Annotated in this window: 45 protein-coding genes and 2 riboswitches; of the genes, 20 read left to right on the top strand and 25 right to left on the bottom strand. The window is 68.8% G+C overall.

All coding sequences use genetic code 11. The annotated features are described in order from the left end of the window. The first annotated feature begins 15 nt into the window (after window positions 1–15). The 10 genes from aptA to AC6LJ9_RS13490 all read left to right on the top strand — a co-directional run bounded on the left by aptA (window position 16) and on the right by AC6LJ9_RS13490 (window position 15255). A complete protein-coding gene (gene aptA, locus AC6LJ9_RS13535; protein WP_212314964.1) occupies window positions 16–1341 on the top strand; it encodes an omega-aminotransferase AptA in 1326 nt (441 codons plus the stop codon). A 96-nt stretch (window positions 1342–1437) separates the two neighbouring features. Continuing rightward, window positions 1438–2931 carry a CoA-acylating methylmalonate-semialdehyde dehydrogenase gene (locus tag AC6LJ9_RS13530; protein WP_498147949.1) on the top strand — a complete coding sequence of 498 codons (1494 nt, stop codon included), beginning with the start codon at window positions 1438–1440 and terminating at the stop codon, window positions 2929–2931. Between the two features lie 254 nt (window positions 2932–3185). After that, on the top strand, window positions 3186–4694 hold the full coding sequence (locus AC6LJ9_RS13525; RefSeq protein WP_498147948.1) for a M81 family metallopeptidase: 1509 nt from the start codon (window positions 3186–3188) through the stop codon (window positions 4692–4694). Window positions 4695–4776: 82 nt separating this feature from the next. Then, window positions 4777–6342, top strand: a complete 1566-nt coding sequence (locus AC6LJ9_RS13520) for an ABC transporter substrate-binding protein (RefSeq protein WP_212314957.1) — start codon at window positions 4777–4779, stop codon at window positions 6340–6342. A gap of 43 nt (window positions 6343–6385) precedes the next feature. Next, complete coding sequence (locus tag AC6LJ9_RS13515) at window positions 6386–7327, top strand: ABC transporter permease (RefSeq protein WP_212314956.1); 942 nt, start codon at window positions 6386–6388, stop codon at window positions 7325–7327. 9 nt (window positions 7328–7336) lie between these two features. After that, complete coding sequence (locus tag AC6LJ9_RS13510) at window positions 7337–8245, top strand: ABC transporter permease (RefSeq protein ID WP_212314955.1); 909 nt, start codon at window positions 7337–7339, stop codon at window positions 8243–8245. A gap of 5 nt (window positions 8246–8250) precedes the next feature. Then, window positions 8251–9942, top strand: a complete 1692-nt coding sequence (locus AC6LJ9_RS13505; protein ID WP_498147947.1) for an ABC transporter ATP-binding protein — start codon at window positions 8251–8253, stop codon at window positions 9940–9942. Window positions 9943–10078: 136 nt separating this feature from the next. Next, window positions 10079–11488, top strand: a complete 1410-nt coding sequence (locus AC6LJ9_RS13500; RefSeq protein WP_498147946.1) for an amidase — start codon at window positions 10079–10081, stop codon at window positions 11486–11488. A gap of 100 nt (window positions 11489–11588) precedes the next feature. Beyond that, window positions 11589–13064: a M81 family metallopeptidase gene (locus AC6LJ9_RS13495; protein ID WP_498147945.1), complete on the top strand. Its 1476-nt coding sequence runs from the start codon at window positions 11589–11591 to the stop codon at window positions 13062–13064. A 223-nt stretch (window positions 13065–13287) separates the two neighbouring features. Further along, a complete protein-coding gene (locus AC6LJ9_RS13490) occupies window positions 13288–15255 on the top strand; it encodes a DUF945 family protein (protein WP_498147944.1) in 1968 nt (655 codons plus the stop codon). Between the two features lie 129 nt (window positions 15256–15384). Here the strand turns inward: AC6LJ9_RS13490 and AC6LJ9_RS13485 are convergent, their stop codons facing one another. The 11 genes from AC6LJ9_RS13485 to AC6LJ9_RS13435 form a co-directional block, all read right to left on the bottom strand. Further along, window positions 15385–16365, bottom strand: coding sequence for an Lnb N-terminal periplasmic domain-containing protein (locus AC6LJ9_RS13485; RefSeq protein WP_498147943.1), 981 nt, complete (start codon window positions 16363–16365; stop codon window positions 15385–15387). After that, window positions 16362–17759 carry an HdeD family acid-resistance protein gene (locus tag AC6LJ9_RS13480; RefSeq protein ID WP_498147952.1) on the bottom strand — a complete coding sequence of 466 codons (1398 nt, stop codon included), beginning with the start codon at window positions 17757–17759 and terminating at the stop codon, window positions 16362–16364. Before AC6LJ9_RS13480 ends, AC6LJ9_RS13485 begins: the two co-directional genes overlap by 4 nt. Before the next feature lie 17 nt (window positions 17760–17776). Then, window positions 17777–18415, bottom strand: coding sequence for a LysE family translocator (locus AC6LJ9_RS13475; RefSeq protein WP_498147942.1), 639 nt, complete (start codon window positions 18413–18415; stop codon window positions 17777–17779). Window positions 18416–18564: 149 nt separating this feature from the next. Next, a complete protein-coding gene (gcvP, locus tag AC6LJ9_RS13470) occupies window positions 18565–21438 on the bottom strand; it encodes an aminomethyl-transferring glycine dehydrogenase (protein ID WP_498147941.1) in 2874 nt (957 codons plus the stop codon). Between the two features lie 91 nt (window positions 21439–21529). Then, window positions 21530–21907: a glycine cleavage system protein GcvH gene (gcvH, locus tag AC6LJ9_RS13465; RefSeq protein ID WP_212316721.1), complete on the bottom strand. Its 378-nt coding sequence runs from the start codon at window positions 21905–21907 to the stop codon at window positions 21530–21532. A gap of 87 nt (window positions 21908–21994) precedes the next feature. Beyond that, window positions 21995–23095, bottom strand: a complete 1101-nt coding sequence (gene gcvT / locus AC6LJ9_RS13460) for a glycine cleavage system aminomethyltransferase GcvT (protein WP_498147940.1) — start codon at window positions 23093–23095, stop codon at window positions 21995–21997. A gap of 80 nt (window positions 23096–23175) precedes the next feature. Then, window positions 23176–23310: riboswitch (glycine riboswitch) on the bottom strand. Between the two features lie 29 nt (window positions 23311–23339). Further along, a riboswitch (glycine riboswitch) is annotated at window positions 23340–23434 on the bottom strand. Window positions 23435–23520: 86 nt separating this feature from the next. Then, a complete protein-coding gene (locus AC6LJ9_RS13455) occupies window positions 23521–24414 on the bottom strand; it encodes a ZIP family metal transporter (protein WP_498147939.1) in 894 nt (297 codons plus the stop codon). A 25-nt stretch (window positions 24415–24439) separates the two neighbouring features. Beyond that, window positions 24440–25054 carry a superoxide dismutase gene (locus AC6LJ9_RS13450; RefSeq protein ID WP_498147938.1) on the bottom strand — a complete coding sequence of 205 codons (615 nt, stop codon included), beginning with the start codon at window positions 25052–25054 and terminating at the stop codon, window positions 24440–24442. Window positions 25055–25219: 165 nt separating this feature from the next. After that, entirely contained in the window at window positions 25220–26425 is a 1206-nt protein-coding gene (locus AC6LJ9_RS13445) for a BaiN/RdsA family NAD(P)/FAD-dependent oxidoreductase (protein WP_498147937.1), read from the bottom strand. Between the two features lie 23 nt (window positions 26426–26448). Then, window positions 26449–28710 (bottom strand): Orn/Lys/Arg family decarboxylase, encoded by a 2262-nt coding sequence (locus AC6LJ9_RS13440; protein WP_498147936.1) that lies wholly within the window; start codon window positions 28708–28710, stop codon window positions 26449–26451. Between the two features lie 258 nt (window positions 28711–28968). Then, window positions 28969–29421 carry a hypothetical protein gene (locus tag AC6LJ9_RS13435; protein WP_498147935.1) on the bottom strand — a complete coding sequence of 151 codons (453 nt, stop codon included), beginning with the start codon at window positions 29419–29421 and terminating at the stop codon, window positions 28969–28971. 112 nt (window positions 29422–29533) lie between these two features. Between AC6LJ9_RS13435 and AC6LJ9_RS13430 the strand changes: the two genes are divergently transcribed. Then, window positions 29534–30052, top strand: a complete 519-nt coding sequence (locus tag AC6LJ9_RS13430) for a GNAT family N-acetyltransferase (protein WP_498147934.1) — start codon at window positions 29534–29536, stop codon at window positions 30050–30052. 62 nt (window positions 30053–30114) lie between these two features. Here the strand turns inward: AC6LJ9_RS13430 and AC6LJ9_RS13425 are convergent, their stop codons facing one another. Beyond that, window positions 30115–31356: a GGDEF domain-containing protein gene (locus AC6LJ9_RS13425; protein ID WP_498147933.1), complete on the bottom strand. Its 1242-nt coding sequence runs from the start codon at window positions 31354–31356 to the stop codon at window positions 30115–30117. 149 nt (window positions 31357–31505) lie between these two features. On the opposite strand from AC6LJ9_RS13425, the gene AC6LJ9_RS13420 reads away from it, so the two are divergent. Beyond that, window positions 31506–32360, top strand: a complete 855-nt coding sequence (locus AC6LJ9_RS13420; RefSeq protein ID WP_498147932.1) for a GNAT family N-acetyltransferase — start codon at window positions 31506–31508, stop codon at window positions 32358–32360. Between the two features lie 210 nt (window positions 32361–32570). Here the strand turns inward: AC6LJ9_RS13420 and dcd are convergent, their stop codons facing one another. From dcd to apbC, 4 genes are all read right to left on the bottom strand, one after another. Further along, the gene (gene dcd, locus AC6LJ9_RS13415) at window positions 32571–33134 is read right to left on the bottom strand and encodes a dCTP deaminase (RefSeq protein ID WP_103271130.1); all 564 of its coding nucleotides are present in this window, start codon (window positions 33132–33134) and stop codon (window positions 32571–32573) included. Window positions 33135–33311: 177 nt separating this feature from the next. Then, a complete protein-coding gene (locus AC6LJ9_RS13410) occupies window positions 33312–37106 on the bottom strand; it encodes a translocation/assembly module TamB domain-containing protein (protein WP_498147931.1) in 3795 nt (1264 codons plus the stop codon). Then, entirely contained in the window at window positions 37103–38992 is a 1890-nt protein-coding gene (locus AC6LJ9_RS13405; protein ID WP_498147930.1) for an autotransporter assembly complex protein TamA, read from the bottom strand. Before AC6LJ9_RS13405 ends, AC6LJ9_RS13410 begins: the two co-directional genes overlap by 4 nt. Window positions 38993–38995: 3 nt before the next feature. Further along, the gene (gene apbC / locus AC6LJ9_RS13400; RefSeq protein ID WP_498147929.1) at window positions 38996–40084 is read right to left on the bottom strand and encodes an iron-sulfur cluster carrier protein ApbC; all 1089 of its coding nucleotides are present in this window, start codon (window positions 40082–40084) and stop codon (window positions 38996–38998) included. 101 nt (window positions 40085–40185) lie between these two features. Between apbC and AC6LJ9_RS13395 the strand changes: the two genes are divergently transcribed. Then, window positions 40186–40461 (top strand): hypothetical protein, encoded by a 276-nt coding sequence (locus AC6LJ9_RS13395; protein WP_103276198.1) that lies wholly within the window; start codon window positions 40186–40188, stop codon window positions 40459–40461. Window positions 40462–40694: 233 nt separating this feature from the next. Beyond that, window positions 40695–42761, top strand: coding sequence for a methionine--tRNA ligase (gene metG / locus AC6LJ9_RS13390; RefSeq protein WP_498147928.1), 2067 nt, complete (start codon window positions 40695–40697; stop codon window positions 42759–42761). Window positions 42762–42837: 76 nt separating this feature from the next. Here the strand turns inward: metG and AC6LJ9_RS13385 are convergent, their stop codons facing one another. From AC6LJ9_RS13385 to AC6LJ9_RS13375, 3 genes are all read right to left on the bottom strand, one after another. Continuing rightward, window positions 42838–43575 (bottom strand): sulfurtransferase, encoded by a 738-nt coding sequence (locus tag AC6LJ9_RS13385; protein WP_103271134.1) that lies wholly within the window; start codon window positions 43573–43575, stop codon window positions 42838–42840. 106 nt (window positions 43576–43681) lie between these two features. Then, complete coding sequence (locus tag AC6LJ9_RS13380; RefSeq protein ID WP_498147927.1) at window positions 43682–44476, bottom strand: DUF4377 domain-containing protein; 795 nt, start codon at window positions 44474–44476, stop codon at window positions 43682–43684. A gap of 221 nt (window positions 44477–44697) precedes the next feature. Further along, window positions 44698–45225: an META domain-containing protein gene (locus AC6LJ9_RS13375; RefSeq protein ID WP_498147926.1), complete on the bottom strand. Its 528-nt coding sequence runs from the start codon at window positions 45223–45225 to the stop codon at window positions 44698–44700. 305 nt (window positions 45226–45530) lie between these two features. On the opposite strand from AC6LJ9_RS13375, the gene AC6LJ9_RS13370 reads away from it, so the two are divergent. After that, on the top strand, window positions 45531–46685 hold the full coding sequence (locus AC6LJ9_RS13370; RefSeq protein ID WP_498147925.1) for an acyltransferase family protein: 1155 nt from the start codon (window positions 45531–45533) through the stop codon (window positions 46683–46685). On the opposite strand, the gene AC6LJ9_RS13365 is transcribed toward AC6LJ9_RS13370, so the two are convergent. Further along, window positions 46666–47061 carry a helix-turn-helix domain-containing protein gene (locus tag AC6LJ9_RS13365; RefSeq protein ID WP_498147951.1) on the bottom strand — a complete coding sequence of 132 codons (396 nt, stop codon included), beginning with the start codon at window positions 47059–47061 and terminating at the stop codon, window positions 46666–46668. The genes AC6LJ9_RS13370 and AC6LJ9_RS13365 overlap by 20 nt on opposite strands. A gap of 809 nt (window positions 47062–47870) precedes the next feature. Between AC6LJ9_RS13365 and AC6LJ9_RS13360 the strand changes: the two genes are divergently transcribed. Beyond that, entirely contained in the window at window positions 47871–48671 is an 801-nt protein-coding gene (locus AC6LJ9_RS13360) for a response regulator transcription factor (RefSeq protein WP_498147924.1), read from the top strand. Between the two features lie 476 nt (window positions 48672–49147). Continuing rightward, a complete protein-coding gene (kch, locus tag AC6LJ9_RS13355) occupies window positions 49148–50356 on the top strand; it encodes a voltage-gated potassium channel protein (protein WP_498147923.1) in 1209 nt (402 codons plus the stop codon). 16 nt (window positions 50357–50372) lie between these two features. Here kch and AC6LJ9_RS13350 read toward each other — a convergent pair whose 3' ends face one another. The 3 genes from AC6LJ9_RS13350 to AC6LJ9_RS13340 form a co-directional block, all read right to left on the bottom strand. Continuing rightward, window positions 50373–50747 carry a DUF4156 domain-containing protein gene (locus AC6LJ9_RS13350; protein ID WP_498147922.1) on the bottom strand — a complete coding sequence of 125 codons (375 nt, stop codon included), beginning with the start codon at window positions 50745–50747 and terminating at the stop codon, window positions 50373–50375. A gap of 81 nt (window positions 50748–50828) precedes the next feature. Next, window positions 50829–51086 (bottom strand): helix-turn-helix domain-containing protein, encoded by a 258-nt coding sequence (locus AC6LJ9_RS13345; RefSeq protein WP_498147921.1) that lies wholly within the window; start codon window positions 51084–51086, stop codon window positions 50829–50831. Further along, a complete protein-coding gene (locus AC6LJ9_RS13340; protein WP_498147920.1) occupies window positions 51086–51685 on the bottom strand; it encodes a hypothetical protein in 600 nt (199 codons plus the stop codon). The genes AC6LJ9_RS13345 and AC6LJ9_RS13340 overlap by 1 nt, the downstream gene beginning before the upstream one ends. A gap of 102 nt (window positions 51686–51787) precedes the next feature. On the opposite strand from AC6LJ9_RS13340, the gene AC6LJ9_RS13335 reads away from it, so the two are divergent. Further along, window positions 51788–52033, top strand: coding sequence for a hypothetical protein (locus tag AC6LJ9_RS13335; protein ID WP_212319713.1), 246 nt, complete (start codon window positions 51788–51790; stop codon window positions 52031–52033). Here AC6LJ9_RS13335 and AC6LJ9_RS13330 read toward each other — a convergent pair. Beyond that, on the bottom strand, window positions 52030–53595 hold the full coding sequence (locus AC6LJ9_RS13330; protein ID WP_498147919.1) for an EAL domain-containing protein: 1566 nt from the start codon (window positions 53593–53595) through the stop codon (window positions 52030–52032). The two genes, AC6LJ9_RS13335 and AC6LJ9_RS13330, sit on opposite strands and share 4 nt — an antisense overlap. 92 nt (window positions 53596–53687) lie before the next feature. After that, entirely contained in the window at window positions 53688–54359 is a 672-nt protein-coding gene (locus AC6LJ9_RS13325; protein WP_498147918.1) for a TetR/AcrR family transcriptional regulator, read from the bottom strand. 149 nt (window positions 54360–54508) lie between these two features. On the opposite strand from AC6LJ9_RS13325, the gene AC6LJ9_RS13320 reads away from it, so the two are divergent. Together AC6LJ9_RS13320 and AC6LJ9_RS13315 are read left to right on the top strand one after the other, a co-directional pair. Further along, window positions 54509–56251, top strand: a complete 1743-nt coding sequence (locus tag AC6LJ9_RS13320; RefSeq protein WP_498147917.1) for a PHA/PHB synthase family protein — start codon at window positions 54509–54511, stop codon at window positions 56249–56251. Then, a partial coding sequence (locus AC6LJ9_RS13315; RefSeq protein ID WP_498147916.1) for an efflux transporter outer membrane subunit occupies window positions 56248–57671 on the top strand: 1424 nt, incomplete at its 3' end. The genes AC6LJ9_RS13320 and AC6LJ9_RS13315, both read left to right, overlap by 4 nt.

Genomic DNA, 57671 nt, shown 5'->3' with positions numbered 1-57671 from the left:
TTCCCAGGAGTCGCCATGAACGCCCGCGCCCAGCTTCCCGACCTGTCCCATCTGTGGATGCCCTTCACCGCCAACAAGCAGTTCAAGGCACAGCCGCGGCTGCTGGCCGGCGCCAAGGGCATGTACTACACCTCGGCCGACGGCCGCCAGATCCTGGATGGCACCGCCGGCCTGTGGTGCGTGAACGCCGGCCACTGCCGCGAGGAAATCGTGTCGGCCATCGCCAGGCAGGCGGGCGAGATGGACTACGCGCCCGGCTTCCAGCTGGGCCACCCGCTGGCCTTCGAGGCCGCCACCGCCGTCGCCGCCCTGATGCCGGCCGGCCTGGACCGCGTGTTCTTCACCAACTCGGGCTCCGAGTCGGTGGACACCGCCCTGAAGATCGCCCTGGCCTACCACCGCGCCCGCGGCGAAGGCCAGCGCACCCGCCTGATCGGCCGCGAACGCGGCTATCACGGGGTGGGCTTCGGCGGCATCTCGGTGGGCGGCATCTCGACCAACCGCAAGACCTTCTCCGGCGCCCTGCTGCCGGCGGTGGACCATCTGCCGCACACCCACAACCTGGAGAAAAACGCCTATTCCAAGGGCCAGCCGGCCTGGGGCGCGCACCTGGCCGAAGAGCTGGAACGCATCATCGCGCTGCATGACGCGTCCACCATCGCCGCCGTGGTGGTCGAGCCCATGGCCGGTTCCACCGGCGTGCTGGTGCCGCCCGTCGGCTACCTGGAAAAGCTGCGCGAGATCACCGCCAAGCACGGCATCCTGCTGATCTTCGACGAGGTCATCACCGCCTACGGCCGCCTGGGCGAAGCCACCGCCGCGCACTACTTCGGCGTCACGCCGGACCTGATCACCATGGCCAAGGGCGTGAGCAACGCCGCCGTGCCGGCCGGCGCGGTCGCCGTCAAGCGCGAGGTGCATGACGCCATCGTCAACGGCCCGCAAGGCGGCATCGAGTTCTTCCACGGCTATACCTATTCGGCGCATCCGCTGGCCGCCGCCGCCATCCTGGCGACGCTGGACATCTATCAGCGCGACGACCTGTTCGGCCGCGCCCGCAAGCTGTCCGGCGCCTTCCAGGAAGCCGCGCATTCGCTCAAGGGCGCGCCGCACGTCATCGACGTGCGCAACATCGGCCTGGTGGCCGGCATCGAACTGGCCCCGCGCGCCGGCGCGCCCGGCGCCCGCGCGTCGGAGGTGTTCCAGAAATGCTTCGACAGCGGCCTCATGGTCCGCTACACCGGCGACATCATCGCGGTCTCGCCGCCCCTGATCATCGACGAGGCCCAGATCGGCCAGATCTTCGACCAGATCGGCAAGGTCCTGAAAGAGGTCGCATAAAGCGCTTGCACGCGCTACTGTCCCGACCTGAACCGCGGGCGGCCTGAAAGGCCGCCCTCGGGCATTTTGAAGAAACCCGCTTCGAGCTTTGCATCCATGAAGAAGATCCCGCATTTCATCAACGGCCAGCACTACGAGGGCCGCAGCAGCCGCTACGCCGACGGCTTCAATCCCGCCACCGGCGAGGTCGTGTCCTCGATTCCGCTGGCCTCCAATGAAGACGTGGCGCTGGCCGTCAGCGCCGCCAAGGCCGCCTTCCCCGCCTGGGCCGAAACGCCGCCGCTCAAGCGCGCCCGCATCCTCTTCAACTTCAAGGCGCTGCTGGACAAGCACCAGGACGAGCTGGCCGAACTCATCACCCGCGAGCACGGCAAGGTCTTCTCCGACGCCAAGGGCGAGGTCACGCGCGGCATCGAAGTGGTGGAATTCGCCTGCGGCATTCCCCATCTGCTCAAGGGCCAGTACACCGACCAGATCGGCGGCGGCATCGACAACTGGAGCATGCGCCAGCCGCTGGGCGTGGTGGCCGGCATCACGCCGTTCAACTTCCCCATGATGGTGCCGTGCTGGATGTTCCCGGTGGCCATCGCCTGCGGCAACACCTTCGTGCTCAAGCCCTCGGAACGCGATCCCTCGGCCTCGCTGCGCCTGGCCGAGCTGCTGCGCGAGGCCGGCCTGCCCGAAGGCGTGTTCAACGTGGTGCATGGCGACAAGCAGGCGGTGGACGCGCTGATCGCGCATCCCGATGTCGAGGCCCTGTCCTTCGTGGGATCGACGCCGATCGCCGAGTACATCTATTCGGAAGGCACCCGCCGCGGCAAGCGCGTGCAGGCGCTTGGCGGCGCCAAGAACCACATGGTGGTCATGCCCGACGCCGACCTCGACCAGGTCACCGACGCGCTGATGGGCGCGGCCTACGGCTCGGCCGGCGAGCGCTGCATGGCCATCTCGGTGGCGGTCGCCGTCGGCGACGTGGCCGACAAGGTGATCGAGCGCCTGACGCCGCGCGTCAAGGCGCTGGTGGTCAAGGACGGCATGCAGGGCGACGCGGAAATGGGTCCGCTGGTCACCTCGCAGCACCGCAACAAGGTCGTGGGCTACATCGAGGATGGCGTCGCCTCGGGCGCCGCGCTGGTGGTCGACGGCCGCGGCCTGACGGTGCCGGGCAACGAAAAGGGCTTCTTCCTGGGCGGCACGCTGTTCGACCACGTCAAGCCCGCCATGAACATCTATCGCGAAGAGATCTTCGGGCCGGTGCTGTGCGTCGTGCGCGTGCCCGATTTCGCCTCGGCGGTGGCACTGATCAACGCGCATGAATTCGGCAACGGCGTGGCCTGCTTCACCTCCGACGGCGGCGTGGCGCGCGCCTTCGCGCGCCAGATCAAGGTCGGCATGGTCGGCATCAACGTGCCCATCCCCGTGCCCATGGCCTGGCATTCGTTCGGCGGCTGGAAGCGCTCGCTGTTCGGCGACCACCACGCCTACGGCGAGGAAGGCATCCGCTTCTACTCGCGCTACAAGAGCGTGATGCAGCGCTGGCCCGACAGCATCGGCAAGGGCGCTGAATTCACGATGCCTGTGGCGGGGTGAGGATCCCCCCCGAAGCGCTTACGCGCTTCCCCCCAGGGGGCGTCGCTACGGACCGGCAAAGCCGGCTCCGTGCGACCCCGCTTGGGGCGATCTCTTCAGGCGGTGGCGCCACTTCTTGCCAGTCATGACGTCGAGCCCGTTTGAAATATCGTGGACGGAGCAAAGACCACGCCACAAGCACTGAAACACGCGCGGGGATAAGCACAGCATAGTGTCCCGCGGCGTCCGGACATCCGTATCACAAGGGGAACTTGATGCGTATCGGGATAGGCGGCTTTCAGCATGAGACGAACACGTTCGCGCCATCGCGCGCGGCGTGGGAGGATTTCGCGGACAAGGGCGGCGGCTGGCCTCGGCTGGTCAGCGGGCCGGCCATGTTCCAGGCCGTGGCCGGCGCCAACATACCGGTGGCCGGCTTCATCGAGGCGATGGGCGCGCATGCGCTGCTGCCCGCCACCTGGGCCGCGGCCAGTCCGTCGGGGCCGGTCACGCGCGACGCCTACGAGCGCATCAGCGCGTTGATCCTGCAAGGGCTGTCGGCAGCGATGCCGCTGGACGGGGTCTACCTGGACCTGCACGGCGCGATGGTGGCCGAGCACCTGGACGACGGCGAAGGCGAGCTGCTGCGGCGCGTGCGTGAACGGGTCGGACCCGACGTGCCCGTCGTCGCCAGCCTGGACCTGCATGCCAACATGACCCGCGAGATGCTGCGCCACGCCGACGCGCTGGTCTGCTATCGCACCTATCCGCACATCGACATGGCCGAGACGGGGCAACGCGCGGCCGCGCTGCTCGCTGCCCGGCTGCACGGCGGGCCACGCGCCTGTAGCGCCCTGCGCCAGCTGCCCTTCCTGATTCCGCTGTGCTGGCAGTCCACCGACATCGAGCCCGCGCGCGGCCTGTACCAGCGCCTGGCGGACATCGAGGCGCGCACCGGCGCCAGCCTGTCGTTCGCCACGGGTTTTCCCGCCGCGGACTTTCCCGAATGCCTGCCCGCCGTCTGGGCACACGCGGCCACCCAGGCGCAAGCCGACGCGGCCGCGAGCGAAATGGAACGCGCGGTGCTGGCGGCCGAATCCGCTTTCGGCGGCACGCTGCATGACGCCGACGAGGCCGTGCAGACCGCGATGCGCATGGCGCGCGACGCGTCGCGCCCGATCGTCATCGCCGACGCGCAGGACAATCCCGGCGCGGGCGGCAGCTCCGACACCACCGGCGTGCTGCGCGCGCTGATCCGCCACGGCGCGCGCGATGCCGCCATCGGCCTGATCGTCGATCCGGCCGCGGCGCTGGCCGCGCATCATGCGGGCGCGGGCAACACGGTGCGGATTGCATTGGGTGGACATTCGGGTATTCCCGACGATGCGCCGCTGGAAGCCGAATTCCTGGTCGAGAAGACGTCCGACGGCCGCTTCGACACGCATGGCGCGTTCTATCGCGGCTTCCATATGGACCTGGGCCCCAGCGCCTGCCTGAGCCTGGGCGGCGTGCGCATCGTGGTGGCCTCGCACAAGGTGCAGATGGCCGACCAGGAGATGTTCCGCTTTGCCGGCGTGGACCCCGCGCGAGCCTCGATCCTGGTGGTGAAAAGCTCGGCGCACTTCCGCGCCGACTTCACGTCCATCGCCCATGCCATCCTGGTCTGCGCGGCGCCCGGTTCCATGCTGATGGACGCGGCAAAACAACCATGGACACGGCTGCGTCCCGGCATCAGAATGGCACCTTGCGGGCCGGCGTTTTCCAGCCGGCCAGGCAATGCCTGACCCTCTCGCGCCGCCATGCGGCGACGCGCCAACGACGTAGCGGCCGACGAACGCCGCCCACACCGATCCAAGGGGAACATTCATGCTGAAGTTTGTCCGTGCAGCCGCATTTGCCGGCGCGACCCTCCTGATGGCCCACGGCGCCTACGCCGACACGGTCATCAAGTCGGTCATGCATTCGCCGTTGCGCCTGACCGACCCGCACGCCACCACCGCGTACATCACGACGTGGCACGGCTACATGATCTACGACACGCTGCTGGCCACCGACGCCGACAACAAGATCCAGCCGCAGATGCTCGAAAAGTGGGATGTCTCGCCCGACGGCAAGACCTACACCATGACCCTGCGCGACGGCCAGAAGTGGCATGACGGCAAGCCCGTGACGGCCGACGACTGCGTCGCCTCGATCAAGCGCTGGGCCAGCGGCGACATCATGGGCCGCACGCTGCTGAAGTTCACCGACAAGATCGAGATCGTCGACGACAAGACCTTCCGCGTCGTCATGAAGGAACCCACCGACCTGGTGCTGCGCGCGCTGTCCAAGCCCACCGGCACCGCGCCCTTCATGATGCCCAAGCGCATCGCGGAACAGGCCATCGGCCAGCCCATCACCGACATGACCGGCTCGGGTCCGTTCAAGATCGTCGAGTTCAAGCCGGGCGTGAAGACCGTCTACGCCAAGAACGCCGATTACGTGCCGCGCAAGGAACCCGCCAGCGGCCTGGCCGGCGGCAAGGTCGTCAACGTCGACAAGGTCGAATGGAACGTCATGCCCGACGCCCTGACCACCGCCAACGCGCTGCTCGGCGGCGAGATCGACTTCGTCGAGCAGTTCCCCTACGACCTGCTGCCCATGGTCGAAGGCAACAAGGACCTGAAGGAAGAGTCGCTCAGCCCGGTCGGCTACTTCACGATGTACCGCTTCAACTTCAAGTACCCGCCCTTCAACAACAAGAAGATCCGCCAGGCCGCCATGTACGCCGTGGGCCAGGAAGACGTGATGAAGGCGCTGGTCGGCAATCCCAAGTATTGGCGCACCTGCGCCTCGCTGTGGGGCTGCGGCACGCCGCTGGAAACCGACATCGGCAAGGATGTGGTGGTGCCGCAGAACACCGAGAAGGCCAAGGCTCTGCTGAAGGAAGCCGGCTACGACAACACGCCCGTGCTGATCATGCACGCCACCGACGTGGGCACGTTGTCGGCGCAGCCGGTGGTGATCGCGCAGGCGCTGCGCAAGGCCGGCTTCAACGTCAACCTGATGGCCATGGATTGGCAAAGCGTGGCCACGCGGCGCGCCTCCAAGGCCGCGCCGTCCGAGGGCGGCTGGAACATCCACAACACCAACTGGTACGCCACCGACGTGATGGATCCGGTGCGTTCCGCGCCGGCCGCCGCCAGCGGCGACAACGCCTGGTTCGGCTGGCCCGACATGCCGCAGGTCGAAGAGCTGCGCACCAAGTTCGCGCTGACCTCCGACCCGGCCGAGCAGAAGAAGATCGCCGACGAGCTGCAGCGCATCGGCATCGACGAAGGCCTGTACGTGCCGCTCGGCCAGATGTCCGTGCCCACCGTGTATTCGACCAAGCTCTCGGGCCTGGTGCATGCGCCGGTGTTCGCGTTCTGGAACGTGAAGAAAGCGCCTTGACGGGCAAGTAAGCAGATAGCCTAAGCAGCACAAGGGGGAAAACATGCTGGCATTCGTCTCACGCCGGCTCCTCGCGACCATCCCCGTTCTGGTGATGGTCGCGGTGGTGGTCTTTGCAATATTGCGCTCCAGCCAGGGCGACCCGGCCGTCATCATGGCCGGCGACGGCGCCACGCCCGAACGTATCGAACAGATACGCCAGATCATGGGTCTGGACCAGCCGGTGGTGAAGCAGTTCTTCATCTGGGCCGGCAAACTGGTGCAGGGCGACCTTGGCACCTCGCTGATGTCGGGCGTGCCCGTCACGCAGCTCATCGGGCAGCGGCTGGAGCCATCGCTCAGCCTGGCGGTCCTGACGCTGGTCTTCACGCTGATCGTCGCCATTCCGCTGGGCATCCTGGCGGCCTGGCGCCAGGGCAAGCTGCTGGACCGCGCCGTCATGGGCTTTTCCGTGCTCGGCTTCTCGGTGCCGGTGTTCGTCACCGGCTATCTGCTGATCTGGGCCTTCGCCATCAAGCTGGGCTGGTTCAACGTGCAGGGCTACACGCCGCTGGCCAACGGCTTCTGGCTGTTCCTGCACCGCCTGATCCTGCCCGCCCTGGCGCTGTCCACGGTCTACGTGGCGCTGATCGCGCGCATCACGCGCACCAGCGTCATCGAGGTCATGGGCGAGGACTTCATCCGCACCGCCCGCTCCAAGGGCCTGACCGAGACCGGCGTGCTGCTGGGCCACGCGCTGCGCAACGCGGCCGTGCCCATCGCCACGGTCGTGGGCGTGGGCGTGGCGCTGCTGATCAGCGGCGTGGTCGTCACCGAATCGGTGTTCAACATCCCCGGCCTGGGCCGGCTGGTGGTCGAGGCCGTGCTGGCACGCGACTATCCGGTGATCCAGGGCCTGACGCTGTTCTTCGCCTTTGTCTACGTGTTCATCAACCTCGTCGTCGATTGCGCCTACACGGTGTTCGATCCGCGCATCCGCTACTGAGGCCCCATCATGCAAACCCCCATCGACGCGGCCGACAACACCGCCGCCGCCGACCTGCCGGGCGGCGGCACGCCGCAGACCACCGCCTGGCGCCAGATCCGCCAGGGCCTGCGCAGCTGGCCCGTGATGCTGGCGCTGGCGGTGCTGGTCATCATCGTCGCCATCGCCCTGTTCGCGCCCTGGCTGGGCACGGTCGATCCCGTGCAGATCAACCCGGGATCGCGCCTGAAGCAGCCCTTCACCGAGTTCCTGTTCGGCACCGACGCCTTCGGCCGCGACGTCTGGTCGCGCGTGGCCTACGGCGCGCGCGTCTCGCTGATCGCCGGCCTGGGCGCCGCCGTGGTCAGCGTGGCGCTCGGCCTGGTGATCGGCGTCATCGCCGGCTGGTTCCGCTCGCTGGACGGCCTGATCATGCGCACCATGGACGCCATCATGGCGATTCCCGGCATCCTGCTGGCGATCGCGCTGGTGTCGGTCTCGGGCGCCAGCCTGACCACGGTGCTGGTGGCCATCACCATCCCCGAGATCCCGCGCGTGGTGCGGCTGGTACGCGGCCAGATCCTGACCGTGCGCGGCGAGCCTTATGTGGAAGCCGCGCTGGCGCTGGGCACGCCGCTGCCCAAGCTGCTGTGGCGCCACATGGTGCCCAGCACCATCGCGCCGCTGACCGTGCAGGGCACCTATGTGTTCGCCTCGGCCATGCTGACCGAGGCCATCCTCAGCTTCCTGGGCGCGGGCGTGCCGCCCGAGATCGCGTCCTGGGGCAACATCATGTCCGAGGGCCGCATGTACTTCCGCATGCTGCCGGGCCTGATCCTGTTCCCCGGACTGTTCCTGTCGCTGACCGTGCTCAGCGTGAACATCCTGGGCGACGCCTTGCGCGACGCGCTGGACCCGAAAATGGTGCGCAGGACCTGAAGCCGATGACCTACTCCCCCACTCCCCCCGCGGGCGACACCTCGTCCGCCATCCTGGCCATCCGCAACCTGTCGGTCGAAGTCGCCGGCGCCGGCAACCGCGTCGTGCGCAACCTGAGCCTGGACGTGCACGCCGGCGAGACCGTCTGCGTGGTCGGCGAATCCGGCTCGGGCAAGTCGGTCACCTCGCTGGCCGTCATGGGCCTGCTGCCGCAGGGCATCCTGAAGATCGGCGCGGGCTCGATCCGCGTCGAGGGCGAGGACGTGGCCACCGCCACGCCGCGCCGCCTGCGCGAGCTGCGCGCCACCCGCATGGCCATGGTGTTCCAGGAACCCATGACCGCGCTCAATCCGGTGCACACGGTCGGCAAGCAGGTCGACGAGGTGCTGCGGCTGCACCGCAAGATGTCCGCCGCCGAGCGCCGCGCCAAGGTGCTGGAGATGTTCCGCTCGGTCCACCTGCCCGACGTCGAACGCATCTACGACGCCTATCCGCACCAACTCTCCGGCGGCCAGCGCCAGCGCATCGTCATCGCCATGGCGCTGATCCTGGAACCGCGCCTGCTGATCGCCGACGAGCCGACCACGGCGCTGGACGTGACCACGCAGAAGCAGATCCTGGCCCTGATCAAGGAACTGCAGGTCAAGCACAAGACCGCTGTCCTGTTCATCACCCACGACTTCGGCGTGGTGGCCGAGATCTCCGACCGCATCATCGTGATGAACCGCGGCGACCTGGTCGAAAGCGGCACGCGCCACGAGATCCTGGCCGAGCCCAAGCAGTCCTACACGCGGCGGCTGGTGTCCTCGGTGCCCAGCCTGGTGCCATCGCGCCGCGAGGCGCCCGCCGGTCAGCCGGTGCTACACGTCAAGGGCCTGGGCCGCACCTACGGCGGCGGCGGCTCGCTGTTCTCGCGCAGGCCGGCGCACGGCGTGGTGGCCGCGGCCGACGTCAACCTGACGCTGCGCAAGGGCGAGATCCTGGGCATCGTGGGCGAGTCCGGCTCGGGCAAATCCACGGTCGCGCGCTGCATCGTGCGCCTGATCGAGCCCACCGCCGGCCACATGATGATGGGCGGCGAAGACCTGAGTACGCTGTCCGGCGCCGCGCTGCGACCGGTGCGCCGGCGCATCCAGATTGTGTTCCAGGACCCCTACCGCTCGCTCAACCCGCGCCGCACCGTGGGCGAGTCCATCATCGAGGGCCTGCTCAACTTCGGCGTGCCGCGCGAACAGGCGCTGCAGCGCGCCGGCGAAACGCTGTCGGTGGTGGGCCTGAGCCCGGACGCCATGCGGCGCTATCCGCACCAGTTCTCCGGCGGCCAGCGCCAGCGCATCTGCATCGCGCGCGCGCTGGTCATGGATCCCGAGATCCTGGTCGCCGACGAGGCCGTGTCGGCGCTGGACGTCTCGGTGCAGGCGCAGGTGCTGGAGCTGCTGGAGCAGGTGCGCCAGCGCACCGGCGTGGGCGTGCTCTTCATCACCCACGATCTGCGCGTGGCGGCGCAGATATGCGACACCATCATCGTCATGCAGCGCGGCAAGGTCGTCGAGACCGGCAGCGCCGAGACCGTGCTGACCGAACCGCGCCACGAGTACACGCGCGCGCTGATCGACGCCGCGCCCGGCCGCGACTGGGACTTCCGCAATTTCCGGCCGGTCGCCACCGGCCATCCGGCGCAGGCCCCGGCGGGCTGAAGCCGATCGCGCGCGGGAGCCGGCCACGGCGCCCGCGCCGCGCCCCATCGCATCCACATCCCGAGCCGGCTCGCAGAGGCCGGCCAGACACAAAGGCTCATCTCCCCCCTTCAGGAACCGACCACCAGGAACCGCCATGCAGCAGCCGCATGAACTCTCCGCCCAGGAACTGCTTGCCGCCTACCGCGCCAAGACCCTGTCCCCCGTCGAAGCCACCCGCGCCGTGCTGGCGCACATCGAGCGCTGGGAACCCAGCCTGAAAGCCACCTACGCGCTGGATCCCGAAGGCGCGCTGGCCGCGGCCCGTGAATCCGAGGCGCGCTGGATGAAGGGCGCACCACTGTCGACCGGCGGCTACACGCTGGACGGCGTGCCCGCCACCATCAAGGAAAACATCGCCACGCGCGGCGTGCCGGTGCCGCTGGGCACCGCGGCCACCGACCTGACGCCCGCCGGCGCGGACGCGCCGCCGGCTGCGCGCATGCGCGAGGCCGGCGCCGTGGTGCTGGGCAAGACCACCATGCCGGACTACGGCATGCTGTCGTCCGGCCTGTCCAGCTTCCACGAGCTGACCCGCAATCCCTGGGACCTGGGCAAGAATCCCGGCGGCTCCAGCGCCGGCGCTGGCGCGGCCGCCGCGGCCGGCTACGGCCCGCTGCACATCGGCACCGACATCGGCGGCTCGGTGCGCCTGCCCGCCGCCTGGTGCGGCATCGCCACGCTCAAGCCCAGCCTGGGCCGCATTCCCATCGACCCACCCTTCATGGGCCGCTGCGCCGGTCCCATGACGCGCACCGTGACCGATACCGCGCTGATGATGGGCGTGCTGTCGCAGCCCGACGCACGCGACCACATGAGCCTGCCCTACCAGGACATCGCCTGGCTCGACCTGGACATGGACCTGCGTGGTGTGCGTATCGGACTGCTGCTGGACGCCGGCTGCGGCCTGCCCGTGGATCCCGAGATCCTGGACGCCGTGCAGGCCGCCGCGCGCCTGTTCGAGGCGGCCGGCGCCATCGTGGAACCCATGACGCCCTGGATGACGCCCGCCATGCTGGACGGCGTGGACCGCTTCTGGCGCACCCGCTCGGCCATCGACCTGGCGGCGCTGTCCGAGGAGCGTCGCGGCAAGATCCTGCCCTTCATCCGCGCCTGGGCGGAAAGCGGCGGCGGCCAGAGCGGCGAAGCCGTGTTCCGCAGCTACTACGAAACCATCAACGTGCGCGCGCGCACCGTCGCCGCCTGCGCGCCGTACGACTACGTGCTGTCGCCGGTGGCTCCCGTGGTGGCCTACAACGCCGAATGGCCCTCGCCCACCAACGAAGTCGCCACCACCATGCATCACATCGGCTTCACGCTGCCCTACAACATGAGCGAGCAGCCGGCGGCCTCGGTGAACTGCGGCTATACCAAGGCCGGCCTGCCCATCGGCCTGCAGATCGCCGGCGCGCGCTTCGACGACCTTGGCGTGCTGCGCGTGTCGCGGGCCTGGGAACGCATGCGCCCCGCGCAGCGCGCCTGGCCGCAGCCGCCCACGAGCGCCTGACGACGGGCGCTCCGCCTTGACTCCCGGACGCCCGCGCGGCGTCCGGGCGCTTTCCCCGCAGACTTCGGGCAACGAGCCCGGGCAACCCACAGGACGACCCATGCGCTGGCTATTGGCAATGATCAAGCACGAGACGAACACGTACTCGCCCGTGCCCACGCCGCTGGAACGCTTCTTCCGCGGCAATCCCGAAATCCTGGCGGGCGAACGCGCCATCCGGGCCTATGAGAACACCGACAGCGGCCTGGGCGGCTACATCGAGGTGGCGCGCCGCGAGGGCGCCGAGATCGTGCTGCCGGTCGCCGCCGAATCCTGGCCCAGCGGGCCGGCCAGTGCCGAGACGCACGAACGCCTGTGCCGGCTGGTGCTGGACGAGGTCGAGCGCGGCGGCTTCGACGCCATCCTGCTGGACCTGCACGGCGCCATGGTGGCCGAGGGCGTGGAAGACGCCGAAGGCGACCTGCTGCGCCGCCTGCGCGAGATCGACCCGACGACGCCGGTGGCGGTGACGCTGGACATGCACGCCAACATCTACGACGACATCGTCAAGCACGCCACTGTCATCAGCGGCTTCCATACCTATCCGCACGTGGACATCCACGCCGCCGGGCTGCGCGCGGCCAATGTCATCGTGCGCACGCTCAAGGGCGAGATCAAGCCCGTCATGCGCTGGGGCAACAAGCCCATGCTGCCGCACGTGATGCGCCAGGGCACGCACGCCGAGCCCAACAAATCGCTGCAGGAACGCTGCATCGCGCTGGAAGCGCAAGGCGTGCTGGCGGCGTCGGTGTTCGTCGGTTTCCCGCATGCCGACATCCGCGAAGCGGGCCTGAGCGCCGTGGTCTGTACCGACGGCAAGGCGGACGAGGCCGAACAATGGCGCGATGAACTGCTGGAGCGCGCCTGGAACGCCCGCGCCGACTGGGTGTTCCATCCTGAACCGCTGGAAGCCGCCATTACCCGCGCCAAGGCGGTGACACAGGGTCCGGTGGTCCTGCTGGACCATTACGACAACACCGGCTCGGGCGGCACCATGGACACCACGGCGGTGCTGGCCGAGATGCTGCGCCAGGGCCTGGACAACGCCGTGTTCTACGCCATCTGCGATCCGCAGGCCGCGCGCGAGGCAGCGGCGGCCGGCGTCGGCGGCCAGATCCGCATCAAGCTGGGCGGCAAGGTCGCCATGCCCGCCATCCGCCAGGCCAGCGCACCGCTGGAGATCTCCGGCCGCGTGAAGCTGGTCTTTGACGGCGTCTATCTGAACCGCGGCCCCATGTACCGCGGCGTGCGCAACGATACCGGCCTGACCGTGGTCATCGACACCGGCAGCGTGGAGATCGTGGTGGTATCGCGCCACCAGGAGCCCTTCGACGTCAATTGCCTGCTGTCGGCCGGCATCGACCCGCAGCAGAAACGCTACGTGGCGCTCAAGAGCCGGATCCACTGGCGCGCGGGCTTCTCCGACATGGCCACCGACATCATCGAATGCACCGGCGTCGGCGTGACCACCTCGGACTACGGGCAACTGGAATTCAAGCGGGTGCGACGCCCGATCTACCCGCTGGACCCGCTATAAGTCGTTATTTTGTCGACAATATCGCCGGCGCACCCGCGCCGGCTTTCATTTTGAAATCTTCGGTAACGGCGCGCGCTCTCGCCGGACAGGCAGCCTCGGTATACTCGCCGCGGGTCCTTGCGCCCTCATGAATCAATGACTTCGCGGAGTCCTCGCCTCGTGGCGGTTCATCGGTGGCAGCGCAAGGGCATGACTCGACAATCAACGACATAAAAGCAGAACGATGAAAAAGAGCGTAGCGATCACCCTGGGCGTGGTCATAGTGGGAGCGGGAAGCTGGGTCGGCGCGACCTGGTACACGGGCAAGCGCATCGAGGAAAGCTCGCAGCGCCGCCTGGCCGAGGTCAACGAGAAGCTGGCAAAGGTCACGCCGCTGTTCGGCCTGCGCATCGACCAGATCAAGTACGAACGCGGCCTGTTCTCGACGCAGGCGCGTTATGGCCTGTCGCTTCTGAAGAACGACAAGAGCCTGGACGTTCTGCCCGATGGCATGATCGAATTCGACGCCACCATCGAGCACGGCCCCTTCCCCAAGGGCGCTCTGGCGCGCGGCGCCTTCGCGCCCAAGCTGGCCTACGTCCAGGCGGCGATGGCCAAAACGGACCTGGTCAAGCCGGTGTTCGAGCTGACCAAGGACGCGGCCCCGCTGACGGCCGACGCCATCGTCGCCTACGGCGGCCACGGCGCCAGCACGGCGCAGATCGCACCGGTCAAGTTCAGCCGCGACGGCATCGACCTCGACTTCAGCGGCATGAAGATCGACGGCACCTACGACCATGCCAAGCAGGCGGTGGTCGCGCGCGGCGTGATCGACGCCATCGGCGTGGACGGCCTGAAGGCCGAGCGCGAGCGCGACAAGTTCAAGATGGCCCTGTCCGGCCTGTCCATCGACGTGAACACCCTGATGGGCAAGTTCGGCCTGTCGATGGGCGACTCGGGCGTGCAGATCAAGCACATCGAGATGGTCAAGCCCCGCGACGAGCTGAAGGTCGCGCTCGACGACTTCGGCTACACCGTCAAGCTGACCGAGGACGACAAGAACATCGCCATGCAGGCCGCCTACAAGCTCGGCGGCCTGACGGTCGACGGCGTGGCCCTGGGCAGCGGCCAGGCCGTGATCAAGCTGGGCAACCTGGACGGCGTCGCGGTCAAGCAACTGGCCGACACCTACAACCAGATGATGCGCCAGGCCGTGGCCGGCGCCAGCGACGAAGGCTTGAAGGACGAACAGGTGCAGACCCTGCTCGACACCGCCACCAAGCTGCTGGCCGCCAAGCCCACGTTCAGCATGGACCCGATCAGCTGGAAGACCGCCAAGGGCGAAAGCAAGCTGACCTTCGCGCTGGACCTGGCGAGCCCCGCCAACCTCAAGGACCTGACGCCGCAGGAAATCCTGGTCCAGGCCATCAAGCGCATCGATGCCAACCTGGTCGTGTCCAAGCCCATGGTGCAGGACCTGGTCGCTCAGTACATGGTCAAGACCGAAGGCAAGGCCGCCGACAAGGCCGCCACCGAAGCCGAGGAACAGGTCCGCAGCATGGCGGGCATGGCCGAGATGTTCAACGTCGGCAAGAACGACGGCGACAACATCGTCGGCAAGTTCCACTTCTCCGACGGCATGGGCGATCTGAACGGCAAGAAGATCCCGGCGGACGAGCTGTTCAGCGGCCTGCTGGATGCGGCCGGCTCGCACGACAGCATGGACGATGACTACAGTGAAGAGCCCGCCGTCGGCGCCACCAGCTCGGACGGCGACACCGCCTCCTCCGGCGAGCAGATGCAGGACTTCAACGTCGACGTGGTCACCTCCATGCTGGACGACATGGGCTACTCGCCGCGCCGCTCGGAAGGCGACGAAGGCCCGGTGCTGGTGCTGGATCCCAGCGGCACCGGCGCAGCCGACCTGCGCGTGGAACTGCTGTGCAACGACTTCACCGAGAAGTGCTACGACCTGGTCATCACCGCCACGTACAGCGCCAAGAAGCCGGTTTCCCTCAAGGCCATCAACGCCTGGAACAAGGAATACCGCTGGAGCCGCGCCTACCTGGACGAGAAGAACCAGGCCGTGCTGCAGATGGACGTGAACGCGGAAGGCGCGATCGGCAAGGAAAACCTGCAGATCCTGCTGAACACCTTCATCAGCATCGCCGAAGACTTCTCGGCCATGGTGAGCAAGGGCGCGGGCAAGTAAGCGTCCGAGCCACGCGCATCGAAAGCCCCCGCCAGGAAACTGGCGGGGGCTTTTTTTCATCCCCAGGCCGTCCCAAGATGAAAAATGCCCCACTCGGAGGCAATCAGTGCATTCGGCAGCGGGCCATTCTCATTCGCCCGGCACGCCCTCGCGGATATTGCGCGAGAACTGCGCCGCGTCCGCCGTGGCGCGCGCGCGGTCGGTATAGCGGCCGGCCTCGCGGTAGGCCCGCGCGCTGTCCGCCCCGCGCAGCGCGCCGATGCGGTACAGGTATTCGGGCAGGTAGCCGGACAGCAGCAACCGGTAGTCCATCGGCAGCCCCGGCACGATGCGCCGGGCCAGCTGGTACACGATGGTGATGCAGTTGGCGGTCAGCGTGTTGTAGAAGCGCGGCCGGCGCGCCAGCCCGTTGGCCGTCTCGACATAGGCCAGGAACAGCGCGCGCGGCCCGCCCTCGGGCATGTGCACGCGGTACAGGTAGCCGTCCTCGCCGCGCACATTGGTGCGCACGCGCAGGCTGTCCGCTTCGGTGGACGCCAGCACCGACAGCTCGTACTGACGGAAGAAACCGCCGATCTCGGAGAACGTATCGCCCAGCTTGCGGCGTACCTCGACCGAGAACACCACATGCCCGCCGTCGTTGAAACCGAAGGACACCAGGGCATGGGCGATCGCCGGCTTGCCCCAATAGGACAGCGCGACGTCCACCGATTCCAGGCGCGACAGATCGTAGGTCTCGGTGCGCCAGCGCACGTCGTAGTCGCTGCGCGTGCGCCAGTCGAAGTCGCGCACATCGTGCAGCGTGACCCTGTCGCCGTCGATGTCGCCGCGCGTCGTCCGCGCCACCTCCGGCATCCAGCTGCGCGCATTGGACGGCCGCACGCCCAAGCTCCACCAGGCCAGCAGGCCGAGCAGCGCGGCGCCGAACAGCCAGAGCGGCGCGGCATGTTCCAGCGCCAGGCCCAGCAGCGCCGCGCCGGCCAGCGCCAGCCAGCACGCCACGGACAGCGCGCGCCACGCGCCGCCGCGAGGCGACTGGAACCACAGCGCGCCCGCGCCCCACCCCGCCGCCGCCACGATCGCCGCACCGGCCAGGATGGCGAGGATCATTGCGCGCCTTGCGACGAGGGCGCCTCTTGCGCGTTGCGCGCCTGGGCTTCCCGGTCCTGGCTGCGCCAGGCCGCGCGCCGCTGCCTGATCAAGCGCAGCGCGGCCTGCGACATCTGCCACCAGCCGAACGGCCGGGGGTCGGCCAGCATGCTGAGCGCGCGCGCGTAGTCCAGCGTCAGGCCCGGCGTCCAGGCCATGGTGAGCGCGCGCTTGCGGATCTGCGAGGCCACCCACAATTCCGGCGTCAGCAGCAACCGCAGCAGCACGCGCCAGCCGGCCTGCGGACCATGCAGCCGGCCGACCACGCCGTCCAGCGCCGCCTCCAGCGCGCGCGATACCGAGCTGGAACAGTTGCGGTGCGTCAGGTTGTAGGTGGCATCCTGCCGGTAGGCGTCCCAGAACGCCTGCAGCCTGGCCGCGTCGTAGTTGCGGATGCGCACCTGCGTGGTGGACGGACACCAGGCTTTCGATTCCGTGGCGTAGTCGGGCTGGAACACGCCCGGCACGTCGTTCTCGGCCGTGGCGCGCAGCAGGGCGCCAAACTGTTCGGGGGACCGGTCGATCTCCTGCGCCGGGTACAGGCTCACATACACGCCTTCAGGCGATTCCAGCGCCGCGTGCCCCGTGGAGATGACGCCGTTGACGTCCACGGCCGCGATGTAGCGGTTCAGCATCAGGTAGTTGCGCGTCTGCGCCTTGGCCGAGCCGGACGGGGTCCAGACGTGCACGGTCAGGGCGCGCTCCGATTCCAGCGGCGGGCCGTCGAACACGGTCTGCGCCGGGCCGGCGGACGCGGTCGGCATGAAGTCCGGCCGCGCGTTGACGACCAGCCCGGGATTGGCTCCCAGCGTGCGGACGCGGCGCGCCAGCACCAGCAGCTTGAAGCCGGAGAAGGCCAGGAACAGCCCCACGCAATACGGCACGGTGCCCACGTAGTGCGTGGGATAGGGCTGGAAGAAGAAGATCGCCAGCAGGATCTCGGCCACGCCCGAGGCGAACACATAGCGCCAGCGCGCGTAGCGCACCACGTAGGCGGCGATGCACTGCATCAGGCCATCGACCAGGAACAGCAGGCCGAAGATCATCGACAGCACGAAATGCCCGTGTTGATCGCCCGCCAGGACCAGCACGCCAGCCGTCAGCACGAACAGGCCCTTCACATAGCGCAGCACGCGCTGGCCGCCGACGCCGGACTTTGCGATGGCCAGCGTCGCCAGCCCCTCGATCACGATCAGCGCGGCAAAGCCGTCCAGGGGAAAATACAGCACCCCGTCCAGCGCGTCGATGAACACCACCGCGCCGGCAACCAGGAACAGCCAGCCAGCGACGGCCAGCCCGAGCGCGCGCTTGCGCAGGTAATCGACGCCCAGCAGCAATAGCACCAGATTTCCCATGCCCATGGCGCGCCGCGTCAGAGGCCGCTCTTGCGAGCGGTCAGGATCAGGCGCAGGCCCAGCGCGGCCATGGCGCAGGCGGCGAGCCGGTCCACCCATTTCTTCGCGCGCAGGTAGACGGCCCTCGGCCCCTGGGCCGAGAAGCACAGCGCGACGATGGCATACCAGCCGAACTCGACCAGGAACACCAGCGGCGGCAAGGCGAAATACACCCAGGCCGGCGGCTGCTGCGGCAACAGGGCCGCGAAAATGCTGCCGTACCAGATGGCGGTCTTGGGATTGCTCATCTGGGTGGCCAGTCCCGTCCAGAACGACTTGCGCGCGCTGCCGGGCCGCGCCGCCACCGCGCCGGGCAGCGCGAAGGGCTGGCTCGCGCCGCGCCAGATCCTGTACGACACATGGAGCAGGTACGCGCCGCCGGCGAGCTTCAGGCCCAGGTACAGCCATTCGACGGTTTGCAGTACGGAATAGAGTCCGGCCAGCGCCAGGCTGGCGAACAGGATGCCGCCGATGCCCATGCCCAGCGCCGAGGCCAGGCCGTCCAGGCGCGACTGGCCGATGGCGCTGCGCGCGACGATGACGAAACTCGGGCCGGGCAGCATCGCGCCCAGCCACAGCGCGCCCAGGATGGCCAGAATGAAAGCAGGCGTATTCATCAGGATCTCCCCCCGCGCGGCCGCGCCGCGCGCACGCCTGATTCTTGCACATCCCCGCGGGCGCGATAAAAAAAACCCTGGTTCCAGGAACCAGGGTTTTCCTCCCGCCGGCACAACGGCCCCGCCTTCCGGCGCGGCCGTCATGCGCCTCAGGCGTAGGCTTCGACCGGCAGGCAGGCGCAGACCAGGTTGCGGTCGCCGTAGGCGTTGTCGACACGGGCCACGGGCGGCCAGTACTTGCCGTCGCGCAGCGAGGCCACCGGGTAGGCGGCCTGCTGGCGCGGGTAGTCGTGCAGCCACTCTTCGGCCAGCAGCATCTGCGCGGTGTGCGGCGCGTTCTTCAGGACGTTGTCCTCGCGGTCGCGTTCGCCGCGCTCGACCTGGGCGATTTCCTCGCGGATCGAGATCATGGCGTCGACGAAGCGGTCCAGCTCGGCCTGGCCTTCCGATTCGGTCGGCTCGACCATCAGCGTGCCGGCCACCGGGAAGCTCATGGTGGGCGCGTGGAAGCCGTAGTCCATCAGGCGCTTGGCGATGTCCTCGGCGCTGATGCCGCTGGTTTCCTTGAGCGGACGCACGTCCAGGATGCACTCGTGCGCCACGCGGCCGTTGCGGCCCGCGTACAGCACCGGATAATGGTCGCGCAGGCGGGTGGCGACGTAGTTCGCGTTCAGGATCGCGACTTCGGTGGCGCGGCGCAGGCCGTCGGCGCCCATCAGCGAGATGTACACGAACGGGATCGGCAGGATGCCGGCCGATCCGAAGGGCGCGGCCGAGACCGGGCCGACCTTGGCTTCGCCGGGCAGCTTGCCCTGCTCATTGACCACGCCCGGCAGGTACGGGGCCAGGTGCGCGCGCACCGCCACCGGGCCCACGCCCGGGCCACCGCCGCCGTGCGGGATGCAGAAGGTCTTGTGCAGGTTCAGGTGCGAGACGTCGGAACCGAACTTGCCAGGCTGAGCCACGCCCACCATGGCGTTCATATTGGCGCCGTCCAGGTAGACCTGGCCGCCGGCCTGGTGCACCAGTTCGCAGATCTCGGTCACGGCTTCCTCGAACACGCCGTGCGTGGACGGGTAGGTGATCATCAGCGCGGCCAGCTTGTCGCCGACCTGTTCGATCTTGGCGCGCAGGTCGGGCAGGTCGACGTTGCCGTTGGCGTCGGAGGCCACCACCACCACGTCCATGCCGGCCAGCTGGGCCGACGCGGGGTTGGTGCCGTGCGCCGACGAGGGGATCAGGCAGACGTTGCGCTGATGCTGGCCGTTGGCCTGGTGGTAGCCGCGGATCGCCAGCAGGCCGGCGTACTCGCCCTGCGCGCCGGAGTTCGGCTGCAGGCTGATGTTGTCGTAGCCGGTGATCTCGCACAGCGCGGCCGACAGGCGGTCGATCAGTTCCTTGTAGCCCTGGCTCTGCGAGGCGGGCGCGAAGGGGTGGATCAGCGCGAACTCGGGCCAGGTGATGGGGATCATCTCGGCCGTGGCGTTCAGCTTCATGGTGCACGAGCCCAGCGGGATCATGGTGCGGTCCAGCGCCAGGTCCTTGTCGGCCAGCTTGCGCAGGTAGCGCAGCATGTCGGTTTCCGACTGCACGCTGGAGAACACCGGGTGCACCAGGATGGCGCTTTCGCGGGCCACGGCGGCGGGGATGCCGCTGGCGGCCGCGGCGTCGAGGGCGTCGACGTCCAGCTCGAGGTCATCGCGTTCCAGGCCGGAGGCGAACACGTTGACCAGGGCCTGCAGGTCGGCGGCGGTGACGGTCTCGTCCAGCGAGACGGCCAGACGCGCGCCGTCGACGCGGCGCAGGTTGACCTGGGCGCAGTCGGCCGCGGTCAGGATGGCGGGCGTGGCCGCGCCGGTTTCCAGCAGCAGCGTGTCGAAGAAGCTGTCGTTGGCGACCTTCACGCCCAGCTTGACCAGCTCGGCGCGCAGGATTGCGGTGTAGCGGTTGACGCGGTTGGCGATGCGGCGGATGCCGGCCGGGCCGTGCCACACGGCGTACATGCCGGCCATCACGGCCAGCAGCACCTGCGCGGTGCAGATGTTGGAAGTGGCCTTTTCGCGGCGGATGTGCTGCTCGCGCGTTTGCAGCGCCAGGCGCATGGCCGGGTTGCCCTGCGCGTCCTTGGACACGCCGACCAGGCGGCCGGCCATGTTGCGCTTGTAGGCGTCCTTGCAGGCCATGAAGCCGGCATGCGGGCCGCCGAAACCGAACGGCACGCCGAAACGCTGGGCCGAGCCCACGGCGATGTCGGCACCCCACTCGCCCGGCGCAGCCAGCACGGCCAGCGCCAGCAGGTCCGTGGCCACGGCCACCACCGCGCCCTGCGCGTGAGCGGCGTCGGCCAGCTTGCGGTAGTCGGCCACCGAGCCGGTGCTGTGCGGGTATTGCAGCAGCACGCCGAAGCATTCCGGCAGGCCTTCGGCCTCGTCGCCCACGGCGATCTCGATGTCCAGGCCCTCGGCGCGGGTGCGCACGACCTCGATGGTCTGCGGGTGCACGTGGCGCGAGATGAAAAACACCGGGCTCTTGGACTTGGCGCTGCGGCGGGCCAGCGTCATGGCTTCGGCGGCGGCCGTGCTCTCGTCCAGCAGCGAGGCGTTGGAGATGTCCAGCCCGGTCAGGTCGGCGACCATGGTCTGGTAGTTCAGCAGGGCCTCCAGGCGGCCCTGCGAGATCTCGGGCTGGTAAGGCGTGTAGGCCGTGTACCAGGCGGGATTCTCAAGAATGTTGCGCAACACCACGTTGGGCGTCTGCGTGCCGTAGTAACCCTGGCCGATGTAGCTGCGGTAGACCTTGTTGCGCCCGGCGACCTGCTTGAGCTCGGCCAGCACGTCGGTTTCGCTGCGCGAGGGCGGCAGCGCCAGCGGGGCCTGGCTGCGGATCTTGGGCGGCACGACTTCTTCGATCAGCGCGTCCAGGCTGGGGCTGCCGATCACGGCGAGCATGGCGGCCTGGTCGGCGTCGGAGGGGCCGATGTGGCGGGGAATGAAGTCGGTGTGGGTGTCTAGGGCGCGCGACATGGGGAGGATCTCGGGTGCGTGAGCGTCGGGGACGATCGGTATGGCAGCGCGCGGGCAGGCGGCGGCAGCGGCCAGCCCGCGCGGGACGGGCTTAGCCGTTGGCGACGGCTTCGTAGCCGGCGGCGTCCAGCAGCTTGTCCGCGTCGGCGGCGTTGTCCGGCTTGATCTTGAAGATCCAGGCGGTGAAGGCCGACTCGTTGATCAGGTTGGGATTGCTTTCCAGCTCTTCGTTGAAGGCGACGATCTCGCCGGCCACGGGCGCGTAGATGTCGGAGGCGGCCTTGACCGACTCGACCACGCCGGCGGTTTCGCCAGCGGCCAGCTTGGCGCCGACCTTGACGTCGCCGACGAAGACCAGGTCGCCCAGCTGGTCCTGGGCGGTGTCGGTGATGCCGACGACGAACACGTCGCCTTCGGCTTTGACCCATTCATGGGACTCGGTGTACTTGCGATCGGTGGGCAGGCTCATGGGAACTCCTGGGGCTATTCGGATGGGGAAAAAGGATTGCGCGCCTCGCGCGCGGGCCTGCCGGCCGGCGCGCGCGAAGCTTCGAGTTTACGAGTGTTCGACGGCTTTGCCGTTACGGACAAACGGCAGCTTGCAGACCAGGGCGGGCACCCATTTGCCGCGGATGTCCACCTCGACCGTGTCGCCGGGAACCACGCCCACGGGCAGGCGGGCGAAGCCGATGGACACGCCCAGGGTGGGCGACATGGTGCCGCTGGTCAGCTCGCCCGCGCCCTGCTTGGCGCGCACGGCCATGTGGGCACGCATCACGCCGCGTTCCTGCAGCTTCAGGCCGAGGAAGGCGGCCGGGGTGGCGAATTGTTCCAGCGCGTCGCGGCCGATGAAGCGGCGCTCGGCGTTCTTCAGCGATACCGTCCAGGTCAGGCCGGCCTGGTCGGGCTGGATCAGCTCGTCCATGTCCTGGCCGTAGAGGTTCATGCCGGCTTCCAGGCGCAGCGTGTCGCGCGCGCCCAGGCCGCAGGGACGCACGCCCTGCGCAGCCAGGTCGCGCCACAGCGCGACGGCCTGCGTGGCGGGCAGCACGATCTCGAAGCCGTCCTCGCCGGTGTAGCCGGTGCGGGCCACCAGCGTATCGTCGCCCACCTGGGCGGCCACGAACGGGGTCAGCGGTTCGCTGGCGGCCTGCCAGGCCGGACGCGCGGCCCAGACCTTGGCGCGGGCGTTGGGGCCCTGCACGGCGATCATGGCCAGGTCGCGGCGCGGTGCGATGGCCACGTCGAATTTGCCGGACTGCCGGACGCGCTGCATCCAGGCGATGTCCTTGTCGGCGGTGCCGGCATTGACCACGACGCGCCACTGGTCGGCGGCGAAGAAATAGATGATCAGGTCGTCGATCACGCCGCCCTGCGGATTGAGCATGCAGCTGTACAGCGCCTTGCCCGGCACGGTCAGCTTGGCCACGTCATTGGCGACCAGGCGCTGCAGGAAGGCGAAGGCGTCCGGGCCCGTCACATCGACGTTGAGCATGTGCGAGACGTCGAACATGCCGGCGTCCTGGCGCACGGCGTGGTGCTCTTCCAGCTGCGAGCCGTAGGCCAGCGGCATGTCCCAGCCGCCGAAGTCGACCATTCGGGCGCCGGAGGCGATGTGTTCGTCGGCCAGCGGGGTGCGTTTGAGGGTTGCGGACATGCGCGGGAACTCCGGAGCGGCAGCGTTGCCAGGGTTGCGGAAAGCCGCCAGCGGACACGCGTCCACGGCACGGCTGAATCTTCCGCCCCTCTGTCCTTTTGCCTGAGAGTTGCCCCGCGTGGCGGGTGTGCACCTTCGGCGCCTGGGCTGCCCGCTACGTCCCCATTCGGGACGGCCTGAAAGGCGCGGCGCCAGGTCTCTCCAGAGTGCTGTTTTGCCACATCGACCGAAAACCGGGACAGGGCAAGCATGGACGGTATGGGTTACCTGAGCGATTCCGGGCGAATTGCGCCTTCGGCGGCGGCCAGCTTGATGGCCGCTCTCTCCCGCAACATGCATGACAGCGGCGCAAGCATACATCGAAACCTCGGGCGCCGGAAAGCGAGGAAACCCGGCTGTCCGCGCGCCGTTCGGGGCCGCGGCCGCTAGCCCAGCGCGGTATCCAGCAACATCATCAGCACGAAGCCCAGCATCAGCCCGCAAGTGGCGTAGACCTCGTGTCCCTTGCGGTGCGATTCGGGAATGATTTCATGGCTGATGACGAACAGCATGGCCCCGGCGGCAAAGCCCAGTCCCCACGGCAGCAAGGCCGCCGACCAGCCCACCACGGCCGCGCCCAGCACCGCGCCCAGCGGCTCCACCAGACCCGACAGCATGCCCAGCGCCACCGCGAAGGCGCGCTTGTAACCGGCGGCCATCAGCGCCACCGCCACCACCAGCCCTTCGGGGATGTCCTGGATGGCGATGCCGGTGGCCAGCGCCGTGCCGCGCAGCGGGTCGTTGCCGGCATAGCCCACGCCGATGGCCAGCCCTTCGGGCAGGTTGTGCAGCGTGATGGCGAACACGAACAGCCAGGTGCGGCGCAGGCGATGCGCCTCGATGCCTTCCCTGCCCTTGATGAAATGCTCGTGCGGCAGGCAGCGGTCCATCAGCAGCAGCACCGCCGCGCCCAGCAGGATGGCGGCGCCGACCAGGATGCCGGCGCCCCAGGGGCCATGCCCCAGCTCGCCGGCCGCGGCGATGCCGGGCGCCACCAGCGAGAAGGCGCTGGCGGCCAGCATGACGCCGGCGCCGAAACCGTACAGGCTGTCCTGCACCTTCTGCGGCAGGGTCTGGGCGAACAGCACGGGCAGCGTGCCCAGCGCGGTCGCGGCGGCGGCCATCATGCCGCCCAGCAGCGCGTCGGCCACGTGCGGCGCGCGCACGTCCAGGTAGACCCAGAGCTGGTACAGGGCCAGGCAGGACACCAGCACGGCCAGCGTCCAGATGCTGACGCTGGTGGCGGCGGGTCGGATCCGGTGTCGGCTGAATGTGTTCATGGGCGCCTCGCTGGCGTAACCGCGATCAGCCCACGGCGGCCGCGTAGCGGCGCGCCACCTCGGGCCAATCGATCACGTTGTAGAACGCGCCGATGTACTCGGGGCGGCGGTTCTGGTATTTCAGGTAGTAGGCGTGCTCCCATACGTCCAGGCCGAGGATCGGGGTATTGCCGTGCATCAGCGGACTGTCCTGGTTGGCGCTGCTCTCGACCACGAGCTTGCCGGCCGGCGTCACCGACAGCCAGGCCCAACCGCTGCCGAAGCGGGTCAACGCGGCCTTGGTGAAGGCTTCGCGGAAGGCATCCAGCCCGCCAAGGTCGGACGCGATGGCATGCGCCAGCGCGCCGTCGGGCGCGCCGCCGCCGCGCGGCGACATCACGCTCCAGAACAGGCTGTGGTTGGCGTGACCGCCGCCGTTGTTGCGCACCGCCGCGTTGATGGCAGCGGGCAGCTGGTCCAGCCGCGCCACCAGCGCCTCCACCGGTTCGTCGGTCGACAGGCCGGCGCCTTCCAGGGCGGCGTTCAGGTTGTTGACGTAGGTCTGGTGATGCTTGCTGTGATGGATCTCCATCGTCAGCGCGTCGATGTGCGGCTCCAGCGCGTCATAGGCGTAGGGTAGCGGGGGCAAGGTATAGGCCATCTGGTGTCTCCGTCAGATCGTCCGTTGGTGATGGGAACGAATCACTATCGAAAACACAAATGATATTTATTTTTATTTAATACCACAACGAGATTGTCACAATCCGCGCGATAAGGCCGGCCTATCGCCGCCGGACGCGTACCCGGCGGCGGCCCGATCCCGTCGCTACAGCGCCTTGCCGCAAGCCACGCCCGAGGCCCAGGCCCACTGGAAGTTGTAGCCGCCCAGCCAGCCGGTCACGTCCACGGCCTCGCCGATGAAGTACAGGCCGGGCACGGTGCGCGCCTGCATGGACTTCTGGTCCAGCCCGCGCGTGTCCACCCCGCCGCGCATGACCTCGGCCTTCTTGTAGCCGGCCGTGCCGCTGGGCACCAGCGTCCATTGATGGATGTCCTGGGCCAGCCCGCGCAGCGTCTTGTCCGGCGCGTCGGCCAGCCGCAAGGCGGCCAGTCCCGGCTTGCCGCCCTGCTCGGCCAGCGCCAGCCAGGCGTCGGCCAGCCGCTTGGGCCACAGCCCGGCCAGCACCGTGTGCAGTTGCTGGCGGTTGCCGGACTTGGCGTCCAGCAGCTCGGCGGCCAGGTCACGGCCCGGCGCCAGGTCCACCACGATGGGCTCGCCCGGCTTCCAGTAGCTGGAAATCTGCAGGATCGCCGGCCCCGACAGCCCGCGATGCGTGAACAGCAGGTCTTCGAGGAACTCGCCACGCGCCTTGCCCTGCCCCGTGGACAGGCTCACTTCCAGCGCCACGCCGGACAGCGCCGACAAAGGCTGCCACTGCGCCGCGTCGAAGGTCAGCGGCACCAGCGCGGGCCGTGGCTCGACGATCTTCAGGCCGAACTGGCGCGCGATCTTCAGGCCGAAATCGGTGGCGCCCAGCTGCGGGATCGCCATGCCGCCGGTGGCCACGACCAGCTTGGCCGCGCGGATGAGGCCCTGGCTGGTGCGCAGCTCGAAACCCTGCTCGCCATGGACGATCTCGGCCACCGAACAGCCCATGCGCCAGGCCACCCCGCCCTCGTCGCACTCGGCGCGCAGCAGCCCGATGATGGATTCGCTGGAATCGTCGCAGAACAGCTGGCCGCGATGCTTCTCGTGCCAGGACACGCGATGGCGCTTGAGCAGCGCCAGGAAATCCTGCGGCGTGTAGCCCGCCAGCGCCGAACGGCAGAAGTGCGGGTTCTCGGACAGGAAGTTGGCGGGGCCGGCGCCGAGATTGGTGAAATTGCAGCGGCCCCCGCCGGAAATGCGGATTTTCTCGGCCAGGCGCTCGGCGTGGTCCACCAGGACCACGCGCAAGCCCCGCTGGCCGGCCACCGCGGCGCACATCATGCCCGCGGCGCCGGCGCCCAGCACGGCAACGTCAAACAACATCGGCGCTCCGGATCCTTGCGGGATCACTCTTCCTTCAGGCAGTCGACGTAGTAGCGCTTCTCGCCGTCCTCGCCCACCTCGTCGGCCAGGCCATGGATGTAGGTCTCGAAGCCCGGGAAGCGCTCGTTGAACTCACGCGCGAACTGCAGGTACTGCACGATGGTGCGGTTGAAGCGTTCGCCCGGGATCAGCAGCGGGATGCCCGGCGGGTACGGCGTCAGCAGCACGCCGGTGACGCGGCCTTCCAGCTTGTCGATGTCGACGCGCTCGACCTCGCGGTGCGCCATGCGGGCGAAGGCGTCGGACGGCTTGAGCGCCGGCACCATGTCGCTCAGGTACATCTCGGTGGTCAGGCGGGCCACGTCGCGCTCGCGGTAGGCCTCGTGGATCTGCTGGCACAGGTCGCGCAGGCCCATGCGCTCGTAGCGGCGGTGCACCTTGCAGAAGTCGGGCAGGATGCGCCACAGCGGCTGGTTGCGATCGTAGTCGTCCTTGAACTGCTGCAGCGCGGTCAGCAGCGTGTTCCAGCGGCCCTTGGTGATGCCGATGGTGAACAGGATGAAGAACGAATACAGGCCGGTCTTCTCGACCACCACGCCGTGCTCGGTCAGGTACTTGGACACCAGCGCGGCCGGGATGCCGGTCTCGCCGAAGCTGCCGGACATGTCCAGGCCCGGGGTGATGATCGTGGCCTTGATCGGGTCCAGCATATTGAAGCCTTCGGCCAGGTCGCCGAAGCCGTGCCAATGCTCGTTGGACTCCAGGATCCATTCGTCGCGGTTGCCGATGCCTTCGGACACCAGGCGGTTCGGGCCCCAGACCTTGAACCACCAGTCGTTCTTGCCGAATTCGGATTCCACCTTGCGCATGGCGCGGCGGAAATCCATGGCTTCGCGGATGCTTTCCTCGACCAGCGCGGTGCCTCCGGGCGGTTCCATCATGGCGGCGGCCACGTCGCAGGACGCGATGATCGCGTACTGCGGCGACGTGGACGTGTGCATCAGGTACGCCTCGTTGAAGACGTTGCGATCCAGCTTGCGGGTCTCGGACTCCTGCACGATGATCTGCGAAGCCTGCGAGATGCCGGCCAGCAGCTTGTGCGTGGAGTGCGTGGCGAACACCATCGCGTCCTTGCTGCGCGGGCGGTCCTGGCCGATGGCGTGCATGTCCCGGTAGAACTCGTGGAACGCCGCGTGCGGCAGCCAGGCTTCGTCGAAGTGCAGCGTGTCGACGTGGCTGCCGAGCTGTTCCTTGATCATTTCGACGTTGTAGATCACGCCGTCGTAGGTGCTCTGCGTCAGCGTCAGGATGCGCGGGTTCTTGTTGACGGCCTCGCGCGCGAAGGGATTGGCTTCGATCTTCTTGCGGATGTTGTCCGGGTGGAACTCTTCCAGCGGGATCGGGCCGATGATGCCCAGGTGGTTGCGCGTCGGGCGCAGGAACACCGGGATCGCTCCCGTCATGGTGATGGCGTGCAGGATCGACTTGTGGCAGTTGCGGTCCACCACGACCACATCGCCGGCGGCGACGTTGGCGTGCCACACCACCTTGTTCGAGGTGGACGTGCCGTTGGTCACGAAGTAGCAGTGGTCGGCGTGGAAGATGCGCGCGGCGTTCAGCTCGGACTCGGCCACCGGGCCGGTGTGGTCCAGCAGCTGGCCCAGTTCATCCACGGCGTTGCAGACGTCGGCGCGCAGCATGTTCTCGCCGAAGAACTGGTGGAACATCTGGCCCACGGGGCTCTTCAGGAAGGCCACGCCGCCGGAGTGGCCGGGGCAGTGCCAGGAATACGAGCCGTCCTGCGCGTACTTCACCAGCTCGCGGAAGAACGGCGGCGGCAGGCTGTCCACGTAGCTGCGCGCTTCGCGGATGATGTGGCGCGCCACGAACTCGGGCGTGTCCTCGAACATGTGGATGAAGCCGTGCAGCTCGCGCAGGATGTCGTTCGGGATGTGCTCGGACGTGCGCGTCTCGCCGTACAGGTAGATCGGGATGTCGGCGTTGCGAAAGCGCAGCTCGCCGATGAAGGCGCGCAGGTTCTTGATCGCGCTGGCCACGTCCTCGGGCGAGTCCACGTCGAACTCTTCATCGTCGATCGACAGGATGAAGGCGCTGGCGCGGCTCTGCTGCTGCGCGAAGGAACTCAGGTCGCCATAGCTGGTCACCCCGATCACCTCGACGCCCTCGGCCTCGATCGCGGCGGACAGGGCACGGATACCAAGACCGGACGCGTTCTCGGAACGGTAGTCCTCGTCGATGATGAAGATGGGGAAGCGGAATTTCATGCAGGCGCTCCTGGGGCAAGGCAAACGGACGCGTATAAGGGTCGCGAGTGTACTGCGGTAAATAAACCGCCTGGAGGCAGGCGGCGCGTAAGCCCGCCGGGGGTGCGGGAATGGCCGAATTGTAGGGCGCTTTTTCTTTCAGTCCCAAGGCAATCCGCCCCGGGGCGCCCGCAGCGGCCCGCGGGTGTTGCGCATATGCCCCGCCGGGCGCGCCAGCGGCCTCGCGGCAGGTCGCCGCGAGGCCGGGAAAACGGGGGGCTAGCGCAGGGTCAGGGTCTCGCCGGCCTGCAGGGCCGCGATGAAGCGTTCGAAGTAAGGCGGGATGGCCTCGGCCTGCCCGTAACGGATGCGGCGCTCAACCTTGGCAATGGCGGCCAGGCAGACCTGGGCGCCGGACTCGCCGCAGACCAGCACCACCGGATCCTCGTCGTCGCAGACTTCGTACAACCCGCCGTGCTCGCGCCGCGCCACCTCGTACAGGTAGGCGGCCGCGCCCACGGTCTGCATCGGCGTCAGGGCCAGCGCGCCGACGTGGGCGGCCTCGAGCGCGGCATCCAGCGCATGGAGGCTGCCCGGGGTGTAGTCCAGCCCGGCGCCGGCAGGGCCGGCGGCCTGGACGAAATCCTGGGCGGCGGCGGCCACCCGCGCCACGAACTCCGCCTGGACTTCGTCGCGCCTGGCTTCATGGTTTGTCTTGAGGAAACCGAACATCAAGGGCTCCTTGGAGAAAACCGCTAGCGGCGATGAAAACCATTATAGGCAAGCGTCCCCCTATACTGTGTTGCCGCGCCGCAAGGCGTGCCCATTTCCCAACAACCCCGCCATGCCCGATCCGCTGATACGACGATTGACGCCCGCCGACGCCGCACCCTTGCGCCAGTTGCGCCTGAATGCCTTGCGCGAAACGCCCGAAGCGTTCGGATCGAGTTACGAAGAGGAACATACGCTCACGCTGGACGATATCCGCGCCTGGGTCGCCACGGACATCGAAAACGCCATGTTCGGCGTGTTCATCGACGGCGCGCTGACCGGCATGGCCGGCGTGGGCCGGCAGCACAAATTGAAGATGCGCCACAAGGCGCAGATCTGGAGCGTATACATGGCGCCCGCCTCGCGCGGGCGCGGACTGGCGCGCCAGCTGATGCTGGCTGCCATCGACCATGCCGGCGGCATGCGTGGCGTGCGCCAGCTGCAGCTGAGCGTCACGGCCGGCAACCTCGCCGCGCGCGCGCTGTACGAGAGCCTGGGCTTCGCGGAGTACGGCATGGAACCGGAAGGGCTGTGCGTGAACGGCGTGCTGCACGACGAAAGACTGATGACGCTGCGCCTGGCCGGCGACTGAGCGCCCGCCGGCTGCCTGCCGCAACTTTCCGCCCCCAGGGACCGCCGCCGCGCGGCGCCGCCTCAGCCCGCGCTGGCGCGCCGGCGCGCGCCGTACGAACACACCTGGTTGCGACCGCCGTCCTTGGCCTTGTACAGCGCCTGGTCGGCCGCCTTGATGACCGCTTCGGGCGCGCGCAGCGCGTCGCCGCGCTCGGCCACGCCAATGCTGACCGTCACGCGCAACGGCCGCGTGTTGCGTCCGCTCCGGGCGCCACGGCGGCGCAAGCCCGCCTGGTCCGTCCGGGGCCGTGCCGGCTTGTCGCGCAGGCGCATCTGGTAGGCCTCGATGGCGCGCCGCACGGCTTCCAGGTGCGGCATGCTTTCCGCCGCGGTCTTGCCGGGGAACACCAGCGTGAATTCCTCGCCGCCATAGCGGTAGGCATGGCCGCCGCCGGACACGCGGCGCAGTTGCGCCGCGACCATGCGCAACACCTGGTCGCCCACGTCGTGGCCATGGGTATCGTTGAAAACCTTGAAATGATCCACGTCCGCCATGGCCAACGTGTAGATCCGGCCCATGCGTTGCAGCTTTTCGTTCAGCGCGCGCCGGCCCGGCAGCCCGGTCAGCTCATCGCGGAACGCCATGTGGAACCCTTCATGGGCCAGCGAAATGGATAGCGAGGTCAGCGCGGCGGCCGACATCAGCGCCAGCTCCACCGGATGCTGCGCGCCGCGCGGCAGCGCCCAGGCCATGCAGACGAAGCCCAGCCACTGGCCGGCCTGCTGCGGACGGCCATAGCGCAGCAGCAGCAGGGTCAGCGTCAGACCGGTCGCCAGCAGCGCGGCCAGCGCCTCGACCGGCACGCCCAGGCGCGCCAGCGCGCCTTGCACGGCCAGCGTGCTGAAGAAGTCCGCCGTGCCTTCCTTGCCCGCCAGCGCGATGGCGGCCGCGCCCGAGGCCATCAGGCCCAGCCGCGCGGCCAGGTCCAGCAGCACGCTGGAGCGCTCGGCCCACAAGGCATTGATGGTATAGGCCAGCGCCCACCAGGCCAGCGCCGGCCCCAGCGCCCACGGCGCCTGCTCCGCCAGGGCCGGCCAGGCCGCCGCGGCGACCAGCACGCTGAGCATCAGCGCCATGGTCTGCGAACGCTGGTACATCAGGCAGATGGCGATGCCGATCAGCGCCATCACCCAGGGCACGTAGGGAACGATCAGCGCCAGGGCGGGCGGCCAGTCCTGCCAAAGCAGCAGCCCCGCCGCCGCCGCCACCGGCAGCGCAGGATAGAACAACAGGGGCAGCCAGGGGATATGGGGGTAACGCACGATAGGGCCTTGCTCACGCTTGCTGAAATGACGTCGCCAAATCGGCAAACACATATTCCACTTTACGGTCGCCCCCTGGGGTTCTTTAGCGCCGCGCACCCGGCGGTCGCCGTGCTATGTTGGTCGTCCCTGCCCGAGCCTGCGCCGCCATGAGACTCCTGATCAATATCGACGTGCCCGACCTGGAGCGCGCCATCGGCTTCTACGAACACGCTTTCGGGCTGACCCTGTCGCGCCGCCTGGGACCGGCGGTGGCGGAAATGGCTGGCGCCGAGGCTCCCATCTATCTGCTGGAAAAAGCCGCCGGCACGCCGGCGGCGGGTGCGACGCGCCAGCCGCGGGATTACGCCCGGCACTGGACGCCGGTGCACCTGGACGTGGTGGTGGACGATGTGGACGCGGCCGCGACGCGAGCCGTCGCGGCTGGCGCCCGGCTCGAAGACCCGGCCGCCACCCATGCCTGGGGCCGCATCGCCCACCTGAGCGACCCTTTCGGCCATGGCATCTGCCTGCTGCAGTTCCTGGGCCGGGGCTACGACGAACTGGCCGAACCGGCGCTGCGCTACCCGGCCGTGTCCGAAGCCGATTTCGAGGACCTGCTGGCGTTGCGCATCGCCGCCATGCGCGCAAGCCTGGAGCGGCTGGGCCGTTTCGACCCCGAGCGCGCGCGCAGCCGGCTGCAAGCCACCTTCCGCCCGGAATACACCTGGGCAATCGAGCTGGAAGGAAAACGCGTCGGCTTCTACGCCCTGCGCCCGGACGGCGACGGCCTGCGCCTGGACCACCTATACCTGCACCCATCGGTCCAGGCCCGGGGCCTGGGCGGCCGCACGCTCAGGCGCCTGCTGGCACAGGCCGACGCGCAAGGCCTGCCGCTGCGCGTGGGCGCCCTGCGCGACAGCGATTCGAACCGCTTCTACCAGCGCCACGGCTTCGTCCAGGTCGACGAAAGCGAATGGGATATCGAATACCTGCGCCCCGCGCAGGCGAAAACCGGGGGCTAGCGGTCCCAAGATGCGCGACGGCGGCTTTGCCGCCACACGACAACGCCCCGCCCGCCAAGGAAGGTCAGGACGAAGCAGGGCGAAAGGCAGACCCAACGAAGAGGAACGCCACAAGGCCGCAAGTCTGCCCCAATCGGGGCCGCGCGGATCCGGCTCAGCCGGTCCGCAGCCGGCGCCCCCTGGGGGGAAGCGCGTAGCGCTTCGGGGGGGTTATGTTCTAGGTAGCGTGACGCCGCGTTGGCCCTGATACTTGCCGCCGCGATCGCGGTAAGAGGTCTCGCAGACCTCGTCGCTTTCCAGGAACAGCATCTGCGCGCAGCCTTCGCCGGCGTAGATCTTGGCGGGCAGCGGCGTGGTATTCGAGAATTCCAGCGTGACGTGGCCTTCCCATTCCGGCTCCAGCGGCGTCACGTTGACGATGATGCCGCAGCGCGCGTAGGTGCTCTTGCCCAGGCAGATGGTCAGCACGCTGCGCGGAATGCGGAAATACTCGACGGTGCGCGCCAGCGCGAAGGAATTGGGCGGAATGATGCAGACATCGCCCTTGAAGTCCACGAACGAGCCTTCGTCGAAGTTCTTGGGATCGACGATGGTGGAATTGATGTTCGTGAAGATCTTGAATTCGTCGGCGCAGCGCACGTCGTAGCCGTAGCTGCTGGTGCCGTAGCTGACAATGCGCCCGCCATTGGCCGTGCGGACCTGACCCGCTTCAAAGGGTTCGATCATGCCGGCTTCGGCCTGGCGGCGGATCCAGCGGTCGCTTTTGATGCTCATGATGGCAATGGTGCTCGGGGGAATGGACAGCCCTGATTTTATCCCGAGCGGCAGAACGGGCGCCCCCGGCAAAGTTGCCCCCCAATCCAGGCCGCACGGATCCGGCTCCGCCGGTCCGTCGCGGCGCCCCCTGGGGGGAAGCGCGCCAGCGCTTCGGGGGGGACCTGCCCCCCCCTTCTAGTCCCCAAAGAATGTGCGGTAGACCAGGGCGATGCCATTGACCGCGCCGCCCTTCAGGTCCACCGACCAGCGGCGGCTCAGCCGGTAACTGGCGCGTCCCACGGTGTCGGCGCCGGCCAGGGCCTGCTCCACGCTCAGCGTGATGCCGTTGGCGAAGGTCTTGCTGGCTACCAGGAACTGGGTCGCCAGGCGGCTGTCGCTGTCGCGGTTGACGTCGCCGGCCACGGTGCGGTCCGGCAGCAGGCTGCCGGAGCTGCCGATGTTGCCGCTACGGATGCTGACATCATCCAGCCCGAACTGCTTGTAGAACGGCGGCCCGCCGCCGCCCAGCAGCGCCGTGCCCACCGACAGCAGCAGCGCGGCATCGCCGCCGCTGCCGTCCGGCCCGCGTCCCAGCAGCAGCCAGGACAGCTTTTCCACATCGCTCACGTCGGGATACGACACCAGGTCGATACGCGGGCGCTGCGCCGTACCGGCCACCTTGACGCCGGCCTCGACCTGCTCGCCGGTGCGCAGGGCCTCGATGTCCAGCACGGGATTGTCCAGCCGCCCCTGGAACGTCAGCGTGCCGCGACGCAGCCGCAGCTTCTGGCCATAGGCCTCGATGCCGCCGCCGCGCGTGCGCAGCGCGCCCACGCCGGTCAGCCGGCCGTCGCTGAGCAGGATCTGGATCGAGCCCAGCAGGCCCGCGTCCAGGCCCATGCCGGTGATGTAGAAGCGCGGCCCCATGTCGAACTTGAGGTTCATGCTGGTCTGCAGCGGCGTGGACGCCGCGCCGGGATCGTCGCCCGGCCGGCGCACCTTCACGTCGTCGTCCAGCGTGGGCACGCCCTGCAGGATCTCCAGGCTGAACCAGCCGGCGTCCGCCTTGAGGTCGCCCACGATGTCGATGCGCGGCAGGGCGACGTTCAGATCGACCGAGCCGGACACCATGGCATAGCGGTCCGAGCGCTGCAGCGCCGGGAAACGGTACAGCGTCAGGCGCAGCTGGCCGCCACCATCCGTCAGGCTCCAGCGTCCGCGTGCCTCGGCATAGCCGTCCTTGGCCTCGGGATTGGTGGTGATCCATTCCTTGGTGCGCCATTCCGCCGGCATCACGCGCAGCGAGGCCGGGAAGCGCAGGCTGTCCAGCACCAGGCTGTCGCCGTCCAGGCGCGCCGCCAGCTTGCCCTCGACCAACCGCACGCCGTCGTCGATGCGCACCACCCGCAGCCGGTCGCCGCGGATCGCGCCGCTGCCCGTCCACTTGCCCGTCAGCGTGCCCTGGGCCTCCAGGTTGGCCTTGACCGTGCCGCCGACTTCCATCGCGTCGCCCACGAACAGGCCGACCCATGCCAGGTCGGCGATGTCGGCATCCAGCTTGGCGCGGATCGGCTGGCGCGCATCCAGCGCCATGCCGCCCTGCGCATCCACGGCGAGCACGGCCGAGGCCGTGCCGTTGACCACGCCCATCTTCTCGGTGGCCAGGGCCAATTTGGCATCCAGGCGGCTGGCGCTGGCCGAGGACGGCGTCGCGGTCAGGTCCAGCGTCAGCGCCGTCAGTCCCAGCGGCACGGGCGGATCGCCCGGAATCAGCAGATCGCCGTCGCGGCGGGCGATGCGGGCCGAACCCGTCAGGCGGCCGTCGAACTTCAGGTCCCAGGACACATCGAGCGCGATGCGGCGCTTGGCTTCGGCCACCATGGCGTTGACCCGCTTGGGGCCCTTGTCCAGCCGGGCGGCGGCTTCGGGATCGACGGCGGCGATCACCTGCCGCGTCATGGCCGCCGTGATCACCAGGTTGTCCGCCTGGCCGGCGGTTTCCCAGCGCGCGCCGCCGCCGCGCGAGCCCTTGTGGGCCAGCGTCAGGCGTTCCTTGCCCGGCAGCGTCAGGCCGAACGTGGTGGCGCCGACCTGCCACTGCCATTGCGGCGCGACCGCCCCGGGCAGGTAGGCCACGGACAGCGGCCGCTCGGCGGCGACCGCGAAGCCGGCCGATTCCGCATTGAGCCGCGAAAACGTGCCGCGCCAGCCCGTCAGGGCGGCATCGGCCTCGCCCGCCGGGCCACGTCCCCAGCCCCCGGCAAATGCGATATCAGCCTGCGCCGGCGCTTCGCCCAGCACGCCCGCGCGGAACTTGGCCGGCACATAGCGGGCGCTGAACTCGCCGCGATGGGCGGCCGCCGTGCCGTTGAGCTTGCCCTTCAATTCCGCTCCGCCCGGCAGTCCCGGCCAGAAAGCGTCCAGTTGCGGCGCCTGCGCGTCCAGCGCCAGCGACCCGTCGGCCGCGCCCACGTCGCCCTGGGCGCGGATGCGGTTGCGACCCAGCGTCAGGTCCACGTCCAGGCCCTGGATGCGCAGGCCGGCCAGCGGATCGTCGGCCGCGCCGGCCCCGGACGTGGCCGTCCCGGCGGTCGCGGTCGTCGATGCGCCGCCCGCGACGGCGGCGGGCGGCGTGGCCGCCGGCAACTCAACCCGGGCCTTCAGCGCGCCCGCCAGCGGCTGCTTGTTCCAGCGCGAGCCTTCCTGGATGCGCAGGTCCATGGCCGCCAGCCGCAGCTGGCTCAGGTTCTCCAGTTCGGCGCCCAGATCCGCGCTCAGGCTCAGCACGGCCTGCGGAATGTCCTTGCCCAGCCACGGCCCCAGGTCCAGCCGCTCGGCGCCCACCCGGCCCTCGATGCGATCGCGCCCCTGGCCGTCCGCCGCGGCCTTGAGGTCGAACTGCGCCGTCAGCGTGGACGCGTCCGGCAGGCGCGCCTGGGCGCTGGCGCTGCGCAGCACCAGGGGCGTACGCGGCGCCAGATCGGCCAACACATTCAACGCCAGCCCGGAGCCGGTGCCTTCCAGCTTGGCCTGCAGGCCGTCCAGCGAGCCCGCGGCGTCGGCGCTCAGCAACACACGGCAGGCCGGTTCCGGGGGGCCGACGAAAGCGGTGGCCGGCGCCGGCGCGTCGGCGGGCGCGGATGCCGGCGTCGCGCCCGTTGCCTTGCCGGCCTTTTGCGCCTGGGCGGGCTTGCCCGCCTTACCGGATGCCTTGCCGGCCTTGTCCGTCTTGTCCGCGCCATCCGGCCGCGCCCCGCCCGCCTGGGCGTTCGCGCCATCGCCGACGATGGCGCGCAGGCGTTCGGCCTGGCACAGCGGGGAATCAGGGCCGGCGCCCCGCGCGGCCACGTCCAGCCGCAGGCTGAACGGCCACGGGTCCGCCAGAGCGCGCAGCTCGGCCTCGCCACTCAGCTCGGCCTGTCCGATCTCATGGCCGACGCGCAGGCTGGCGATGCGCAGCTGCGCGCTGTCCTGCCCGGCCGCGAAGGTGGCGGCCAGGCCGCCGAGCGACACCGGCAGGGCCTCGCCGTTCTGCAGCAGATGGAATTCGCCCAGCGTCAGCTGGTCCAGCGCGATGTCCACCGGCAGCGACGGCAGGCTGAAGGGCGCCTCGTCCTGCGCGGGCGGCGTTTCTTCGGCTGCCGCCGGCGCCAGCGTCACCGTCACGGCCGCGGCCGACAGCTCGCGCACGTGCAGCCGCCGCTGGCCCAGCGCGCGCCAGTCCACTTTCAGGCCCAGGTCCGCGATTTCGACGCGGGTGCCGCCCGTCTCGAGCTCCAGCCGCCCCACGTTCAGGCCGCGCAGCACCGAGCCGCGCACGTCCAGCGCCAGGCCGTCCAGTTGCTGCGCCGCCGTGGTCAGCAGCAGGCGCGTGCCGCTCTGCGTGCCGGCCAGCCAGAACAGGAAACCGCAGGCCAGCACCGCCAGCATCGCCAGCCCGGGCAGCCACCACACCAGAAGATGGCGCAGGATCGCGCGCAACGTCCTCAAAACGCGATCCCCAGGGAGAAATGCAGTCGCAGGCTGCGGTCGCGCTGGCCGTAGGCCACGTCCAGGAACAAGGGCCCGGCCGGCGTGCGCACGCGCGCGCCCACGCCGTAGCCAACCGCCAGCGACATGTCGCCGAAGGATTTGGCCGCGTCGCCGGCATCGACGAACACGCCCATGCCCCAGCGCTCGTTGAAATAGTGGTCGTACTCCACGCTGCCCACCACCATCGCCGGCGCGCCCACGATCGCGCTGTCGCGCTTCAGGCCGATGCTCTGGTACTTGTAGCCGCGGATGGAACGCGCGCCGCCGGTGCGAAAGCCGAAGTCGTCAGGCACCTGGACCTTGCCATTGGCCCAGATGCGGCCTACCTCGCCACGGATGGTCAGCACGTCGCGCTTGCCGATGGGCCACCATTTCTGGCCGCGCAGCCGGGCGCGCGTATAGGGTTCGCCGGTGTTCAGCACCACGCCCAGGCCGCCGCCCACCGCGATCAGGTTGCCTTCGCGCGGGTCGTACTTGTTGTCCACGTCGCGGCGCAGCCATTCGGCGGTGGCCGTGGCGGACGGCAGCGTGTATTCGTCGCCGCCGTCGATCTTGACGTGATCCTGCGCCAGCAACAGGCCCCAGCGGGTTTCGTATTCGACGCGGCTGTCGCCGGCGGCCTTGCGCTCCTGCAGGCGCGTGGCGCCGAGCGCGTAGCGGGTCACTTCCAGCCCCTGGATGTCGGAGCGGTCGGCCAGCACGCCGAAGGAATCCTTGTAGCCGCGCTCGGTCGGCGGCAACAGGAAGTCGGCGTAGGCGCGCTGGCGCAAGCGGTCCACGCTGAAACCGGTTTCCAGCGTCAAGGGCTGGCCGAACACCACGTTCTGCCGATAGATCGATTCCAGCCGGGCGCCGGCCTCGTCGTCCACGCCCATGGACACCGACAGGCGCTTGGGCGGCGCCTCCACCACCCGCACCTGCACGGGCAGCGTGACCTCGCCATCGGAATCGTAGACCGCCGCGGGCGGCGGCTGGCCACCGGAAACGGACGCGTCGCCCGCCGGCGCCGAGGCCAGGGCGTCGGCCGCCCCCGGCGCGCGGGCACGGTCGGAGATCGGTTCGGGCGCGGCCTGTCCGCCGGGCTGCTGCAGCGACACGAAGGCGCCGCGGAAAAACGCGGTGGACTGCAAGTCCTGCTGCCATTGGTCGAGCCGGCTCTGCTCGTAGGACGATCCCACCGAGTAGCGCACGTAGCGCTGGACCAGTTTTTCCGGCACGCGCTCCAGGCCCTCGGTCTTGAGCTCGCCCATATTCACCCGCGGGCCGCTGTCGATGGTCACGGACAGCGCGGCGCTGGCCTGCCCGGCCTGGATGTCGGCCGCCGAGGACGTCATGCGCGCCAGCAGGAAATCACGCTCGGACACTTCGTCCAGCAGGGCTGCCTTGGCCTTGTTCCAGTCGCTGTTGATGAAGGGCTGGCCGACCTTGAGCTGCCAGTCCTCGCGCAATTTCTGCACGCGCTGCGCGTACTCGGGCCGCGTGATCCGGCCGGTGAAGCCGAGATCCACGGAAGACACCGTCGCGCGCTTGCCCGACACGATGCCGATGTCCCAGGTCTCGCCGCCGATGTCGGTGCCGGCTTCCAGCGTGACGGTGGGGGAAAAATAGCCCTGCGTGGCGAGCGCGGCCAGCGTGGCGTCGCGCGCGCGCCGCCGCAGCCGGCTGATTTCGCCGCCGTCCTGGTCTTCGGCCAGGCGGGCGATCGCGTCCACGGCCTCGGTAATGGCCTGCAGCGCCGCCGGCGTCACGCCGCCGGGGTCGACCACGATTTCGGGACGCTTGGCCGCCGCCTCGCCCGCCATTGCGCAGAGTCCGGCCAGAAAGGCCCGGGCTGCCCAGCGCATGCGTCAGGTCGGCTGTTGCACGACGATGGAGGGGAACTTGCCCGCCATGTCGCGGGGCAGCGCCGCAACGCTTGCCGCCAGTTTGCGGGCGATGCCGCGGTACAGGGCCGCCGCCTCGCTGCCGGGGTCGGAAACCACGGTGGGCTGGCCCGCATCGGTCTGCTCGCGGATCGCCAGCGTGAGCGGCAGGCTGCCCAGCCAGGGCGTGTCGTACTGCTCGGCCATGCGCCGGCCGCCGCCTTCGCCGAAGATGTGCTCGGCATGGCCGCATTGCGAGCAGATGTGGATGGCCATGTTCTCGACGACGCCCAGGATGGGCACCTCGACCTTCTGGAACATGCGCAGGCCCTTGCGCGCGTCCAGCAGCGCCACGTCCTGCGGCGTGGTGACGATGACCGCGCCCACGACAGGCACCTTCTGCGCCAGCGTCAGCGCCACGTCGCCCGTGCCGGGTGGCATGTCGACGATCAGGTAGTCCAGGTCGCGCCAGTTGGTCTGGCGCAGCAGTTGTTCGAGCGCCTGCGTGACCATCGGGCCGCGCCAGATCGCCGGGGAATCCGCGTCGATCAGGAAGCCGATGGAATTGGCCTGCAGGCCATGGCCCTCGAGCGGCTCCATGCTCTTGTTGTCGCGGCTTTCGGGCCGGCCAGACACGCCCAGCATGGTCGGCACGCTGGGGCCGTAGATGTCGGCGTCCAGCAGCCCCACCTTGGCGCCCTCGGCCGCCAGGGCCAGCGCCAGGTTCACGGCGGTGGTGCTCTTGCCCACGCCGCCCTTGCCGGAAGCCACGGCGATGATGTTGCGCACGTTCGGCAGCGGCTTCAAGCCCTTCTGCACCGCGTGCGCCGCGACCTTCCAGGTCACCGAGACCTGGGCATCGGGCGCGCCGGCTGCGGCCAGCGCCGCGACGGCGATGCCGCGCACCTGATCCTTGAAAGCGTCGGCGGGATAGCCCAGTTCCAGCGTCAGGGCGACCCGGCCGCCCTGCAGTTGAATGTCACGATCTTTTACAGATACGCCCAGGTCCAGGCCGGTATTCGGGTCTTGCGCGCCCCGCAACGCGGCGCGGATGTGTTCTATCGTTATACTCATGTCACTATGGTTCCGTAGGCAGCGCGGCTTCTGCTGGCCGCCGTCCCCTAAAGGATAGCGGATACGCGGGAACCTTTCGCTGCGTTTTGCATCCGACCTTCATGACGAATCCTCTCATCCGCTTCCTCCGTGCCGTCCTGTTTGCCGCGCTGGCCCTGATCGGCATGGCGATGGCGCTGGTGTTCATGCTCTCCACCGCGATCGCCGTGGCGATCCTGTACGTGGTGGCCAAGGTGCGCGGCAAGCCGTTCGGCGTGCGCGCCTACTGGAGCCAGCGCCAAGGCGCCCGCCCGAATCCGTTCCAGTCGGCCGCCGCCCCGTTCGCGCAAGCGCGCGGCGGCGACGTGATCGACGTCGAGGCCCGCGAAGTCCGCTGACGCCGGCGCGCGCCTGCCACGGCCGCCTCGCGGCGACCTGGCGCGCACCAGGGACACTCCCTTCGGGCCGTCTTTTGACGGCCCGTTCTCTCTGCCCGCGCCATCCGATCTGATCCGGACCGGAGTTTGGGCGCGCGATCCCGCCATCCCCTTTCGCCCCCCGCCGAGGCCCGCCGCCGCCATTGCCCTAAAATGGCCGGTCTATCCACCTTTCCCTCAACCGCACGAAGACCATGTCTCGCACCCTTTTCGTCACCACCGCCCTGCCCTACGCCAACGGATCCTTCCACATCGGCCACATCATGGAGTACATCCAGGCCGACATCTGGGTGCGTTCGATGCGACTGGCGGGCCACACGGTGCACTTCGTGGGTGCGGACGACGCGCATGGCGCGCCGATCATGCTGAAGGCGGAAAAGGAAGGCATCACGCCGCAGGCCCTGGTGGCGCGCTACGCCGCCGAACGCCCGCAGTACCTGAACGGCTTCCATATCCGCTTTGACCACTGGCACTCGACCGACTCGGCCGAGAACGTGGCGCTGTCGCAGGACATCTACCGCGCGCTGAAGGCGCAGGACCTGATCGAGACGCGCTCGATCGAGCAGTTCTACGACCCGGTCAAGGGCATGTTCCTGGCCGACCGCTACATCAAGGGCGAATGCCCCAAGTGCCACGCCAAGGACCAGTACGGTGATTCCTGCGAAGTCTGCGGCGCGGTCTATGCGCCCACCGAACTGATCAATCCGTATTCGGCCCTGACCGGCGCCACGCCGGTGCTGAAGTCCTCCGATCACTTCTTCTTCAAGCTGTCCGATCCGCGCTGCGTGGAATTCCTGCAGCAATGGACCATGGGCGCCAACGCCGCCGGCGGCAAGCACCTGCAGCCGGAAGTGCTGGCCAAGACCCGCGAATGGCTGGGCGCCGATGACGGCGAAGCCAAGCTGGGCGACTGGGACATCTCGCGCGACGCGCCCTATTTCGGCATCGAGATCCCCGACGCGCCGGGCAAGTACTTCTACGTCTGGCTGGACGCGCCGGTGGGCTACCTGGCCTCGCTCAAGTCCTATTGCGACAAGGCAGGCCTGGATTTCGACGCGCTGCTCGACCCGAACGGCAACACCGAACAGGTCCACTTCATCGGCAAGGACATCATCTATTTCCACGCGCTGTTCTGGCCCGCCATGCTGAAGTTCGCCGGCCGCAAGACGCCGGACGCGCTGAACGTGCACGGCTTCATCACCGTCAGCGGCGAGAAGATGTCCAAGAGCCGCGGCACCGGCATCTCGCCGCTGCGCTATCTGGAACTGGGCATGAACGCCGAGTGGATGCGCTACTACATCGCCGCCAAGCTGAACGCCCGCGTTGAAGACATGGACTTCAACCCCGAGGACTTCATCGCCCGCGTCAACAGCGACCTGATCGGCAAGTACGTCAACATCGCCAGCCGCGCGGCCAGCTTCATCACCAAGCATTTCGACGGCCAGCTGGCCTATATGGGCGACGCCGCCGCGCTGTCGGCCGAGTACGCCGAGCAGGCAGAATCAATCCGCGCCGCCTTCGAGGCGCGCGAGTACAACCGCGCCATCCGCGAGATCATGGCCTGCGCCGACCGCATCAACCAGGCCTTCGACACCGCCCAGCCCTGGGTGCTGGCCAAGGGCATCGGCAGCGCCGACGCCGCCCAGAAGGCCGCGCTGCAGGACATCTGCTCGCGCTCGCTGGCCGGCTTCAAGGCCCTGTCCGTGATGCTGGCCCCGGTGCTGCCGGAACTGACCGACCGCGTCGCGCGCGAGCTGTTCGGCGCGCAGGCCGGCTTTGTCTGGGCCGACGCCGCCGCGCTGCCGCAGACCGTGGCGCCGTTCAAGCACCTGATGCAGCGCGTCGAGCCGCAGATGCTGGAAGACCTGTTCGAACCGCCCGCGCCTCCCGCCGTGATCCCCGGCGGCGAGCCGCTGGCCGAGACCATCTCCATCGACGACTTCGCCCGCGTCGACCTGCGCATCGCGCAGATCGTCAACTGCGAGCACGTCGAAGGCTCGACCAAGCTGCTGCGCCTGACGCTGGACGTGGGCGAAGGCCGCCACCGCAACGTGTTCTCCGGCATCAAGTCGGCCTACCAGCCCGAAGACCTGATCGGCAAGCTGACCGTGATGGTGGCCAACCTGGCCCCGCGCAAGATGAAGTTCGGCGTGTCCGAAGGCATGGTGCTGGCCGCCAGCCACGCCGACGAGTCGGTGGATGCCGGCATCTACGTGCTGGAGCCCTTCCCCGGCGCCAAACCCGGCATGCGCGTGCGCTGACGCGGCGCCGGCCCGGCGATAAAAAAAACCCGCCTCGAGGCGGGTTTTTTCTTGATCGCGCCAGATGCGCGGCGGCTCAGGCCCGGCTGGGCGCCAGCGCCGGATCCAGCGACACGCGCTCGTCGAACACGAAGCACTTGCCCTCGTAGCCCGGCCCGCCGGTCTCCTCGAAGTACTTGAGGATGCCGCCCTCGAGCTGGTAGACGTGATCGATACCGGCCTCGTTCATGTAGATGGCGGCCTTCTCGCAGCGGATGCCGCCGGTGCAGAAGCTGACCACGGTCTTGCCTTGCAGCTCGTCGCGGTGTGCCTGCACCGCGTCCGGGAACTGGGTGAAGCGCTCGATGCGCCAGTCGATGGCATTCCTGAACGTGCCCTCGTCGACCTCGAAGGCGTTGCGCGTGTCCAGCATCACAACCGGGCGACCGGCATCGTCCGCGCCCTGCGCCAGCCAGCGCGCCACCGTGCGCGCGTCCACCGCCGGCGCGCGGCCGGCCTCGGGGCGGATGGCCGGATGGTTCATGCGGATGATCTCGCGCTTGATCTTCACCAGCAGCTTGCGGAACGGCACCGCGTCGCTGTAGCTGTACTTCGGCTCCAGGTCGGCGAAGCGCGCATCCGCGCGCAGCGCGGCCAGGAAAGACTCAATGCCTGCGGACGCGCCCGCCAGGAACAGATTGATGCCCTCCCCGGCCAGCAGGATCGTGCCCTTCAGTCCGTCCTCGCGCGCGCGGGCCAGCAGCGTTTCCCGCAACTCGGGCAAGCCGTCGAGCGAGACGAATTTGTAGGCGGAGATATTGGCAACGGAAGACATGGGCGTAGCGTGGCAAGGCCGGCGCGGCATGCGCGGGCCGCGAAAATGCGGAATGCGCGGGAGCCGCCATCATAATCGCTGGCGGGCCCGCGTCCGGGCCGGGGCCTCAGCGCCGCACAGGCTCCTGCTCGACCACCGCGTCCAGCACCCATTTCAAGCCGGAGGCATCGGCCGGCGGATTCGGATCGCGCACTTCGACCACGCGCAGCCGATAGCGCACGCCCGGCTGGAAATTGAAGCCGGTGATATCGCCATACCAGAGCTGCCAGGGCTGGGCCGCGCTGTCGCGCACCTGGTAGCACATGGCGCGGCCGGCGCCGGCATTGCAAGGCACGCGCTCGGAATCGACGTACACGAGCTTTTTCGGGCCCATCTGGCCGCCGGTCGCCGGATCGATGCGGCGGCCGAAATCCAGCGTGTCGCCCGAGGACAGCAGCAGCGTCAGGCGGCGCGGATTGCCGGTGTTGTCCAGCGTGCTGGACGTGATGCGCGTCAGGCCGTCGAGGAAGTCCTGTTCCAGCCGCATGGCGTCCGGATTGCAGGCCATCATGGTGGACACGGGATGCGAGCGCACGATCAGCAGCCCGTTTGCCACCGTGTAGGGCGCGTTGTACTGGTTGCAGCCGCCAAAACCGCTGACCACGGGCGCGCCCTTGTCATGGATGAAGCTGATCGTGACGGGCCGCGAGGTCTGCGACGGATGGGGAATCTGGCGCAAGGCGCCGCCGGGCCGCGTCCAGCGGGCCAGGTCCCAGCTGGTCTGCGCGTACACGTCGGACGCGGCGGCGGGCTGGAAGCGCGGATCCTGCGCGCCCGGGCCGCGCGGCGGCGACGCGCAGGCGGCAAGACCGACGGCAAGCGCGCAGGGAGCGAGCCAACGCAAGCTGGAGGATATGGACATGGAAGATCTCCCGAAATCGGCGTGAGGCACACTGAGCCAGCGGTGCGCCATTGTAGGCACGGCGCAAGAACGCCGCGCGCGCGGAAAACAGACTGAAACGCCTGGTCACCAGGCCGGCGGCGCGGCCCCGCGCGCCAGGGATTCCAGGCGCGCCACTTGCGCCAGCCTCTGCCGCCATCCCCCGGCGGCCGGGCCACGCGGCGCCGGCCCGCCATCACCGCTCAGGGCGTGGGGGGATCCTCGCGCCGCACGAACTCCAGCACATCGCCGCCGCGCAGGTTGAAGGTCAGGTGGCGGGGCGCCCCGCCGTTGTCGAGCGTGAAGGTATCGATGCTGCCCAGGCCACGCAGATAGTCCGCTTCCAGGCCGGCTCGCTCCGGCGTCGGGCAGGCCATGCGCGTGGCCGCCGGCGCGTCGATGCGCAGCCTGCCGCCCTCGATCCTGTAGGCGCCCATGTAGCGGTTGCAGCCGGCGAAGCCATTGACGCGGTATTGCTTGCCCTGGGCCAGGAACACCAGCTTCACGGGCTCGCCGTTGTCGCCATGGGGAATGTCGCGCAGCGCGCCGCCGGGCTGGACCCAGCGCACCAATTCCCAGGCGGTCTGCGCCAGCGAATCCGCGCTGCTGGCCGCGTTGGCGGCCGCCGCCCCTTGCGGACGGGCGCCGCCGGATCCCGCGCACCCCGCCAGCGCCAGGGCCAGCAAGCCCATGCCTAGCAAGCGGCCGGGCAAGAACTGAGTATTGGGCATGGGCGAAATCTCCGGTTGATTGCACACCCCTAGACTGTAACCGGCATCGTTCGCCCCTGTCCCGCGACCTGCCCCTAAGCCCTACACCCGAGTGCCAAAGCGGGAGTCCGGCACTCGGCGGGCAAGCCAAAGGAGCAGGTACTGGGCCTTATGCCTCATGGCGCGCGGCGAAGCCGGCGCGCAGAATCGCCTGAACTCCGGCCTTGGCATCGCTTCCTGAGCGGCTGCCACGGGGCGACTGCGGTGGGCCGGCAATGCCCGCGCAACGCGCCGGAGCACGCGAAACAGGCTGCGGAGACATCCCGATGGGCTTTCTGAGAACCTTGCTGGCGTTGTCCGTGGTCCTGGACCACCTGGGCGGCGGCGCGGCCGACAAGCTGGTCGGCGGGCGCCTTGCGGTGCAGCTGTTCTATGTGATCTCCGGTTTCCTGATTTCCTATGTGCTGACCGGCACCGACCGCTACCAGGGCGCGACAGGGCACTTCTATGCAAACCGGCTGCTGCGCCTGTTTCCGATTTACCTGACGGTCGCGGCGCTGGCCCTGGTCGCCTACTCCGCGGGCGATGGCAGCTTTTTCCGTCTCTACGACGACCTGCCCCTGTCGGCCCGGCTGTTCCTGATCCTGTCCAATCTTTTCATCGTGGGGCAGGACTGGCTGATGTTCTTCGGCATCGAGCATTCCACCCTGCTCTTCACCGGCAGTTTCGCGCACAGCGACGTGCCGCTATACCAGGGGCTGCTGGTGCCGCAGGCCTGGACGCTGGGCGTGGAGATCACGTTCTACCTGATCGCGCCCTTCGTCCTGCGGTCGCCGCGCAGGCTGCTCGCGCTGCTGGCGGCCTCGCTGGCCTTGCGAGCCGCGCTCATCGCCACCGGCATCGGGTTAAGCGATCCCTGGACCTACCGTTTCTTTCCCGCCGAGCTGGCGCTGTTCCTGGCCGGCGCACTGTCGCACCAGGTGCTGCTGCCGCGCTGGCAGGCGCTGACGCGCCGCTGGCGCCGGCTGCCGGAACTGGGCGTCGCCATCCTGGTGGCGTACTGCTGCGCGCACTTCCTCATCGGGCTGAACCACAACCTGCGCGACGCGCTGGCGGTGCTGCTGTTCGCGGCGCTGCTGCCGCTGGCTTTCCTTTTCCAGGCGCGATACCGGCTGGACAAGGCGATCGGCGAGCTGAGCTACCCGATCTATATCTGCCATGCCCTGGTGATCCTGTTCTTCGGCTGGCTGCTCGACGGCGCCAGCGCGCGCCAGCCCGCGCTTTTCGATGCGCTGGTGCTGACCGGCTGCATCGGCTTCGCGGCCCTGCTCAACGCGCTGATCGCCGATCCCGTCGAACGCTTGCGCGTCCGGCTGCGCGCCGACGGTCGGGAGGATCCGTCCGTCACTCCTCTGCCCGCGGCAAGCCAGCCCGCCGCGCCGCGCCAGCGGCGCGTGAACCCTATTCGCCGCGCGCCTTGATATACGCGGCCAGCACCTGCTCGATCTGGCGCTTTTCCTGGGTGCTCAGACGCGCATAGGTGGCATAGGAAACGGTTTCGAACGGCCAGGGCGGCGACACATCTGGCTCGCCCGCGCTGGCGGCGGACTCGACCGGCTCCGGACTGAACATCGGGCCTTCCCCGGCGCTCAGCCACATGGGGCTGACACGCAGCGCGCGGGTCAGCTTGATCAGGGCCTCGCTGGACGGCTGGAGGCGTTGGCCGCTTTCATAGTTGCCGATGGCGCTTTGCGACAGGTTGCTCGCGACCGCCAAGTCCTTTTGTGTCCATCCCTGTAGCATCCTTGCGTTGCGCAGACGATGGCTAAACGTGTCCAATCGATCAACCTGAGCCATTAATTTGAATTTATTTATTTGATTAAAACATCTCAATACTGCTGCCAAACAAACGGATTACACCCCAATTTCCGGGCTAATCCGCAAATCTCGCAACGCCTCCTCTTCCGCCCGTCCGCCGCCAGCCCTGGCGCCTCCCTGACGCTCTCCCTGTCTCCGAAAAATCGCTATCTATCAGTGGCTTGCACAGGCGCTCCGGCAGCCGGCGCGGGGCCTGGCCATGGGCCGGATCCGGCGAGAGTGTAGGAGTTCGGATGCGCCAAAAATAGAAAATAATGTATCGGTAATACTTAATATCGCATCGTTGCAATCGCAGGATAAAACAGCGTTTCAATGGGTTTGGACGAATTTGAGCAATCGCATCTGTTACCGCTAGAAACTACAGAAACTTATCTTCACAAAAAAACACGCCCGTGTTTAAATGAAACACGGGCGTGACTTCCAAGCAGTACCGGGTCATCGGCGGCCAAAGGCGCAGAACGCCAGGCCATGCGCCGCCCGGACCCCGTGCCTGCCAGCCGGCAATCGCAGCCGGAACGCGGACCTTTTCCGCCATCCGTGCAACCACTCGCCCGCATTCCAACAACACCGCCACGCTTGCGACGTCGAGCGGACGGCACAGGGAGAGGGGCATGACACGCAAGGATCGGACTGCACGGGCAAGAAGCCATCGCCACCGGGCCATGGACGACCGACAGACCACCGGCTCCCCGGCCGGATCCCTTGCCTTCCGGGCGGATACCATCCGGTAACGCCCGCGCCCCCTTTCCACGCGGCGACCACGCCGCGCAGTCTCATTGGAAGCATCAATGAACAACACGCTGGATGTCATTTTCCTGGGCAAGGACGACGCCAGGCATGCCAGATTGATCGAGGCGCTGTCCCATCTGGGCTTCAACGTGCGCCGCTGCCACGAACTGGTCGATGTGTACGAGCGCTACTCCCGACGCCCGAGCCCGCTGGTGGTGCTGGAAGCGCCGCTGCCCGACGTGCATAACGCGGCCGTACGGTTGCGCGGCATCGACCGGGGCCTGGGCATCGTCGCCATCGCCGCCTTCCCCGACGCCGAAAGCCGGATACGCACGCTGCTGTGCGGCGCCGACGCCTGCCTGTCGCCCGAGGTCAGCGGACTGGAGCTGGCCGCGGTCTTGCAGGCGCTGGTACGGCGCGCGGCCGGCATGGACGCCGAGCCGGGCGAGATTCCGGCCAACGGAGAGCCGCCCAGCGACGCATGGCGGCTGGCCAACAAGGGCTGGACCCTGATCAGCCCGGGCGGACGCACCATGGGCCTGACCACCGGGGAGCGTGACTTCCTGTCGCGCCTGGTGCATGCGCCGGATCGCAAGGTCAGCCGCGATGCCTTCTATGCCGACGGCTCGGACGACGCCGACGGCGGCGTCACGCGCCGCCGCTTCGTCGACGTCATGATCAGCCGCCTGCGCCGCAAGGCCACGGCCAACCACATGACCCTGCCCATCCGCGCGGTGCACGGCTGGGGCTATATGTTCGCGGCCGACATCAAGCTGGACCTGGACGAGCGCGCGCAGGCCGACGATGGCGCCGAAGAATGGCGACGCGATACGGCGGTCGCGAACGCGCCGTCATACTGAATACAATCTGGGAGGGGAATCTGCGCAAACCCGGGATGGGTCCGCGTCCGGAAGCGAGAGGCAGGAAGCAGGCGAAAAAAACGCGGCGCTGCCCCGAAGGTAAGACGCCGCGCTAAAACAACACGTGAACAGGAGCCATCAGCCGGCACTGATGCCTTCTACCTGGATCACGCGATTCCAACATTCGTGCCTCACTACTCACGCTCGGAGTGAACCGTGAGTCAGTGCGGGGTCTCTAGTCCCCGCCCCGACCGCTGCGTGCAATGCACGGGAAATCGTCCGCCTTGCTGCTGGCGGGCTTTTCGCCCGTATCAGCGGCGTTCCTTTCGGATCGCAGCGTGATGTAGGAAGTTTAGGACCAGGCTCGGATTTATCGTAATTCTTTGTTGATAGCCTTCCATACATAATAGGTATAGCGGCAGACCTAACGCATCGTCCTAAAATGGGCGGCATCGACAATCCCCGGTCCCACGCCCTTGTCTCCCCCCCCGCTCCTGCGGCGGCTGCGCAAGCTGACGTCGCTGTTCCCGTCCAACTGGTGCCTGGCCTTCCTCGTCGCGCTGGATGGCTACGCGTTCATGCATCCGGTGCTGCGCGAAGTGCAGGCGCGCGAATACTCGTTCTGGCTGGCGCTGAACAACTGGCAAGAGATCATGCAAGTGGTCGGGCTGCTGGAGATCCCGCGGCTGGTGCTGGGCGTGGGCCTGCAGGTGATCGCGCTGGGGCTGATCCTGAAGGCCCGCATCGCCTGGGCCTTCTCGCTGGTGCTGCTGATCGGCGTGGGCACCTTCGCTATCCTCGGCGACGGCGGACACGCCGGCCTGGGCATCTATACGCTGGTGCTGATCCTGGCGCTGATGACCTACTGGCGCCGCTTCGACCGGGCCAGCGTCACGGCGGGCTCGCTGTTCGCCCTGGTCAGCGTGCTGTCGCTGCTGATCTACGCGGTGTTCGGCACGCTCTACCTGGGCGATGAATTCAATCCGCCCGTCCACGACGCCGGCACCGCGCTGTACTTTTCCATCGTGTCCATGTCGACGGTGGGCTATGGCGACATCACGCCGCACTCGGGCGCGGCCAGGCTGTTCACCGCGTCGATTATCATCCTCGGCATCACGGTGTTCGCCACCTCCGTCAGCGCCATCGCCGGCCCGGTGATCGGCGGCAACCTGAAACGCCTGGTCAAGGGCCGATTCTCCACCGCCATGAGAAAGAACCACATCATCATCGCGGGCGCGACGCCGCTGGCGCTCAGCGTCTACGACGGACTGCGCAGGCGCGGCGACGAAGTCACCGTCATCGTGCCCGCCGGCGTGCCGCAGGAATACCCGGCAACGGCCGACCTCATCGAAGGCGACCCGTCCAGCGTCGAGGTGCTGCGCGCCGCCGGCGTGACCCGCGCCCGCTACGTGCTGGCGCTGCGCGACGACGATGCGGAAAACGCCTTCATCGTGCTGGCCACCCAGGAAGCCACCGCCGGCCAGGGCGCCAAGACGGTCGCGCTGGTCAACACCAGCAAGCACCTGGAAAAAATCCGGCGCGTGCGGCCGGACATGGTGTTCTCGGTGCAGCTGCTGGGCGCGGAGCTGCTGGCCCGCGCCATCAACGGCGAACCGTTGGACAGCCAGGCCATCACCGATCTGTTCTTCGCCAAGGCCGGCCCGGCCGCCGCCGAACCGGCCTGACGCCAGGCCGCCCCGCTCACTCGCAGCGGTACACGTTGCCCGTCAAGGTCACGTTGGTCTGCTCCGAATGATCCTTGTGGCCGGTTTGTCCGGCCCGCTGCGTCAGCAGATACACGACGTTGCCGCCCATCGCCGCCGCGCGATTCTTCAGGTCATTGCGGGCGCCCGTCTCCAGGTCGGCATTGGACGTGATCGCGCCCCTCAGGAAATCGCCCTGGCTGCCGGTCACGTCGCCGAGGAACGCGCAGCCCTTGCCGGGCTCGTTGTGCGTGATGCGCACGTTGCTCGCGGCCCCGGGGGCCAGCTGCGTGGGCGCGCAGGCCGCGAGGGCGCAGGCGGAAAGCAACAGGATCAGCGACCGGACATGGCGGCGGCACTGCGGACTTTGCATGATGATCATCCATCGTAGGGGCGTGTGAAACCGCCGCGCCATGCTTCATGCATGCGCGGACGGCGTTGGGGAACAGGGGAATCAGTCGAGGCGGAAATCGAAGCCGGGATCCGCCACGGCCATGCCGGCGGCCTCGTCCGGCACGTACTCCAGCAGATCGCCGGGCTGGCACTGCAGCACTTCGCAGATGCGGGCCAGCGTATCGAAGCGGATGCCCTTGACCTTGCCCGATTTGAGCAGGGAGAGGTTGGGTTCGGTGATGCCGATCTCCTGCGCGAGCTGGCGCGCCTTCATCTTGCGCTGCGCCAGCACCACGTCGAGCCTGACCACGATCGCCATCAGATGAACCCCCGGTTCTCTTCGGCCACGTGCGCCGCTTCTTCCATGGCCCAGGCCAGCGCGAACAGCAGGCCACCGAGCAGGCCCAGCAGAATGTCTTCCAGCTGGATGTGGATGAGCATGTGGGGCTCGCCGGGCGCGCTCCAGGTGAACAACAGCACCAGCAGCATCTTCACCAGCGGCGAGCACAACGCGAACAGCGTGATGAGCAACGCGATGCCGCGCAGGCGACGGGCCGTGGCCGAGGTCAGCACCTCGCCGCGCGCGAAGTCGCCAAACATCGCATGGGCATGCGCGATGCCGCGCAGCACCAGCGCCAGCTGCAGTCCCAGCAAGGAGAAGCCCGCCACCCGATAGCCCGGCCCGAGCTGCAACGCGGGCGCGCGGGACGGATCGGTGATGCCCAGCAGCGCGTGCAGGCTGCGGGTCAGCGCCGCATCCGAACTCAGGAACCAGATGGCCACGGCCAGGACGACGAACAGGACGGCCGTGGCCGCGAGCAGCCAGCGCATGCAGCGCGAGAGGCGGCGGATGCGCGCCATGCGACGAGCGCCATCGCTGATGGCCGCGGCCGACGGCTGCGTGGGGAAATGAAGCATCACGGAAAGTCCTGGCGAGCGTTGCGGAGCACTATCAATTGCTGTAGTGTAGCAAATAATTATCGTAAAACAATAATTTTTTAACCCAGAAAAGCAAGCCTTATGCGATTCCTGAAACCCATCGCCGGTCTCGCGGCGCTGGGCCTGGCGCTGCTGCTGCTCGTTCCCGCCGGCACCTCGGCTTCCGACGACGCAAGCTGCGCGCGGGCCGGCGATGGCGGCCTGCGCCTGCGGGTTCAATGGTCCCTGAGCAACCGCTATTCGCCGCTTGGCCTGCCCCGCTTGACGCTGGAACGCGGGCCCGCGCGACCCGCAGCGCCCTGCGTCTGCCTGCGCGACGCCGGCTAATCCGGCACGACCGGCTGCGATTGCCCCGCGTACCAGGCCACGAAATCGGCCGAACGCAAAGGCCGGGAAAACAGATAGCCCTGGATGAAGGCTACTCCGCGCTCGGTCAGGTAGTCGAACTGGAAACGCTGTTCCACGCCTTCGGCCACCACCGACAGGCCCAGCCGGTGCGCCAGCATGATGATCACGTCCAGCACCGGCGCCTCTTCGCCATCCGGCTGGATGGCATGCACGAAGCCCTTGTCGATCTTCAGGTAGTCCACCGGAAACTTCTGCAGATAGGACAGCGAGCAATGGCCGGTGCCGAAATCGTCGATGGCCACGCGCACGCCCTCGGCGCGCAGCGTGTCGATGTTGCGGCGGGCGCGGCCGCTGTCCTCGATCAGGCTGCGCTCGGTGATTTCCAGCACCAGCAGCGGCTGGCGCGCGGCCGTCGCGGCGACGAAGGCGCGCACGTCCGGCACCAGATCCTCGCTGGACAGATGCTCGGGCGCGACGTTCACGCCCACATGAAAGCCCGGCGGTGTGTCCCATCCGCGCATGTCGCGCTCGATCAGGCCCAGCAGATGCTGGGTCAACTCGATGATCACGCCTTCCTGCTCGGCCGCCGCGATGAAGATGTCGGGCCGGACCAGCCCCGTGCCCGGACGCATCCAGCGCATCAGCGCCTCCACCCCCTCGAAGCGGCCCGTGACCTGGCTGTACACCGGCTGGTATTCCACATGGAACTCGCCCGCCGCCATCGCGCGGCGCAACTGTTCCCGGTAGGACTGGCGGCTGCGCTGCAAGCGATACGCCGCCCAGGCCAGCAGCGCGCCCGCCAGCAGCGACAAGGGCACGTAGGTCAGCAGCAGCTTCTGCCACTCCAGTCCCAGCGCCTGCGGCGGCACCACCACGCTGATGCGCAGTTTCGCGCCGTTCATGCTGTCGGTCGTCTCCTGGTACACGGGCTCGACGTTCCCCGCCCAGTCAGTCCAGGACGCGCTGCGTATCGGCGCCCCTTCCCCCAGCGTCAGCTCGATCTGGAAACTGCCCAGGGTCGCGACCGAATTGATGATGTCCTGCAGGTTGCGCGCATCGACCACCACCGCGCCGCTGCGGCCATCCCGGCCCGGCACGCCCAGCAGGATGGCGGGCCGGTCGGGCGCCAGCGGTGTGCCCTGCGCGGTATACAGCCAGCCGGCGGGCGTCATGCTGCGCGGCCAGCGGTGGAATTCGGTGATGCTGTAGTCCGTCGCGCCGACCGCCGACGAACAGTAGATGCGGTCGTCCTGCGCCAGGATCAGCGCGCGAACGTATGGATTCAACGTGGCCCAGCGCTGCATGGTGGGCAGGGCCTCGTCGCAGTCCTTGGCCGTCAGGTCCACCAGGCGCACCAGCAGCTCGCGCGCCTGGGTCAGGATGGTGCCGGTCTGCACCCGCACCACGCCGGCCGCGGTCGACGCTTCCTTGCGCACCTCGCCGACTGCGTGAAACCAGCTCCAGCCCACACAGAGCAGGACAGGCAGCACCAAGGCCAGCGCAACGGGCAGGAAGCGCCACGATGACACGCGGGCAGTCATTCCCGATGTAGGCAAGCCGCCCCCTCTTGTGGATAAGGATGAAAGAATCGTAGCGTCCGGCGACAGCATACGACACCATGCTCAAGACGGTGTCAAACCAGGCGCGTATTCCCCTGCCGACCGCCGATCCGCGCCGGCGCGCCGGCCTGGCCGCCGCCCGCCTCCAGCAGTTCGCCGATCAGCGCCGCGTGGGCGCGCCTGCGGGCGCCCATGTCGATGCGCTCCTGGGGCCCGAGCAGGATGCAGGCCACCATGGTGTGCACGATGGGCGACAACAGCAGCCAGGGATGCTCCCGCGCCACGCCGCCCGCGCACAGCCCGCGCGCGCGCGCCCGCTCCAGCAGGCGCGCCAGGCAGGCCTGCTGGGCGTCGGTGGTTTCGCGCCGCCAGCGCGCGGCCAGCTGCGGCACGCGGGCGCTTTCGGCCAGCAACAGCCGCATGGCGCTGATCATGGCCGGATTGGCCAGGCTTACATAGAGCTGGTCGACGATGCGTTCAGCCAGATCGCGCGTGGACGAGGCGCCGTCCACCACCGTCTCCACGTCCAGCGGCGCCGGGCTCAGGTGACGCGCGATCAGCGCCTCGAACACCGCTTCCTTGCTGGAGAAATGCGCGTACAGCCCGCCCTTGGACAGGCCCGCGCGCAGCGCGATGTCGTCCATCCTCGCGCCCGCGTATCCCGAAGCCGAAAACTCCTGCAGCGCCGCGTCAAGTATCTGCGCGACCCGCAAAGCCGGCGCAAGCCGGCGCCGCTGAGTCCCCATGGCCCCACTCCTGAACAGAACGGGTCCATTAAAAACCGACTGGCCGGTCGCTAACTTGACTTTGATCAAGGATTGATCAAGGCCGCCTGGGCACAATGACAGCAAGATCCTGCCGGCGGCGCACGCCCGCCAGACGTCCTGGAGCATGCATGCCGACCTCATCCGATTCCGCATGTGCAAGCAACGCGAACACGCTGGACACGGCCGCGCGCGCCGCGATGGCCCGCTGGACCGGCGGCCTGTCGCCGGCGGCCGGCCTGCTGGCCTGGACGGACTGGGCCGCGCACCTGGCCTGCGCCCCGGGCAAGCAGGCGGAACTGGCCAGCCTGGCATTCGGCCAGGCCGCGCAACTGGGCCGCCATCTGCTGCCCGCCACGGCGACCTCGACGCCGGACACCCCCGCCACCCGCGACCGCCGCCATGCCGATGAAGGCTGGCGCCAATGGCCCTACAACCTGTGGAGCGAGGGCTTCCTGGCGGCCCGGCAGTGGTGGGAACAGGCCACGCAGGGCGTGCCCGGCGTGGAACCCCATCACGCGCAGCTGGCGGCCTTTGCGGCGCGCCAGTGGCTGGACCTGCTGTCGCCGGGCAACCAGATCGCCGGCAACCCCGAAGTGATGCGCCAGACCTGGCAGGAAGGCGGCGCCAACCTGCTGCGCGGCGCCGCCCACGCCTGGGAGGACGCGACGCGCGCGCTGGCCAACCAGCCGCCCGCGGGCGCCGGCGCCTACATCCCCGGCAAGCAGGTCGCCGTCACGCCCGGCAAGGTGGTGTGGCGCAACCGGCTGATGGAGCTGCTGCAGTACAGCCCCGCCACCACGACCGTGCGCCCCGAGCCCGTGCTGATCGTGCCGGCCTGGATCATGAAGTACTACATCCTGGACCTGTCCCCGCACAACTCGCTGATCGCCTACCTGGTAAGCCAGGGTCATACGGTGTTTTGCATTTCCTGGAAGAACCCCGACGCGCAGGACCGCGAGCTGGGCATGGACGACTATCTCGCGCTCGGCATCCGCGAGGCGCTGGACGCCATCGCTGCCATCGTGCCCGGCGCGCGCGTGCACGCGGCCGGCTACTGCCTGGGCGGCACGCTGCTGGCCATCGCCGCCAGCGCCATGGCGCGCGACGGCGACGCGCGCCTGGCCAGCCTGAGCCTGCTGGCCGCGCAGACCGACTTCAGCGAGCCGGGCGAGCTGGCGTTGTTCATCGACGAAAGCCAGGTCAGCCTGCTGGAGGCGCAGATGGCGCGCACCGGCTACCTGACCTCGCGGCAGATGGCCGGCGCCTTCCAGATGCTGCGGTCCTATGACCTGCTGTGGTCGCGCATGGTCAACGAATACCTGCTGGGCCGGCGCGCGCCCATGTCGGACCTGATGGCCTGGAATGCCGACGCCACCCGCATGCCCGCGCGCATGCACGGCCAATACCTGCGCCAGCTGTTCCTGCACAACGACCTGGCGACCAACCGGTACCTGGTCGACGGCCGCCCGGTAATGCTGCGCGACCTGCGGCTGCCGCTGTTCTGCGTGGGCACCGAGAACGACCACGTGGCGCCGTGGCGCTCCGTGTTCAAGCTGCACGACCTGACGCAGGCGCCGCTGGACTTCGTGCTGACCAGCGGCGGCCACAACGCCGGCATCGTCAGCGAACCCGGCCACCCGCGCCGCCGCTACCGCAGCCTGGCGCGCCCCGTCGGCGGCGCCACGCTGACGCCGGACGAGTGGCTGCAGGCCGCGCCCGCGCACGAAGGCTCATGGTGGCCGGCATGGACGGGCTGGCTTGCCGGCCTTTCCGGCAAGCCCCGCAAGCCGCCCGCCCTGGGCGCGCCGCGCCGCGGCTATCCCGTGCTGGCGGACGCGCCCGGCGCCTATGTCTTGGAGAAAGAGGAATGACCCCAGTCCTGCCCGCCCGTCCGGCATCGGCGCGCGTGCTGCGCGCGCTAGGCGCGGCGCTGCTGCCGCTGCTGGCGGGCGGCTGCCTGTCCATGGCGCCCGATTACCAGCGCCCCGCCGCGCCGGTGCCCACGGCCTACGAGCAGGCGCCCACGGCGGGCGCCGAGGCGCCGGCGGCGGCGACCGTCGGCTGGCGCGACTACTACACCGACCCGATCCTGCAGGACCTGATCGACGGCGCGTTGCGCAACAACCGCGACCTGCGCACGGCGCTGCTGCGCGTCGAGGAAGCGCGCGCGCTCTACGGCATCCAGCGCGCCGACCAGTTCCCCACGATAGGCGTGCAGGCCGACGGGTCGCGCGCCCGCGTGCCGGGCGACCTGAACCTGACGCGCCAGCCGCAGATCAGCAGCCAGTACCAGGTCGGCGTCGGCATGGCGAGCTGGGAACTGGATTTCTGGGGCCGCGTGCGCAGCCTGAAGGACGCCGCGCTGCAAAACTACCTGGCCTCCGACGCCGCCGCGCGGGCCGCCACGCTCAGCCTGATCACGCAGGTGGCCGACGGCTACCTGACGCTGCGCGAGCTGGACGAGCGCCTGGCGCTGACGCGCGCGACCATCGCCTCGCGCGCCGAATCGCTGCGCATCTTCAAGCGCCGCTTCGAGGTCGGCGCGATCTCGCGGCTGGACCTGACCCAGGTGGAAACGCTGTGGCAACAGGCTACGGCGCTGGGCGCGGACCTGGAGCAGAGCCGCGCGGCGCAGGCCCACGCGCTGGCGCTGCTGGCGGGCGGCCCGCTCACGCTGCCGCCGGCCGGCGCGCGGCTGGACGACGCCGCCGTCATGCGTGATCTGCCGGCGGGACTGCCGTCGGACCTGCTGGCCAACCGCCCCGACATCGTCGCGGCCGGGCACCGGCTAAAAGCCGCCAACGCCAACATCGGCGCCGCCCGCGCCGCCTTCTTCCCGTCCATCACGCTGACCGGCGCCTACGGCACCGCCAGCGCCGAGCTGGACGGCCTGTTCGACAGCGGCAGCCGCGCCTGGAGTTTCGCGCCACGGCTGAGCCTGCCGATCTTCGACGCCGGCCGCCGCGCGGCCGCGCTGGACCTGGCCGAGACGCGCCGCGACCAGGCCGTGGCCGGCTACGAAAAAGCCATCCAGAGCGCCTTCCGCGACGTGTCCGACGCGCTGTCGGCGCGCCGCTGGCTGGCCGAGCAGGTGCAGGTGCTGCGCGCCACCGTCGCCGCGCAGGGCGAGCGCGCCCGGCTGGCCCAGCTGCGCTACGACCACGGCGCCTCGCCCTACCTGGAGGTGCTGGACGCGCAGCGCGACCTGCTGGCCGCGCAGCAGAAGCTGGTGCAGACGCGGCGCGCGCTGCTGTCCAGCCGCGTCGGCCTGTACGCCGCGCTGGGCGGCGG

It is taken from the genome of Achromobacter sp. 1011811831, from assembly GCF_059760905.1.
The sequence above is the reverse complement of the archived record's forward strand: the minus strand, read 5'-3'. Positions and strand labels throughout refer to the sequence as shown.

What these genes read in the sequence shown, in the direction of transcription:
- AC6LJ9_RS13325 (WP_498147918.1), bottom strand. Translation starts at nt 54,359, where the DNA reads ATGGGGACTCAGCGGCGCCGGCTTGCGCCGGCTTTGCGGGTCGCGCAG.
- AC6LJ9_RS13490 (WP_498147944.1), top strand. Translation starts at nt 13,288, where the DNA reads ATGAAAAAGAGCGTAGCGATCACCCTGGGCGTGGTCATAGTGGGAGCG.
- AC6LJ9_RS13320 (WP_498147917.1), top strand. Translation starts at nt 54,509, where the DNA reads ATGCCGACCTCATCCGATTCCGCATGTGCAAGCAACGCGAACACGCTG.
- AC6LJ9_RS13395 (WP_103276198.1), top strand. Translation starts at nt 40,186, where the DNA reads ATGACGAATCCTCTCATCCGCTTCCTCCGTGCCGTCCTGTTTGCCGCG.
- AC6LJ9_RS13350 (WP_498147922.1), bottom strand. Translation starts at nt 50,747, where the DNA reads ATGCAAAGTCCGCAGTGCCGCCGCCATGTCCGGTCGCTGATCCTGTTG.
- aptA (WP_212314964.1), top strand. Translation starts at nt 16, where the DNA reads ATGAACGCCCGCGCCCAGCTTCCCGACCTGTCCCATCTGTGGATGCCC.
- AC6LJ9_RS13375 (WP_498147926.1), bottom strand. Translation starts at nt 45,225, where the DNA reads ATGCCCAATACTCAGTTCTTGCCCGGCCGCTTGCTAGGCATGGGCTTG.
- AC6LJ9_RS13515 (WP_212314956.1), top strand. Translation starts at nt 6,386, where the DNA reads ATGCTGGCATTCGTCTCACGCCGGCTCCTCGCGACCATCCCCGTTCTG.
- gcvP (WP_498147941.1), bottom strand. Translation starts at nt 21,438, where the DNA reads ATGTCGCGCGCCCTAGACACCCACACCGACTTCATTCCCCGCCACATC.
- dcd (WP_103271130.1), bottom strand. Translation starts at nt 33,134, where the DNA reads ATGAGCATCAAAAGCGACCGCTGGATCCGCCGCCAGGCCGAAGCCGGC.
- AC6LJ9_RS13450 (WP_498147938.1), bottom strand. Translation starts at nt 25,054, where the DNA reads ATGGCCTATACCTTGCCCCCGCTACCCTACGCCTATGACGCGCTGGAG.
- AC6LJ9_RS13495 (WP_498147945.1), top strand. Translation starts at nt 11,589, where the DNA reads ATGCGCTGGCTATTGGCAATGATCAAGCACGAGACGAACACGTACTCG.
- AC6LJ9_RS13405 (WP_498147930.1), bottom strand. Translation starts at nt 38,992, where the DNA reads ATGCGCTGGGCAGCCCGGGCCTTTCTGGCCGGACTCTGCGCAATGGCG.
- AC6LJ9_RS13430 (WP_498147934.1), top strand. Translation starts at nt 29,534, where the DNA reads ATGCCCGATCCGCTGATACGACGATTGACGCCCGCCGACGCCGCACCC.
- AC6LJ9_RS13345 (WP_498147921.1), bottom strand. Translation starts at nt 51,086, where the DNA reads ATGGCGATCGTGGTCAGGCTCGACGTGGTGCTGGCGCAGCGCAAGATG.
- AC6LJ9_RS13500 (WP_498147946.1), top strand. Translation starts at nt 10,079, where the DNA reads ATGCAGCAGCCGCATGAACTCTCCGCCCAGGAACTGCTTGCCGCCTAC.
- AC6LJ9_RS13445 (WP_498147937.1), bottom strand. Translation starts at nt 26,425, where the DNA reads ATGTTGTTTGACGTTGCCGTGCTGGGCGCCGGCGCCGCGGGCATGATG.
- AC6LJ9_RS13480 (WP_498147952.1), bottom strand. Translation starts at nt 17,759, where the DNA reads ATGGGAAATCTGGTGCTATTGCTGCTGGGCGTCGATTACCTGCGCAAG.
- AC6LJ9_RS13380 (WP_498147927.1), bottom strand. Translation starts at nt 44,476, where the DNA reads ATGTCCATATCCTCCAGCTTGCGTTGGCTCGCTCCCTGCGCGCTTGCC.
- AC6LJ9_RS13340 (WP_498147920.1), bottom strand. Translation starts at nt 51,685, where the DNA reads ATGCTTCATTTCCCCACGCAGCCGTCGGCCGCGGCCATCAGCGATGGC.
- AC6LJ9_RS13360 (WP_498147924.1), top strand. Translation starts at nt 47,871, where the DNA reads ATGAACAACACGCTGGATGTCATTTTCCTGGGCAAGGACGACGCCAGG.
- AC6LJ9_RS13530 (WP_498147949.1), top strand. Translation starts at nt 1,438, where the DNA reads ATGAAGAAGATCCCGCATTTCATCAACGGCCAGCACTACGAGGGCCGC.
- AC6LJ9_RS13505 (WP_498147947.1), top strand. Translation starts at nt 8,251, where the DNA reads ATGACCTACTCCCCCACTCCCCCCGCGGGCGACACCTCGTCCGCCATC.
- AC6LJ9_RS13485 (WP_498147943.1), bottom strand. Translation starts at nt 16,365, where the DNA reads ATGATCCTCGCCATCCTGGCCGGTGCGGCGATCGTGGCGGCGGCGGGG.
- AC6LJ9_RS13385 (WP_103271134.1), bottom strand. Translation starts at nt 43,575, where the DNA reads ATGTCTTCCGTTGCCAATATCTCCGCCTACAAATTCGTCTCGCTCGAC.
- AC6LJ9_RS13455 (WP_498147939.1), bottom strand. Translation starts at nt 24,414, where the DNA reads ATGAACACATTCAGCCGACACCGGATCCGACCCGCCGCCACCAGCGTC.
- gcvH (WP_212316721.1), bottom strand. Translation starts at nt 21,907, where the DNA reads ATGAGCCTGCCCACCGATCGCAAGTACACCGAGTCCCATGAATGGGTC.
- AC6LJ9_RS13420 (WP_498147932.1), top strand. Translation starts at nt 31,506, where the DNA reads ATGAGACTCCTGATCAATATCGACGTGCCCGACCTGGAGCGCGCCATC.
- apbC (WP_498147929.1), bottom strand. Translation starts at nt 40,084, where the DNA reads ATGAGTATAACGATAGAACACATCCGCGCCGCGTTGCGGGGCGCGCAA.
- gcvT (WP_498147940.1), bottom strand. Translation starts at nt 23,095, where the DNA reads ATGTCCGCAACCCTCAAACGCACCCCGCTGGCCGACGAACACATCGCC.
- AC6LJ9_RS13440 (WP_498147936.1), bottom strand. Translation starts at nt 28,710, where the DNA reads ATGAAATTCCGCTTCCCCATCTTCATCATCGACGAGGACTACCGTTCC.
- AC6LJ9_RS13475 (WP_498147942.1), bottom strand. Translation starts at nt 18,415, where the DNA reads ATGAATACGCCTGCTTTCATTCTGGCCATCCTGGGCGCGCTGTGGCTG.
- AC6LJ9_RS13435 (WP_498147935.1), bottom strand. Translation starts at nt 29,421, where the DNA reads ATGTTCGGTTTCCTCAAGACAAACCATGAAGCCAGGCGCGACGAAGTC.
- AC6LJ9_RS13525 (WP_498147948.1), top strand. Translation starts at nt 3,186, where the DNA reads ATGCGTATCGGGATAGGCGGCTTTCAGCATGAGACGAACACGTTCGCG.
- AC6LJ9_RS13365 (WP_498147951.1), bottom strand. Translation starts at nt 47,061, where the DNA reads ATGGCTCAGGTTGATCGATTGGACACGTTTAGCCATCGTCTGCGCAAC.
- AC6LJ9_RS13330 (WP_498147919.1), bottom strand. Translation starts at nt 53,595, where the DNA reads ATGACTGCCCGCGTGTCATCGTGGCGCTTCCTGCCCGTTGCGCTGGCC.
- metG (WP_498147928.1), top strand. Translation starts at nt 40,695, where the DNA reads ATGTCTCGCACCCTTTTCGTCACCACCGCCCTGCCCTACGCCAACGGA.
- AC6LJ9_RS13370 (WP_498147925.1), top strand. Translation starts at nt 45,531, where the DNA reads ATGGGCTTTCTGAGAACCTTGCTGGCGTTGTCCGTGGTCCTGGACCAC.
- AC6LJ9_RS13520 (WP_212314957.1), top strand. Translation starts at nt 4,777, where the DNA reads ATGCTGAAGTTTGTCCGTGCAGCCGCATTTGCCGGCGCGACCCTCCTG.
- AC6LJ9_RS13510 (WP_212314955.1), top strand. Translation starts at nt 7,337, where the DNA reads ATGCAAACCCCCATCGACGCGGCCGACAACACCGCCGCCGCCGACCTG.
- AC6LJ9_RS13335 (WP_212319713.1), top strand. Translation starts at nt 51,788, where the DNA reads ATGCGATTCCTGAAACCCATCGCCGGTCTCGCGGCGCTGGGCCTGGCG.